This is a genomic window from Sporosarcina beigongshangi, from assembly GCF_033485195.1.
Lineage (GTDB): Bacteria > Bacillota > Bacilli > Bacillales_A > Planococcaceae > Sporosarcina > Sporosarcina beigongshangi.
Genome location: NZ_JAWLIR010000028.1, coordinates 57672 through 115342, shown reverse-complemented (window position 1 = coordinate 115342; position 57671 = coordinate 57672). Strand labels below are relative to the sequence as shown.

The window sequence follows — 57671 nt, the reverse complement described above, 5'->3', positions numbered from 1 at the left end:
ACTTTGATTGATGGCGCCGCCATGCTTTTTCTCCGACCGACTCCGTAATCTCTGCCCATTCGTCGTCTCCCCGCTCGAAGTCTATATTATTAAGCGCTTGGTTAATAATATCAAATGAGTAGCCTTTACTTAACAAGGCATTTTGTATTTTTTGTTTCAATTGTATGGGAGCCACAGAACGGTTAGCCTTCGCCGCCTTTTCCGCCAGCTTCGTTGCAATTTGTAACTGTTCATCTTCTGAATAAGAATCCAGTACTTTTTCTTGCAACTCCTTCCCAATACCTTTCTTATGCATCTCCTGTTGAATAGCCCTCGGACCTTTACTCGATGAATTTTTTTGCGTTTGCAAAAGGGCTTCTGAATAGGCTTCATCATTCAAGAAACCCAGTTCCTTCAATTTCACAATCGCTTCCCGAACAATCGCTTCTCCATACTCAAGATCCAACAACTTTTTCTTCACTTCAAACTCACTACGCATTTTGAAGCCTAGATAATGAAGAGCTCGGTTAAATGCTTTACGTATTTCATCCTCATACACCATATCATCTATGGACCAGTCTTCCAGCACCATTCCTTTGGTCAACCCAAATTTTACAAGCACCGATTCGTGGACACTATAGGCGTATTTTTCGTCGAGGAAAATATTGTATCGTTCGTGATCTTTTTTCTGTTGTGTTATCTTCGTAATGACAGGCATTTTTACAGAACCTCCTACTCTTTACAAGTATACATGTTCTACCGTTCAAGTTCAGCTTAATAGGGTATAGATTACTACATGGAGGTGTTGAAAATATGAAGATTGTTATTGCAGGTGGTTCTGGCTTTATCGGTCAAAAGTTGACGACTTTCCTTTTGAATGAAGGGCATGACATTATTATTTTATCGAGGAAAGAGAAAAAAGGAACCAACAACATCAGCTACGTACAATGGCTCCAAGAGGGGGCTACACCAGAAATAGCAATTGGCTCAGCAGATGCCTTTGTCAACCTTGCAGGTGTATCCATCAATGCAGGACGTTGGAATGCTGAACACCGACGCCAAATTCACGACAGTCGCATGATTGCTACAGACGAGTTATTGCGGATCATCTCTACTTTACCAATTAAACCTTCCGTCCTCGTCAACGCAAGTGCAATCGGTATCTATCCAGCTTCAGAAGAAATCATTTATACAGAAGATGCCACCACCATTGCAAACGATTTCCTCGCACAAACTGTGGCGGATTGGGAAAAGAAAGCTACATTAGTAGAAGCTGAAGGAATCCGGTCTGTTTTCATGCGTTTCGGTGTCGTTCTCGGTAAAGGTGGCGGCGCACTACCACCTATGGTGTTGCCCTACAGACTATTTGCAGGCGGTAAAGTCGGATCTGGTAAACAGTGGCTATCCTGGATCCATGTAGATGATGTTGTGCGTGCAATCGCCTTCGCCATTACGAACAAAAACGTACATGGACCAGTTAATACGGCTTCGCCGTTCCCACAGCGAATGGATGATTTCGGCAAAACAATTGGATCCGTTTTACACCGTCCACATTGGTTTCCCGTTCCTGGATTTGTCATGAAGCTAGTGCTCGGCAAGAAAAGCGCACTTGTTTTAGAAGGGCAACATGTCTTACCTAAAAAATTACTCGATAATGGATTTGAATTCAAATTCCCTAAGCTCAAGGCTGCATTACGGAATATCCTAAAAGAAAACGTATAACTTTTCATCTTGCGCACATCCTACCAAAAAAGGAAGGTGCGTTTTTTATGATTAAACAGCATGGCCCTGGAATTATACTGGCAGCTTTCATAGTAGTAGCCGGATTTGTATTGAATCCTTTTTCTACGAAAGCAGAAGAATTTCATTGGGGATTTAAAAAAGCGACAGATGGCATTCCACCAAGCGCTGGCGCCGCACTCGATTCAATGCTCGAAAAATATGGTGCTATTTACAAAGGAAAGCCTGATGAAAAAATTGTCTATTTAACCTTTGATAACGGCTACGAAAATGGCTATACAGAAAGTATTTTAGATACACTGAAAAAGGAAGAGGCTCCCGCAACCTTTTTTCTCACGGGACATTATTTAAAAAGTGCCACACCACTTGTCAAACGAATGATTGAGGAAGGTCATGGCATTGGGAATCATACTTATGGTCACCCAAACCTAACTACACTATCTGGGCAAGGGATGGAAGAAGATTGGAAGAAATTCGATAAATTATTGAATGAACTAACTGGAATAAAACGGACAGTATATACGCGGCCGCCTGCTGGTGTATTTAATGACAATGTACTTGCCAAAGGAAATGAGCTTGGCTACCGCCATATTTTCTGGTCGGTCGCTTTTATCGACTGGTATGCAGACAAGCCGAGGGGACGTGATTTTGCATACAATGAATTGATGACCCAGCTCCATCCGGGCGCCGTCATTTTAATGCATACTGTTTCTCCTGATAATGCGCAAGCATTGCCTGACTTTATCCGCGACGCTAAAAAGGCTGGCTACGCCTTCCATTCACTCGATGATCTTGTGCTGGAATATGAAAACATTCACTCGATTTTAAGATAAGAAAAAGCGTCCAATGTGGACGCTTTTTCTTATATGAGAGCTCCGAGTGCCTGTTAGGCGATCGCTTTCATTTTCCCTAATAGCGCCAGTACGAACAAAGTGCCCAAGAAAATTGAAATGAGTAGCAAGTAACTGAAGCTGGCTTCAAATTCAAGGAAGATCCCACCGAGAAACGGACCCGTCAAGCTTCCAATACTAAAAAAGATACCGCATAGTAAATTCCCTGTTGGCAAGAGATGCTTCGGTGTCAATTCAGACATATACGAAATACCTAGCGAAAAAATCGAGCCAACAAAAAGACCAGCTATGAAAAACATCGACATGACCGCAATCGAGGACGTCCCCACTGTACTTGCCGCAAAGAACGATGCCGCCCCACCGCCAAATGCCATCAAAAAGACGGGGCGCCTGCCAATTTTGTCCGACAACATCCCAAGAGGCAATTGCGAAACCATTCCACCCAATGAAAATGACACTAGAATCAACGATACCGATGTCAGATCAATCCCACTTCTTAGCGCATAGACCGGATACATCGCATTGAGAGATGATTCAAGAAAACCATAGCCGAATGGACCGAGAAATGCCAACCATGCAACGGCAATTGTTGCTTTGAATCTTGTAAAAAACCGTTCTTCAACTGCCTTCCCTTTAATAACATCCGGGAATTCATTTTTCAGTCTGAAAACAAGTGACCATGCCAGCATGCAAAGTACACCAGAGACGATAAATGGTAATCCTTCAAACACATTGATAAGTGGCACGAATAGCGGCCCTACCGCAAAGCCAGTCCCAAATGACAAACCGTAAATGGCAATATTACGCCCCAATCGTTGCTGAGGGGAAAAACTCGTAATCCACGTCTGTGTGGAGAAATGCAAAGCATGATCCCCTATGCCTATTAGAAGTCTTAATATGTACCAAAACACAACACTTTTCCATAATGGAAATAACAACAATGAGCAAAAGACGAGTATCCCACCACCGATAATAATTGGCTTATAACCAAACCGACGTAACGGTGCCTCCATAAATGGAGATACCAGAAGCGTTCCTATGTATAGTCCCGTTGCATTCAATCCATTCAATGCACTCGATACACCATCGCGTTCAAAAATAGCTGAAATAAGCGGCAATAGCATTCCTTGTGAGAATCCAGAGATGGATACGATGATGACAAGAATCCAAAAACGTTTCCTCTCTACTTGCGAAAAAGTATTCATATTTTTTTACGCTCCCTATTTTAATGACCATTGTATGATTCTAGCATAGGAGAACAGTAAATCAGCGCAATTTTACATAACATCATCTTTTAAAAAAATCGTAAAGACCCAGTCCATATCTGATTGTCAGATTACGGCTGGGCCTTTACATATGAATTGAACCTTCATTATCATTTTCCATTAACATAAGTCGTAGTCGTCTCTCGGCATATAGCCGGTGGACACTTACGGATCCCCTCCTTCTTAACAGGATTCGATTTGTCTTTACTCTACGCCCTCCCTTTCATTTGATTACACATATCATAGCATAAAGATTTTTAATTGTAAAGATTCTGTTAAGTTTTTTATTCAATAAATTCTTATGCCTTTTTTTCATCTTTGCGTAGTTATTGGAGCCTGTTGAAAAAAACCTTTTTTTCGTTTACGATTATAGTAATGAAAAGAGGTGTACGTATTGGATAACGCACAAGATCATAACCAAGTTGATGGGTTAAAAACACGCTTCCATCAATTCTTAGAAACACTTGATACAATTGAACCTGAAACAGCAGATTTGCAAGAAATTGATCGCCTAATCGGCATGATTGACGACCTTGAAGAACAAGTCGAAAAGATAAAATCAACTAACTAATTATATAGGGAGGGGGGCTTGAGTATGTACATAGAACAAATCGAAAAAAGCATGTATGATCTCATTTGTGAAACATCGACAAATCTTCCGAAGGATGTGCGCCGAAAAATTCTTGCAGCAAGACAACAAGAAGACGCAGGCACACGCGCGGCGATGAGCTTGGATACGATTGCTCAAAATATCAATATGGCGGATGAGAAAATGTCACCTATCTGTCAGGACACGGGCATGCCTACATTTAAAATCAAAACTCCTGTCGGCGTGAACCAGCTTGAAATCAAAGCAGCTATTAAGCGTGCCATTGTTCAAGCGACAAAGGATACGAAACTCCGCCCGAACTCCGTTGACTCCTTAACTGGCGACAACAGCGGCGATAATCTTGGTGAAGGCGTCCCTGTTGTGAAATTTGAACAATGGGAACAAAACCATATAGAAGTAAAGCTCATCCTAAAGGGTGGCGGCTGTGAGAATAAAAACATCCAGTATAGCCTGCCAACTGAGCTTGAAGGGCTTGGGCGTGCTGGTCGCGACCTCGACGGCATTCGTAAATGTGTTTTACACTCCGTCTACCAAGCGCAAGGACAAGGCTGCTCGGCAGGCTTCATCGGCGTTGGAATTGGCGGGGATCGCGCTTCCGGCTATGACCTTGCTAAAGAACAGCTATTTCGTGCGGTTGACGATGTAAATCCAAATGATCAATTGGCTGGGCTAGAGGCTTATATTTTAGAATCAGCAAACAAACTTGGCATCGGCACAATGGGCTTCGGTGGTGAAGTGACACTTCTTGGCTGCAAAGTGGGCGTCATGAATCGTATTCCTGCTAGCTTCTTCGTTTCCGTAGCGTATAACTGCTGGGCGTATCGTCGGATGGCTGTCGATATTGATGCTGTGTCTGGCGAAATTACAAATTGGCATTATAATGATGGCGAAAAAATCGCTTTCACACAGGATAACGAGCCGGAAGAACAACAAGCTATGCGTACAGTAGAGCTAACTGCACCTATTTCTGAAGAACAAATTCGTGATTTAAAAGTAGGCGACGTTGTTAAAATTTCAGGGCGTATGTTTACAGGCCGTGATGCGATTCATAAGCATCTTTCTGAAAATGATGCACCTGTCGATTTGGACGGACATATTATTTACCATTGCGGCCCTGTCGTCTTGAAAAAAGACGATGGCAGCTATGAAATTAAAGCTGCTGGTCCAACAACCTCCATTCGTGAAGAGCCTTATCAAGGTGATATTATGAAGAAGTTTGGTATTCGAGCAGTTATCGGTAAAGGCGGTATGGGTCCTAAAACACTCGCTGCCCTTGAAGAACACGGTGGCGTCTATCTAAACGCAATCGGCGGAGCAGCACAATATTATGCCGACTGCATTAAAGAGGTTGAAGGTGTAGACTTACTACAATTTGGAATCCCTGAAGCGATGTGGCATCTACGCGTCGAAGATTTCACAGCGGTTGTCACAATGGACTCACACGGCAACAGTTTACACGCCGATGTTGATAAAACATCACTTGAGAAACTAGCACAGTTCAAGGAAAAAGTATTTAGCTAAAAAAAAGTCTAGCGTCCTGTATCGGAGTACTTCCGAATACAGGACGCTTTTTATGTTGAATGAACGAAGATAATGGTATCACCCGCTCCACTATTTTATTCATGAGCAAATCAGTAACACTTCCCATTTCATAGTGCTACACTATAAACAATAATAATTATTATCTAGTAATTCATATTAATTAGTCGGTTCCCTTTATAAGGGACCGGCTTTCGTATTTTATATAGGACTATGAATTTGATAATCATTATCAACGAGGAGAGGATTAGCTTGAATATTATCAATGAAAAACACGCCACAAAAACTATCAATTGGGTAGAGCATCTTGAACTCATTGCCGCCATTAGTTCGGGTATCTTGATTGGCATAGCCTGGGTGATGAGTAACAACGAAGCAGACACCTTCTCTGTCGCTTTTTATATCATTGCTTTTTTAATTGGCGGATTTGCCAAAGCAAAGGAAGGCATCGAAGAAACAATCAAAAATAAAGAGTTAAACGTCGAAATGCTTATGATTTTCGCGGCTTTCGGATCTGCCATTATTGGTTATTGGGCTGAAGGAGCCATTTTAATTTTTATCTTCGCGATTAGCGGTGCTCTTGAAACGTACACATTGAATAAAAGCCATAAAGAAATTTCTGCACTCATGAGCTTGCAGCCAGAGGAAGCTTGGCTTATCCAACAGGACGGTACAGAAATCAAAGTACCAACCGTTTCACTAAAGGTCGGATCCATTCTTCTCGTCAAGCCGGGGGAACGTATTCCTGTTGATGGCGCTATCACTTACGGTGCTACATCTATCGACATGTCCGCCATTAACGGTGAATCTATTCCTGTATCAAAAGAAACAGGTGATGAATTATTTGCTGGTACCGTTAATTTAAGTGGCGCCATTCAAATGAAGATGATAAAGCCTAGCTCTGAAACCCTTTTCCAAAAAATAATTACACTTGTCCAAAGTGCTCAAAGTGAAAAATCCCCTTCCCAGCAATTTATCGAAAAATTCGAAGGGACATACGTCAAAGGCGTTATCATTATGGTTTTAATTATGATGGTTCTCCCCCACTACCTATTCGATTGGGATTGGACGACAACCATCTACCGTGCCATCGTCCTACTTGTCGTGGCGTCACCATGCGCACTTGTCGCATCCATCATGCCTGCAACGCTTGCAGCTGTTTCGAATGCTGCAAAACGGGGGGTTCTCTTTAAAGGTGGGGTTCACCTAGAGCATCTTGGCTCCATTAAAACAATCGCTTTCGATAAAACTGGAACATTGACCAACGGAAAGCCTATCGTCACAGATTTTCTAGTCCGCGATGGTGAAAATCCGGATGAAACACTTGCACTTCTAGCAAATATCGAATCCCAATCGAATCACCCACTCGCTGTCGCCATTACCAATTATGCAGCCGACAAGGGGATAACTATTATTCGAGACTTACAAATTGAAGATGTCCCTGGGCACGGCATTCGCGCATTTGCAGCAACAGAAGAATATCTTGTTGGGAATCCTCGCTTTGTTGGTCAGCAGCAAACTAAGGAATTTCAGCAAGGGATTGCCTCCGCACTTGCCGACGAAGGGAAAACTGTTATCTTCATGGCAGATGCCAAAGGAATTATCGCCGCCGTGGCCCTAAAAGACACATTACGCCCCGAAGCTGTTGATGCAATCCAAATCTTAAAAAGCGCAGGAATTTTCACAGTTATGCTTACAGGTGATAATGAAAAGACAGCCGAGGCTATTGCTAAAGAAGCTGGAATCGATTCTTACGTCGCTGAATGTTTACCAGAAACAAAGGTCGATCATTTAAAAAAACTGATCACTGACTATAAAACTGTCGCTATGGTTGGAGACGGCATCAATGACGCACCTGCACTTGCAACAGCAACTTCGGGGATTGCCATGGGTGGCGGAACGGACGTTGCGCTTGAAACAGCTGATATAGTGCTGATGAAAAATGATTTAACACGCATCGCCTACGCCATCAAGCTTTCACGTAAAATGCAGCGTATTGTCAAACAAAATATTGTTTTTTCTATTACGGTCATCGCCTTACTCATCGTTTCAAACTTTATGCAAGTTGTTGATCTACCACTTGGCGTTATCGGTCATGAAGGAAGTACCATTCTTGTCATCTTAAACGGTTTAAGAATGCTCAATCGGATCGAATAAGTGACACTAGCAATCTATCATGCCTCGGCGTGATGGATTGCTATCACGAGCCTTTATCAGAATTCAAAAAAGACAATGCATACCATTCAGGTGGTTGCATTGTCTTTTTTCAGGGCTTTTATCGTCTCCCTCTCTAACATTACGGCATTCAACTGTCCGCCAAGCATTAAAATAATGCCTGAGAAATACAACCAAATCATGAGAACGATAATCGCTCCAATACTTCCATACGTATTTGAATAGCTGTCAAAATTTTCGACGTAAAATGTGAAAAGAAGTGAGGTACAAATCCATCCAAGTGTCGCAAATAACGCACCTGGAAGTACACTTTTCCATCGCAGCTTTACATTCGGAACAAGCCAGTAAATCGTCACAAATACGATTAAAATAAGAATAGGTGGAATACTCCAACGCAGGCTTTTCCATATAGCAAGAAAACCTTCCTCCAATCCCCAAACTGAAAATGCAATAATGCCGATTTGTTGCCCAAATACCGGTAAAACAAGGGCGATTAGAAGAGTAACAATAAGCAAAACCGTAAACACAAATGACATCGCACGTGTGAGGATGAAGGATCTTGTCTCGGCCGTTTCATAAGACAAATTTAATGCCCTTGTTAGAGTATTCATGCCTTTAGATGCCGACCAAATTGTTGCAAGTGCACCTACCGAAAGTAAACCACCATTTCTATTGGTTAGAACCTCTGCCAATGTATTCTCTATTAGCATAGCAACACTTGAAGGTGCATACTCTCGAATATATAAAAAGATTTGAGCAGCATCAATATTCAAAAATGGCAACAGCGTAATGAGGAAGATGAGTAGTGGAAACATCGACAATAGGAAGAAGAAAGCCATTTGAGAAGCTAATCCAGTCACATCTATTTTCTTTATCCGAATGAGCAATTCCTTCCAAAATCCTTCAGTCGTCGTAACATCGAACTTGTCAAGATCACCTTCTACGACGTCATCGTAAAATTTCATGAGTCCAGTATCGCCCATTATACTGTCAATTTTCCGTCTAACCTTACCAACTTTCTTTTCATTATCCGCTTCAGGAGTTAAACGTTTTTTGTCTTTCATAGCGTCTCACTCCTTTCAATACCGACTATGACTAATCAATTACGCTTCGCTTTCAGTACAAACACATTTGCTGAACCAAGTTAAATTTGGTTAATCTGCACTTTCACTGACAATCGATTTGTATTCATCCTTTGACTCAACAAACGCATCCTTTGTATCCATTACCAAGTCTTTTACTTGCGGCGTCAATATTTTTAACTCTTCAACTTGCGCTTTAATGTAAGAAGCATCTCCCGCCAACTGTTCATAAAGCGTTTGATATTTTTCTGTTTTCTCCTGTAGCTTAAGTTTCAAAACATCTGGATTTTTTGAATAAAAACTAATACCAGAGGCAAGTTTCTTCGAATTTTTTGTCACCTGCTCCCGGGTGCTTCTGTCAAACATACTTGCAACAGCACCGATAAGAGCACCCAAAATGATAAATTTACTAAATTTACTACTACTCATGCTAAACCCTCCATTTTTAACTAATTCGCATACATTATTATACCCTGCGACAATGAAAAACAAACAATTTAGAGATTTTATAAAAAAAGACTTGACGAATGTCGCGAACTTTCGGAATATTAACAATAGAGGTCTCTACAAATTAACTTACTGAAAGGGTGTGTTTATTCAAAAAATAACTAGGTTGTTGCAGTAGAAAATGCTTCTCATATCACAAAGGGGGTAAAAGAATGGATGCATTACAAAGTTTTTTAGATAAGATTGGTGGAATTATTTGGGGACCACCACTTCTTATCCTACTCGTTGGAACAGGAATTTTCTTAACAGCTAGACTTGCTTTTATTCAAGTTCGATTATTACCGTATTCATTAAAACAAGTTTTTTCAAAAAATCATGATAAAAAAGCAGACGGAGATATTTCACAATTCCAAGCACTTATGACAGCCATGGCTGCAACGGTTGGGGTCGGGAATATCGTTGGGGTTGCGACTGCCGTAGTCATGGGGGGACCAGGAGCAGTCTTCTGGATGTGGCTAGCCGGATTCTTCGGGATGGCAACGAAATATGGGGAAGCCATTCTAGCAGTAAAATATCGTGTGAAGGACTCTCAAGGTCAAATGGCTGGCGGACCGATGTATTATCTCGAGCATGGATTGAAACAAAAATGGCTGGGTGTACTTTTCGCTCTTTTCGGCGCGATTGCTGCATTCGGTATTGGTAACGGGACACAAGCAAAAGCTGTTGCCGATGTCATGAAACTTACTTTCGATGTCCCTCACTGGGCTACGGGTATCGGACTCCTCATTTTCGGAGCACTCGTTATCCTTGGTGGTATTAAATCAATCGGAAAAGTGACAGCATTTTTCGTTCCAATTATGGCTCTTTTCTACTTTATCGCAGGTGCGATTGTCGTTATCCTAAATTTCGACCTTGTTCCTGCTGCGTTCGGACTGATTTTCTCAGACGCATTTAGTGGACAAGCACTTGCTGGTGGGGCTATTGGTACAGTTATACGCTTTGGGGTTGCCCGTGGTCTCTTCTCCAATGAGGCAGGTCTTGGGTCTGCACCAATCGCTGCAGCTGCCGCAAAAACAGATCTACCTGGTAGGCAGGCACTTATTTCTATGACACAGGTATTGTTCGATACACTTATTATTTGTTCAATTACCGGTGTAACGATTGTTATGTCTGGCCAGTGGAAAGATACCTCTATCTCGGCAGGTGATCTGACTGCTGCTGCATTCGGTACTTTCCTAGGAGACGCTGGGCCATTCATCGTGGCAATCGGCCTGATTTTCTTTGCCTCTTCCACAATTTTAGGTTGGAGCTATTACGGCGAGAAATGTTTCCAATACCTAGTGCCGAATCAAAAATTCGTAATCCTTTACCGAGTTGCATTTGTGTTATTTATCTTCGTAGGAGCGACTGCAACACTTGACATCGTATGGACATTCGCTGACGTCATGAACGGGTTGATGGCCATACCAAACTTAATCGGCCTTCTAGGCTTGTCTGGTATTATTGTTTATGAAACAAAACGCTTCCATGTAAAGATGAAAGAAGAGGAAGCAGCAAAGAAAGAAGCTAAAAGAGTAGCTTAACTTTCAGTTGACACTACGTTAGATTAATGAAATGATTAATGCCAAGCAAATGAAAGGTGGGCAACAGTCATGGATTTATCACAACCAACACCAGAAAACGTCATGTATATGATTGAACAAATTAAAGAAAAGCTTCGTATGGTGAACGTAGATGCAATGAAAGCGGAGAATTTCAGTACATCTCAATATGAGGATTTACACTATATGTACGAAATGGTTATGAAGCGTGAAACAGTAACACCGAACGAGATGCAAGCTATCGTTGCAGAACTCGGTGCAATGAGACAATAGTATTCAATGATTACAAAAAAAGATTCACCGTAGGGACTCCTACAGGTGAATCTTTTTTTCATACATGATTATTCAAATGCCGAACCATCTTTTAATACAAGTGGCTGAATGAGTACTTCTACTCTACGATTTTTAGCGCGTCCCTCTGCTGTATCATTCGAAGCGATTGGTAGATTGTCACCATATGCCTTCGTGCTAAAAAGCAGGGGATCGATTTCTTCATTATCAACAAGTATTTCCAAGAAGTTCACAGCACGTATTGCACTTAGTTCCCAGTTTGATTGAAATTCAGCATTATACATCGGAACATTATCAGTATGTCCACCAACAATAATTTGGCGTGGTGGGTCAAAGATAAGTAATTCGGTAAGATCTCCAGCAATCGATTTGTATTCTTCTCGGATTGTCGCCTTACCCGGACTAAAAAGAATACTATCTCTAATCGTGATAAGCAGCCCCTCTTCCGTAAGCCTCGTTTCAAATTGATTTTCCAACTCGTTCACTGCGATATACTCGTCCAGGCTTTCCTGAATTTCACCTAGTGATCTTTGGTCTTCTAAATAAGAGGAGTTTTCTGTATTTGCTCCCATAGATTCTTTTGGTACGGGAACAGGCGTAGGTGCTGCGTTTTCCATCATACCGTGTCCGCCATCGAATATTTGATTAAAAACCGATGAAATCTGATTGAATTTCGATTCGTCTATTGTACTTGATGCAAATAGTACGACGAAAAGCGCGAAAAGAAGAGTCAGAAGGTCGGCATATGGCAAAAGCCATGATTCATCAACATGATGAGCTTCTTTTTTCTTCTTACGTCTCTTCGGCAAACTGGTTCGCCTCCTTCTTGCTCTCTTCATTTTTAGCAGCTAATTTGCGTCGCTCTTCAACAGATAGATAGGACGATAGTTTCTGCTCAATGACACGTGGTGCTTCCCCCTCAAGCACAGAGAGAATACCTTCAATCATCATCATTTTTTGACGGACCTCTTCAGCCGATTTCCGCTTTAACTTATTAGCAAACGGATGCCACAGAACGTATCCAGTAAAAATACCAAGCAATGTGGCGACAAATGCCGCAGAAATAGCTGTTCCTAACACATCAATATCATTTAGGTTTTTCAACGCTGCGATCAGTCCTACTACCGCCCCTAGAACTCCAAGTGTTGGTGCATAGGTACCCGCCTGTGAGAAAATAAGAGCACCAGCCGCATGACGATCTTCCATGGCATCCACTTCTTCGCTTAGGACATCACGAATATAATCAGCATTTTGTCCATCAATAGCCAAACCTAGGCCATTTTTCAAAAATGGATCTTGGATATCATCTGTTTTGGCCTCAAGTGATAACAGCCCTTCACGTCGTGCAACATCAGCCCAGCTAGAAAACATGCGAATAATATCAGAATCAGACGCCAGTTTTTTCTCCTTAAAGATGATGCCAAAAAGTTTTGGTACGCGCTTAATCTCATTCATCGGGAATGCAATAACAACTGCTGCGATTGTCCCGAAAATGATAATGAGAATAGCTGCTACGTTCAGCAAGTTATCCGGTGTAACACCCTTTAGCGTCATCCCCACAAATAGTGCGACAAACCCAAGTATAAGCCCAAAAACCGTCGATAAATCCATATTGTTGAACCTCCAAAAATTCCATTCTTCTTCTTATTTCGGCATCTTTCTTAATTTCTTTAGAGAGACCGACAGAATAAATCTAGGAAATTTAACTTTACTTAGGAAAGTGTCACAACCCGTCAAATAATTTCGACGTTGCAGGCACATCGGGTATATTGGTATTATTAGAAGTGATAAGGAAGGGAGTAATTTCACATGTCAACTTTTGAACAACAATTGTCTCGCTATGCTGAACTCGCAGTGAATGTAGGGGTCAATATTCAGCCAAACCAATACCTTTATATCAGTGCTTCAACCGAAGCAACAGAATTCGTTCGAGTTATTACTAAAAAAGCATATGAAGCAGGAGCACGTCAAGTATTTGTAGACTGGGCTGATGACGTTGTTTCCCGTTTACGTTATGAACAAGCACCTGCCGATTCTTTTGCTGAATTTCCTGAGTGGAAAGTGATGGAACGCGAGCAGCTTGCAGAAAAAGGTGCAGCATTCATGAGCATCGTTTCTCAAAGTCCCGATCTTTTAAAAGGGATTGAAGCTTCACGCATCGCGGATTTCCAAAAAGCGGCTGGGCAAGCCCTCGATAAGTACCGTCAATATGTCCAGTCTGACAAAATTAGCTGGACAGTAATTGCATCACCCTCGGAGGCATGGGCTGCCAAAGTATTCCCGAATCTTCCAGCAGCTGAACAAGTGGATGCATTATGGAACGCTATTTTCAAAGCTGTACGCGCTGACCAAGACAATCCCGTCCAAGCATGGGTTGAGCACGACAACAACTTACATGCAAAAGTGGATTACTTAAATAATAAACGCTTCCGTAAATTGCATTACACAGCACCAGGCACCGATTTAACAGTGGAATTACCTGAAGGCCACTTATGGTGTGGTGCAGGTAGCGTCAACGAAAAAGGACATACTTTTATGGCGAATATGCCTACAGAGGAAGTCTTTACTGTACCGTTGAAAACGGGTGTCAATGGCTATGTTTCCAGTACAAAACCATTAAGCTACGGCGGTAATATTATTGATAACTTTAAAATCACATTTGAAAATGGACGTGTCACAGATGTAACTGCTGAGCAAGGCGAAGAAGTATTGAAACGCCTAATTGATACGGATGAGGGTGCGAAGCATTTAGGTGAAGTTGCGCTCGTCCCACATGCTTCTCCTATCTCTCAATCTGAACTACTGTTCTACAATACACTGTTCGACGAAAATGCATCCAACCACTTTGCGCTCGGAAGTGCCTACGCATTTTGTATTGAGGGCGGTAAAAAAATGTCCCGTGAAGAGCTGATTCAACACGGACTAAACCAAAGTATTACACATGTTGACTTCATGGTCGGCTCAGAAGAAATGGATATTGATGGCGTGTTCGATGATGGATCTACAGAACCAGTATTCCGTTCAGGTAATTGGGCATTCTAAAAAACTTCACAATTAATTCATGATCTATTTTGATTTACTACTTAAAATACAGGCTCTTATACTGTATAATGACAGTTGAGGCTAACTATCATTGCAGAGAGGGGTCTTATACATGGGCTTAATGTTCACAACAGTTATCGGTTTCATGGTCTGTCTTGGTATTTCCGCATTATTTATAATGAGAAGTCTCCAAACAGCTTTCATCGCTACCGATTCAGAAATAATTGATCCAAAACCTGAAACAAAATTTTAAGAGTTGCCAAATAGGCAGCTCTTTTCTTTTTACATCTTATTCTGTAATATAAAACTAAACTAAAACCATTGGAGGTTGCTATGACTATTCTTTCTACGATTCTTGAGTTTAATGAAACATTCGTCATTGAAAAAAAATATGAAGAATATGCGACAACTAAATTCCCAGACAAGCATATTGTTATTTTAACTTGTATGGATACTCGCTTAACCGAATTATTACCTAAAGCGATGAACTTAAAAAATGGTGATGCCAAAATTATTAAAAGTGCCGGTGCGATTGTTAATCATCCCTTTGGTGGAATTATGAGGAGTTTGCTCTTAGCAATCTACGATTTGCAAGCAGACGAGGTATTCATTGTTGGGCATCATGATTGTGGGATGAGCTCCATAGAAACAAGTAGTATTATTGATAAGATGGTTGACCGCGGAATTGATCGTAGTCTTTTTAAAACACTACAATATTCGGGCGTAGACATGAAAGATTGGCTTCACGGCTTTAGTGATGTGACAGAAAGCGTCAGAATGAGTGTCGATATCGTTCGAAATCACCCCTTGATGGATAAAACAGTGCCTATCCATGGGCTTGTTGCTCATCCTGATACAGGTAAACTTGATATAATTGTCGATGGCTACGCTTTCGCCGTACAGAATTAGTCGACTTATTTCCCGGGAAATATACAAAAGTAGAAATAGCATACCTAGACATGACAAGAGCTGATATCTTTTACAGATACCAGCCCTTGATTTTCATTGCCCATTTCCGCAAAATATTCTTACCCCTTCAAAAATCATCTTCAATTATTGCATACATATAATGATCTTCCCAAACACCATTTATGTATAGCAATTTCTGCATGAGACCCTCTTGCAAATAGCCCGCTTTTTCCAATACCTTCATAGATCCGATATTACGCGGTGAAACAAATGCCTCCACTCGATGCAAGGCCAGCTTCTCAAATGCAAAATTAGTAACGAGACTAACCGCTTCTGTACCAAGCCCTCGTCCTGTCTCTCTCTCATCCATCGAATAGCCTACGAAGCCACTTGAAAAAGGCAGTCTTTTAATACTATAAAGGGAGATATGTCCAACAAGTCTACTCGTATCCGAATCAAATATACCGAAGTTATATTCTCTTCTATCTCGCATTTGATAAATCGACTCTCTGATTTTCTCTTTTTGAGTAGCGACCGTAAAATAACTCGCTTCATGACGAGGTTCAAAAACAGACCAATAGTCTTTATTTGCACTTAGTAATTCAGTGAAGAGCTTTGCGTCATCCTCTGTTAATATTCGTAAATAGCACGTTTTACCTTCAAGCAAAATCACTACCCATTCACCCTTCTGCTGTTCTAAATTTTCGTAAAAAAGCTTCTTATAGTATAACATGAAACGAAGGAAGGCGAAATTATTCAATTACACTACTGGGAATTCGGAGAGCTCCCACTGATTGAAGTTAATTTGTGACGGAAACTTCACACTTTCCTTCGCAGGTTCTACCTTTCCTATGTATACTATTCAATAGGAGGATTTGAATATGTATAGAATTATGATTATGACCCTTTCGCTCATTGCCATCATCCTTGTCAATGTAGCAGCAAATAGTATACCTTTTAACGGCAGTACAACAGTGGTCATCGCAAGCAGATTACCAGTGCTTTTCATGCCTGCCGGATATGTCTTCGCATTGTCGGCTATTATTTATACGCTACTAGCATTTTGGCTCTACGGCTTTAAACGCAATAATGCTACTTCCAGCCAATCACTACAGAGCGGGCGAGCTATCCTATTTACAATTAGCTGTCTGCTTAATATTGTCTGGCTTCTGCTTTGGCATTATGGTTTCTTTAATTGGACCATTGTTTTCATGACTTTGTTACTCGTTACATTGCTAGCCCTATATTTCACTTACCCTAAAAAAAACAACCAATTGTTTGGTAGAATTCCGATTGCCATTAACCTTGGTTGGATTTTCATTGCGACCATTGCTAATATCAGTTATGTCCTAACGCTACATGAATGGTCAGGGTGGGGACTCAGTGATCCGTTATGGACAGTCATTTATTTGACCTTCGCTACGGCCATTGCTCTCCATTTTCTATACCACCATGCGGATATAGCCCTAAGTAGTGTATTTATATGGGCATTTATAGGTATTGCAGTGAAAAACGGTGTAGATGAATTATTCGTCTCGGCAGCAGCACTTTTTTTAACTGCGGCAATTGCTGTCGTGATTTTTTTCAAAAGAAAACAACTTACTTCCGTTAAATAGAAAAAACGCCGCTCCTCCTTTGGGAAGAACGGCGTTTTTTCATGTACGCTTTAGCAAACGCGGTGCTTTCATAAATAATAATGAGGCTACAAATGCTGATAAAATGATGGAAGGAATCATATAACTTGCATTATATATGAGCGAATAAAGCCAAACTGGCTGTCCTTCAGGTGCGAATGACGCAAAGAACACGATTCCTCCGATGAAATGAGCAAGGTATCGAAGAAGTCCGCCAATCACCGTACCTACAACGATTGCCTTGATCATCGTTCCATTATTACCTTTCGCTTTGCCACTTAACAGCCAACCGAGGGTAACTGCCGCTACACCAACGAGTGCATAGGCTACAAAATAATCGAGTGCTGCCTGAATCGGGTTAAGAACATAGGCACCCGTTGCAATTTGCAAAACACCAGTAACAAATCCTGTCAATACACCACCAAGAATCCCCCAACGAAATGCCATGACGATAATCGGTAACATCGACAGTGTAACCGATCCACCTTGCGGCATTATTTTAAAACCAATCTGATCCAGTACAAATGATATAGCCCCCAAAATAGCTACTTCGAGTAAAAATTGCAGACGCTTACGATCCAAATGACTTCCTCCTCCTACTAGTTTGTGTAGGATTCCGGGCATAAAAAAAGACATCCCGGATAGAATGGGACATCACAAAATGATGGTTGCCATCCACATCCCTACGCAAGAATAATCTTACAGGTTCGAAGGGTCAGGACAAATTGTCCAATCTCAGCCCAGAAAGGCACCCCTTGTGGTTCAAGTTATTCAATTACATCATTCATTGTATAAGATGGAGGTTCTTTAAGCAAGATAATTAACAAGTATCACAAATAACATATATAGTTAACATATAACGGAGGGATACTCTTGCAAAACAATAAACTATTAGCTTCCTTATGCTATTTCAGCGTTTTTTTTGCTCCTTTACTGTTGCCCGTCATCATTTATTTCATGTCAGATAACCGAGAAATTAAGTTTCATGCAAAACGTTCACTTGTCTCCCATCTCGTCCCGACCATATTACTCATTGCAGGATTTGTTATTTTTTCTTTCTCTATGTTTTCTTTAACAAGTCAAATAAGCGGGATTTCTGGCAACAACTTCAACTTCAGTTTTTGGCAATTAACCCCGTTTATTTTCATGCTGATTTATGGACTTCTATTTGTCATCATCGTCATATGGAATATTATCCAAGGCATTAAGGTGTTAAAATAAGGTTTATCGTACTTGAAACGCGGGAATGGGATACAAAATACTTTTCTTAGGAGAGAATACATTTGAATATCGGAAAATTAATTAAGACAGCCATTAAAATAGCACCCATTGCCTATCCAATTGTACGAAAAATAATGGCAAACAAGAAAACTTCTAATCCAACCACTTCAAAAAAATAATTCACATGCCTGCAATCTCTTTCAAGTTTGCAGGCTTTTTTCTGCGTTATAATATGATATAGTATGTTATAGAAAACCGAACGGCAGAAAGGATTTGTGCAAAATGATTGCAAAAACTGAACAAGATATTGAAGCACTAAAAAAAATCGGCAAGATTGTTGCTGAAATTCGCGAAGCGTTAAAAGAGGCAACTGTCCCGGGTAAAACAACAAAAGAAATTGACGAGCTCGCTGGACGTCTCTTCGAAGAAAAAGGAGCAATTTCCGCACCCATTGACCAATATGATTTTCCTGGCTATACATGCATCAGTGTCAACAATGAAGTGGCGCATGGCATTCCAGGTGCACGCATTATTCAGGACGGAGATCTTGTCAATATCGACGTTTCGGGCTCTTATGGCGGCTTTTTCGCTGATACAGGTATTTCTTTTGTTGTTGGAACACCTGATGATAAAAAACAACAGCTTTGTGATGTTGCCGCAAGTGCCTTTGAGCTTGCGATGACGTATGTGAAGGCGGGTTCCAGTTTGAACCGAATCGGTAAAGCGGTCGAACGTGAGGCAAAAAATCACGGGCTAGCCGTTATTAAAAACTTAACGGGTCACGGCATTGGTAAATCATTACATGAAGAACCACAGCATATTTTGAATTACTATGACCCTTCCGACAAAACGCTTTTGAAAGATGGAATGGTACTGGCAGTTGAGCCCTTCATCTCACAAAAAGCTGAGCATATTATTGAATCAGGAGATGGCTGGACATTCGTTACACCTGATCATTCACTCGTTGCACAAATCGAGCATACGATTATCGTTACTAAAGGTGAACCAATTATTTTGACTAAAATTTAATCCGCAGAAAGGGCTACCCTTTGAATCCGTGTCGATTCAAAAAGTAGCCCTTTTTATTATTTCTTCTTATTATTTCCAACTGTTTTCGAGTTACCTTCTGTCAGTTGACCTTTATACCAAACCTTTTGGACCGTTTTAATGCCTTTTGTTAGCTTACGGTAATCGCGCTCCTCTGCATAGGACAACAGCGTTAGCACTTCTCCGTCTTCTCCTGCACGTCCTGTTCGCCCTGACCGATGTAAGTATTGTTCAATCGTATGGGGCACGTCTACATGGATAACATGCGTCAAACCTTCGATATCCAACCCGCGTGCCGCAAGATCCGTTGCGATTAGCACACGCAACTCCCCTTTTCGGAAGTTTTCCAACGTTTGCTGTCGCTCAAATTTCTTCATTTCTGAATGCAGTACCGCAATCGGGGCCTCATTATACTTGAGCTTCATTTCTTTCATCCGAAGCTGGTCTACATTATTAATAAAAGCTAGGGCTCGAATTCCTTTTAAATGTGAAATCCCCCGTAAAACATCCGTCTTGTCTCGCACATCCGTCTTAGCAAATGAGTGGACCACTTTACCTGATTTCGGCATTTCCTCAGCACTGACTTGAATGTGAATGGGGTCATTCATAAACTTACTAGCAACCACTTCGATTTCTTCTGTAATCGTTGCAGAAACGGCAATTACTTGCCTGTCTGGATTCGCTGCGTCAATCATATTTTTTACAATTACACGGTGATCACGAGATAGAAGTTGATCTCCTTCATCCAACACAATATGACGTATATCATGCATTTTCAATTTCTTCACTTTCACAAGCTCTGCTAACCGACCAGGCGTTCCAACAACGATTGTTGGTTTTTTCTTCAAATGCTCAATTTGGCGTTGCATATTGGCACCACCAATGAGCTGAGTCACAGTAATCGGTGTTCCTTCAACCCATTCTCTAATGACGTTGACAATTTGCATCGACAACTCTTGTGATGGCGTCATAATCAATGCCTGAGTCTGTTTTTTATGACCATCGACTAATTGCAAAATGGGCAAGACGAAAGCCAATGTCTTCCCAGAGCCTGTCGGTGATTCCGCGACGATATCTTTACCTGCCAGTATTTCTGGAATCAGTTTTGTTTGAATCGGCATTTCGTGTTCGAACTTCCATTTTTTCTTGAATGTAGCATCTATATTTTCCAAGAAGGACATGCTTATCCCCACCTTCACTCTAGTCTTCTTAGTGTATCATAATCATCAAGCGTTTTACCTTCAGACCTTTATTACTTTTTAACGGTATGGCCACATCTTTCAATCGCAGTCTCTGCAAGGATTAGCAATGAATCAATGCATTCCTCCCCTAGCCCTAACTCCTGTCGAACAACCGATAATTCCGTGCAACCAAGAATGATTTTATCGCAACCTGCTTCTGCCATCGCACCTTTAATAATCGCCCACTTCTCATGATCAGCTGGTTTCCCAGCCTTCACATCATCATAAATGAGGGACATGACCACTGACTGTATGTGCGCATCGGGTACGATAGGCGTCATCCCGTAACGCTCGCATGCTGACTGATAGACACCCGTTGTAATCGTCCCAGTTGTCCCAAGAATACCAATGCGCTTCGCCCCGCCTTGTGCAGCCCTAGCGGCAGTCTCCCCTATCATATCGATCAGCGGAAGAACCGTACCTTCCTCAATCTGTCCAAAAAATGAGTGCGCTGTATTGCATGGGATGGCGAGGATGTCAGCACCTGCAACGGCTAGTCGCTTCGCGTCTGCTAAAATAACCGGCACTGGATCTTCTTCACTTTCGCCTAAAATGAAAGCGGTGCGATCAGGAATATTAGGGTTATTTGTAATAATCATGTCGACATGGTCCTGGTCTCTTTTCGCCTCAGTTAGCCTAACAATCATTTCTCCCACTAACATCGTAGCAAGCGGACCCACACCACCGATAATTCCTAACGTTTTCTTTTCCATATGCTTGTCAATACCTTCACTCGTAGATTTCATTGTCCAGTCACCCCTGACTCGGTTTCTTACGCAAACGTTTGACCATTGGAATGACTTTTTCTAAAACGTTATACATGAATGGTTTATATACTTTATCGAGCTCCCCGATATACTCGGTTGCACCGTCTTTATCACAAAAGCTTTTCTTGAAAATATACAACCCATCTGACACTTCGAAAAAACCGCCGAAATCGTATTGAGTTGCACCTACTTCAATACCCCATTTTATCATTTCATAATTCATAATGTGGTTAGGGTTCATATTTCGTTTAACATTTGTGCTACCCGCATACAAATAATACATTTTCCCATGATAATTTATCGTCAGCGCACCCGCTAAAATATCGTCCTCATGATAGGCGATATAAATTCGCGCCTCTTCATACTTATCACGGATTTTTTTAAAATACTCCACTGAGCGTGTTGTAATATTATTGCGCTCTGACATCGCTCGATACGTTTCATAAAACAGTTCAATATCTTCATCGCTACGGGAATAACGGACTTGGACGCCTTTTTTAATAGCACCTCTAATGGTACTACGCCCTTTTTTCGAAAACTTAGTCATGATTGTTTCTTCATCATGATCGTCCAAAAAGAGAATCATATTCTTTCGGGGTTGAATGAGTTTTTCCTGATCATCATCTTTTGATGTTAGTTGAAAGCCTGCGTTTTTATATAAATCATATAGCTCGTCCGAGTATGCAGCCTCAGGATCAAATTTTAGCATGATTGCTTTATGCTTCTTCGCTACGCTATCCGCTTCCTTCAAAAGCCGCTGAACAAGTGTCAAATCCGTGATGTCACAAACCGGTCCTCTCGTTGCATATAACATGGAAAAACCACCTGGCAATCGTTTTATAAGAATGGACATCGCGGCGATAATTTCCCCATCCTGTTCAAGATAGACGTGCTCATTTCCCCAATCATCCTTCACCTCAGCCCATAACCGGTCTTGCATCATAGAGCCGTAGGGAGAACTACGGACGAACTCATCGTACCTTCTCACATCTGCTGTATTTAATTTATCGAGCAAAGCCATTATCTTTACCTCCAATTACAAACCTTTTCGATCACTTAACTATTTACTATGCTTAGTCCTTTAATTTGAAATGCTTCTCAAAACGTTTGTAGTAATCTTTGTAAAATGAATTCAACTTAAACTTTCGAATAAAGCTAAGATCCGCGGGATAATACAGCGTGCGTGCTGCCTCACCTTTGGCAAAACGGTCAATAACTTGAGCCTTCAGTTCTTCATCCATCGTATATTTGATAAGAAGATCCTTTGGTACCCCATGCCATAGTCGGCTATTCGAGCCATACTCAATCGGTAAGTCACTATTCTTAACCCGATCCTCGACGAGGTATTTGGCCATATTATAGCCGTTCGTCGTTACAAAATAACTACTTCTACCTTGTCTAATATTCAATTCGAAAATTTTATATTTGCCATCACGTCGATCATATTTCAAGTCGATGTTGGCATAGCCACGGAAATTAATTGCTTCAAGGAACTTTTTATATTGTGCATAGATTTCTGCATTTTCTTCCCCAATAATCCCAACATAGTTCCCGATCAATATTGGCGTATAGTCCTCAAGGACAACTCGTCCGAGACACATCATGCGCACTTTTCCATTCTGGTCAACATAGGCATTCAGCACACGCATGACCGTATCGTTTCCAGGGATATAATCTTGAATAATAAGTGAATCCGTATAGCTTGATGAGTAAATATTACGAATGGCCTCCGTAAATGCCGCCTTATCGTGCAACACATATGCTTTCTTTTTTCCTTCGAATTGCGCATTGAAATACGTCATGCTATCTGATGGTTTCACAACGACTGGAAAACCGAATGGTAGATCCATCTCAGGATCCATTCCTTTATTGAAAATAACTGTATCTGGGTAATCGAGTCCATGCTCTTCACACATTTCATAGAAGCGTTCTTTATAGACGACCTGATCCATCAGCTCTTCACTTATAAATGGTAGAACATAAAAGGGTTCGAGCACTGCTCGACTGCGAATCGCAAGTTCTGCATAATTCTCATTACTCACCACAACAAGTAGCTTGTCCGCACGATTTTTTAATTCTTGATGAAGGTCCAGCATACTTTGGACAAATATTTCGGGGTCATCTAAATTCTCATAAATTTTCTTTTCTATAATCTTACTATGCATCGTCGGTAAAATATGTCCTTTTGTGACGACGATACTCGTGATGCCATATTGTTCATGAAAGGCCCTTGCCATCCCGTATGCATTATCATCAGATCCAAGGATAACCGGCAAAAACTCTGCTTTTCCCATCATCTTTTTCCTCCTCATATTAGAAAGTAACTGTTTATGTAAATTTACGTGACGATAAATTAAGTACACATAGCCTAACCCCCTGTTAAATAGCGGGGAAGGTCAACTCTACCACCCTTAAATTTACGTGAATGAATGAGCACTGTCAATTATACCTTGTATTCGCAGGTAATTGTCCCTACGAATACAAGGTATTCCTCTACTTCAAACAAAAACTATGCAGTAACTGAGGGACAAGTGGTGCGGAATTATGCCAGCCGCTATTCTCGGAGGGTTTATATTGATAATTTTTTGACAGGTCAACGATTAAGGATATCAATTACGCATATTTTCATACTAGTTGAATGACCAACCCAAAAGAAGTATTCCATCAATCACATGGAATACTTCTTTTCTATATAATTATTTAATTCTCCTCGGATGTTACAGATAACGCGAAGGCGCAATGAATTATTGCCTTACCATAAAGGTAGGCTCTTCAACTGGCCATCGAGAAAAATCCGTAATAATGCCATCTACTCCATATTGGAATGCTTTAGAAATCAGCTGCTGATCTCTCTTCGACCATACTAACACTTTCCCACCATACGCATGTATACGATCTACCATCCGCTTATTAATATATGAGACATCGAAGTTAATATAAGTCGCAAATGACGTTAAATCTTCCAATCTTTTAGCAGAAGGTAATAGTGTAGAGGGCTTCATCAAAACAGCAATTTGCAATTCAGGAAGCAAGCTATGTATTTTCCTCATCGATTCAATATCAAAGGATTGCACAATGATACCGCTTACATCTCCGTGCTTCTTTAATAACGCAACCACTTTTTCCTCAATACCCGGATATAAATTAGACTTCTTAATTTCAATTAGTAAACCAATTTCACCATAAAACTCATCAAGTAATTCATCTAGTGTCATAATCTTTTCACCACTAAATGTAGCTCCAAATGCTGTTCCCACGTCGAGTTGCTTCAATTCATCCAAAGTATAATCCTTGACGAAGCCCTTGCCATTCGTCGTTCGATCTACTTTATCATCGTGCATAATAATTAACTCCCCATCTTTTGATAGATGGACATCACACTCCAAAAAATCTGCTCCTAACTCCAATCCTTTACGGAAAGCAGCCTGCGTATTCTCAGGTGCGTAGCTAGAAGCTCCACGATGTGCAACACTAATCATTCCTGTCATTTCGACCTGCTTGGGCGGATGCTCATTAAAACCAACTAATAGCAGTAAACAAGCACTAACCAGACCCGCTAACCAACTCACTTTCCTTTTTCCTAGTTTTCTCATCACCGACACCCCAAGCGTTATGTATTTCCGACTATTCTAATCATTCTATAATTATAGTTTAGCATAAATACAAAGTCCTGCAAACCTCATTTTCTCTATTTATAACGGGAAAAATCCCCTATGCATAATGGCATAGAGGATATATAACCCATTCACTTTTTCTTGCGAATCATATCAAATGGTTTAACAGGAACGGTTACTTTTGTTTTCACAATCATCATAGCACTTGGCGCACGTTCAATCGGCACATCATGCTCATTCCATAAGACATCTATCGTTTGGTAAGCGTGTGTAAATCCGGGACCGTAAAATTCCACAGCATCTCCAAGTCCAAAATGATTTCGCTGCTGTATCGTCGCAATTTGAGTTTCTTCATCATAAGCCAATACTTGTCCAATGAAACTATATGCCTGAATTTTACGCGGCTTACCGAATAATTGCTCATGCTCCGTCGGTGTCCCATAATAAAAACCAGTCGCCAATTCCCGCTGCGCAACTTTCCATAGTTCATCTTCCCACTCTTGTTTAAACTCATAGTTATCGGGATCATCACAATAAGCATCAATTGCCCGACGATAAACATTCGATACTGTCGATACATAGTGAATCGACTTCATGCGCCCTTCAATTTTAAAACTATCTATCCCACTTTCCACCAAGTCAGGAATATGACGAATCATGGACATATCTACTGCACTCATTGAAAATTCCTCAAGCGTCTCACCACCGAGCAGTGACTGGCGTTCACCAGATTGTCCCATATCGAATAAGCCATATTTCCAACGGCAGGACTGCGTACATCCTCCACGATTGGCATCACGCTCTGACATATGATTCGACAGCGTACAACGACCTGAATAAGAAATACACATGGCCCCATGGATAAAGACCTCAATTTCAACATCTGTTTTTTGACGTATTTCTCGAATTTCATCTATCTCAACTTCCCTTGCCAAGACAACGCGCTCCAAGCCCTCCGACTGCCAAAAATTCAACGTTTCATAATTTGTCGCCGAAGCTTGGGTTGATAAATGAATCGGTAATCCGGGCGCTTCTGTAGCACAGATTTCTATTAAAGATGGATCAGATACAATGACTGCCCGTATACCGACATCACGGAGCTCTCGAAAAAACTCTCCCGCTCCTTCAACATCGCCTTCATGTACCACCATATTTGCGGCTACATATACTTTTGCATTAGCCGCTTTAGCGAATGCAACACCTTCTCGCATCTCATCATATGTAAAATTCCCTGCTCGACTTCTCAAACCATAGGCATTGCCACCGATATAGACAGCGTCTGCCCCGTAACGGATAGCGGTTTTCAGTTTTTCAAGTGTACCAGCTGGTGCTAACACTTCTGGCTTTTTAGTAATTACTCTCTTCGTCGTAACGCCCACCATTTGCCGCCTCCTTATTTGACATCGCTCGGATCCTTCAAAAAGAATCCCTCATCTACTGATCTTTCCGCTGGATGTAATGCAAGTAACCGACTATTCAACTGCTCCTGCACACCCTCCGTCCAACATCTCTCCAAAAATGTCCGTCTCGCTTCTACAAACAAACCGGCAATATCCACAAATGATTGTCCTTTTGTAAAAATACCATCCAGCTTCCACTGCGTTAAACCCGCCGCAACCAATTTATCTAACTGTGGCAATAAATTCACATCATTCGTTGCAAAAATATGTGTGCCGTTACAATCCTCATAAATGGAGTAATGCGTTTCCTCTTTTTTAGGTTCAGAAATAAAAAGCGGCTGCTTTACATTATCCTGATTCGTAAAATTGAAATAGTTTTCTACTAATGGGCGTTTCGACTGCTGAATACACGTTGCTCCATAAACGAGCACTTCAACAGGTACAGTTACTTGCTGCCGAATCGCTTGTAACTCTGCATAAGGTAGCTCTCTTGCTAGAACAGCACCTATCGCCCCACGCTTCGCCCAAAAATTCACTTGCCTTGCACTTGTCACCATCGTTTGGGCATCATAGATGAAAGGAAGCTCTATGGAATGCTTTTTCATGAGATGAATAACTCCCGGATCACCAACCGTGATGGCGTCCACACCAATCGACTGCAAAAATGTTAAATACGGAACGATTTTCTCAATCCGATCATTATGCATTAAAGCATTCACCGCAACACATACCCGCTTATGATGTTGATGGGCAAAAGAGGTTATTTCCTCAATTTCATCACGTGAAAAAGAACCCGGTAAACGCAAACCGAATTCATCTTCTCCTATGTACAACGTATCGACACCTATGCCGATTAGTAACTTCCCTTGCTCTACTGATTCAGCTGTTGCAATTAGCTCAATCATTGATTCACACTTCCTTTTTAAAATTAAAAGTAATTCAACACTTGCTTGCCTTCATCAGAAATCATATCTGGCGACCACTTTGGCTCCCATACAACATCGACCTCTACATCGGTAATCTCAAGGCGATCCTTCAATATGAAGTCAACACCCCCTGTAATCATGTCGTGCATCGGACATCCAGGAGTCGTTAACGTCATTTTGACATACACTTTGTTGGCCTCATATTGAATATCATAGACCAAGCCTAAATCGACAATACTAATCCCTAGTTCGGGGTCATAAACAAGCTTGAGTAATTCACGAATGCGTTCAATCATATCCATTTCGCTCATTCCTTCTTCGTTTTTTATCGTCTAAACACACGGCCAATTAAGATCATGTACAGAACCGATGAAATCGAGAAAGCCAGCCCACCGATGACAGTAAGCATTGCGTTATCCACGAAAATAGCGGTGAATAGCACGAGCAAACAGAGTGCGATAGCGATGACGCCAATACGTACTTTTTTATCATCCAATAAATCAGCCATTAATGGAGTTCCCGGTCTCCCTGCCAGCTTGCCAAACTTATGTGTCCACCACAAAAATGGAATAATTTTCGACACGTAGCAAAGGATTGTAAACGATACCCAACCACCAAGATAAACCCATCCTACTAAAAGCACCATTTTGGGTTGCAACAGTTGCGCCGGAAACACAAGTGCGTAAATCAGCAGTACACCTACAAAAAGCAAGAGAAACTGAGCAGCATAAACCGACCAGCGAATACCATGACCTGGATTTGGCTTCACACGGTGTTTTTTAATTTGCAGTAGATGGAAATTATAGAAAACGAGGGCAAGCGTTACAATGAGTAGCGCCAACCAAGTTGTCCAAAAACCTCCACCTAACAAGAAAGACAGTGCACCAAATACGACTGCACTATTCCAAGTAATCAAAGTCGCCCATTGCAACCGAGTTGGGTAATGGTGAGCCAAATAAAACATCGGTAGCATTTTATAACTGAAACCGGTAATGAGCATACCGAACCAACCGAGCGTCCCGAGCCAAATATGGGCTTTCAATAAATTTTCATGCAGGTTTGATCGATTTCCTGTGTAGAAATTAATACCCATCCACATACCGATAAGACTTGTTAGGACTAAATATAAAACTGCACAAGCTGCACTAATCGTAATGGCATCCCACTTGCGGGCTCGCCATAAAGTGATACCGATATTAATCGAAAAAAGAAGTATTCCTATAAAAGCAAGCGTTGCAAATCCAGCAATGTACATCGTCTGAAACGATACAAAACCATACAATAGGCCAGTAAGCCCAATTGTGAAAAATAAGTAGTGTGCATAGCCAAGTCTTTGACTATATATAGTTGACTGTAAAATAACATTGATAAGCTGGTACACGGCTCCCATCGCCAACATCGTAGCCCATCCAAGAATAAACAGATGCGTATAAAACCAACCACTTGGCCCTCGCAAATCATGTTGAAGCCATTCGAACAGCGTTAGGATAGATGCCCCCTGAAACAAAAAGAAACCAATCATCCCCGTAATGATAAAGAAAAATGGGAGACGAAACATAGTCTTCTCCCCCTTACACCTTGTGGATCGTGACTTTTGCCGAACCGTCTGACTGCTCATCCACGGTGAAGGGACAGCCGAGGCGATTCAGTTCCTCAATCAAAAAAACGGGCACTCGATCATTGTGAATATTCACCTGATCCCCCGGATGACTGCGGTCTAAAGCAGCTAATGTTCGCATCATTGGTTGGGGAGGCTCTAATCCACGATTATCGAGTGTAATCGTTTTTGGTTCTCGAGCAATCGTCTCTTCACCAGAAGACTGAGCTGTAGAAACCAGCTCGTCCTCTGTTGAAGAGTCCTCTATATCCAATAGATGTTTGTATTTTTTATTGACAAAAGAAACAACCCAATGGTCTTTTTTTTTGCGTTCAACCTTATTCACAAAGCCCTTCATCTTTAACACACCTAATAATGGCGTCGGTTTGAACGTTGCGTGGAGTACGAAAATATCTCCCGCCTCTATTTCCATCACCGTATCCATAATTAGCTGGAAAGGCTCCAGCTTTTTGTTCAAGTGAGGACGCACATCTAATTCTACAATTTTCGTCGTTTGCTGATTCACAATGAATCATCTCCTACAAATAGTAGTCACTTAAGATACAGATTTTTTTGCTTCATCATATAAACTTGCCATTCCACCATACAGTGAGTAGAAGAATGCATCGGGCGCATCCAAAGAGAATGTTTTGTACTGCTTAGGGTCGATGCCTAGTACGTTTTCGAATAATTTCGCTGTATCCTCGAACGCATAAAAACAATAATGCGTAAAGTTGAAAGTCGGCATTTTTTCGAAAATCGTAATGATTTCACTCGCAAACTTATCTACTTCACCAGCAGCTTGCTGCACCATTGAAACAGCATCCTCTAAGGACAGTTCAATTTTCAGTGTCTTGTCATCGATAACGTTAACTTTTGCCATCGCCAATCAACTCCAGACATGTTATAGTTTTTCAATTTTCACCTGGAATGTATCAGGACCTTGTTCAATATATTCCCATGTGTATTTCCCTTCATGCATCGAATCGAACTGAAAACGCAAAGGAATCGGATCATGGTCATTGACAATCAACATTGTCTCAGATGGATTTAACTTATTAAATGTTTCAAAAATGGTTTTATGCTTAAGATGCGGCGGATATTCTGGAACCTTTACTATTGCTGTATATTCACTCATCAACTATTCCTCCTAAAATGTATTGTGTGTTCTATGTTTATAAGATGAAGTTAAGAATACCTTCAACTACATAAATCTGTATTCTCCTGTTCAGCTTATAAAATAAGTATAGGATTAGTTAGACAATTATTCTGTGATGTATATCACAAATTCAAGATTTTTTTTGCAGGTACGGTAAATCAGCAACATATAACTTTAAACAGCACATCATTTTTAGAAAAGTGTTGACATTCAGAAAGAGGTAATGATATCCTAAAGTAGTTAGATATTCAAATTAGAAATGGAGGTGCGGAAAATGACTACATTTAAAATTTCAAAAAGTAATTGTATAGTAATTCCGTGCCCAACCGCTCATTATTTTTCTGAAAATAATTAATCGGAATGGCATGTCCTGCCGTTCTTTTCCTATGAGCACACGCTTATGTAAAGAAGCGTGTGCTTTTTTGTGTGCTTTTATCTGAATCCAGCTTTGCTGATATTCAGATAAAGCCACCGGCGGATGTCACGGATTTTTTAGGGGACCTGATGTTTTCACGCATTGCGTGTTGCATATAGTAAAAAATAATAAGAAAAGGAGTGCTGGTGATGATGAATATTAAACAGCAAAGAAAGTTATTAAAAAAGGAATCTCTCGAAAGTGGATAGCGCCGATTGGGAACGGAAATCCCCAATTGGTAAAAGTGATTCTATGAGTTGGATTGAAAAAACAAAAAATTAAAGGAGGAAAACAATATGATGATTGCAAAAATGAATGTTGAAAAGGTTAGTAAATTAGTAAATAAAAATAAAACGGAGTCGCCAACACACTATTTAGGTGGAAGTCGGCTAACAGAAACAGTGCTAGCCACGCCTTAACAATATAATTGGACTTCTCCTTAAGGAGAAAAATAATGTTAAATATTAATCATGATTATATAAAGCAACGGATTGTTGACTTACAGCAAGAAGCAAGACAAAATGAGTTAGGACATCACTACCTATCTAAGAAAAAGAAAAACCAAAAACCTTTTTTTGAAAAGAGTCTTGTGTTATTTTACACGCGTAAATATAAATTGACTTTCAAAATTGGTATCGATAAATTAACATAAAGAATTCCAAGCAAAAATCTCTAGTGCATGTGTATTAACACGCACTAGAGATTTTTTATTCATTCATACTCAATGAGTCCCCTACCGAATCAGGACTAGGGCTTACCGTAAAATCACCATAAATTCCACGGATATTCATTCGGTGGTTGCGATTGCACTTCAATGACTTCCTTTGTCGTTGGGTGAACAAATTCTAGTTCATGTGCCCATAAAGAAATTTGTTGCCCAGGACGATTGACTTGTTGTCCATATTTTTGATCCCCATAGAGGGGGTATCCAGTTGCGGAGAGTTGAACACGAATTTGGTGGGAGCGACCGGTATGGAGGCGAATAGACAGAAGACTTAATTGTTCTGTACTGCTAATGACTTCGTATTCGAGTACTGCTTTTTTAGCATTCACATGGTTTGCCGAAACGGTAGACACTTTATTCTTCTTTGTGTCTTTAAAAAGATAATGCTCTAAAACTGCTTTTTTCTTCTGTGGAACTCCCCGAACAACAGCTAAATATGTTCGCCCCAGCTCTCTTTTCCGAAGTATATTCGATAATCGAGAAGCTGCCTTAGATGTTTTGGCAAACACCATCACCCCGCCTACAGGACGATCTAAGCGATGAACAAGCCCCAAGTAAACATTGCCCGGCTTCTGATAACGAATTTTTATATCTTCTTTTAATAGCGTCAGCAAATCCGTATCTCCACTCGTATCTCCTTGCACGGGTATATTCACTGGTTTCTCAACGAGTAGCAAATGATTGTCTTCAAATATGATTGGTATTTTCATAATGACCCCTTTATGGAAAGTAATAAACTAGGAGATATTTGTCACTCAGCTAGTTAAATTGTATTATACTGAACTCCATGTTAGTAAGCCAATATTTGATAGGGTTGTTACAGGATAGTTGATTACATCCATTTACCCTTGTTGAAATGTCAAATTTAAAAGTTAAGTGAAGTCCAGTTCCAAAATATAATTTGACAACTTTGTGAACATTCCTGATAATAGCAGTAAGGGAGTGAATGAAATGGAATCTAAACAAACTATGCTAGACATCGTTAAGTATACTGGGGGAACAATACTCGTCGTTGGAATTTCTATTTTTTTATATGGTTTTTTTATTAGCGATTATAGCGCAATTACAGGTATCGGGATTGGTACAATTATGGGGGCTATTTTCATCTTCCTCATGGGGGTATTCTTTGTTGCAACTGAAGAAATGCAAGAAAAAAGAGACAAAGGAATACGCGTCATTCAATAAAAAAGGAGCGCCAAATGGCACTCCTTTTTTTATTGATCTAATCACATATCCCAAACCAAAATCAGTAGTGTACCGAAGATAGTGACTAGCGCTATGGCAACACCATAGTAGATGTTCATATATATCGCAGCCTTGTCTTCTGTCTCGCCAGCATGCATGAACACGATAAGTTGAACTGCTGCTTGCACGAATGCAGTAACTAACAGAATCGTCATCCCTACCACAAATGACATATCTAGAAAATAGACCGTCAGTGCAGCTGCCGTTAACACCATTGAAAACGCAAAACCCATAACCTGTTTACGCGGGAATAATTCGCTCATATTACATCATTCCTTTCAAGTAGATGAAGCTGAAAATAAAGATCCAGACGACATCTAAGAAATGCCAGTACAATGAAAAGATGAAGGCTTTATTAGCCGTTTTAGGCGTCAAACCTTGTTTTTTCACTTGTAGGATGATGAACAATCCCCAGAACAGACCGAGTGTTACGTGCGCTCCATGTGTCCCTAATGTCGTCAAAAGAATACCTGTAAAGGCACTCACCTGAAGCCCTGCTCCAACATTAACGTAATGCGTAAACTCATAAATTTCCACACCGAGAAATGCCAAGCCTAGCAGCAATGTAATCGCAAAGAATGTCATCATCGCATTCTTTCGACCGAGACGCATCGCATGTACACCAAGACCGATTACAAAACTACTTGTCAGTAACAAAATTGTCTCTATAAACACTGGCGTAATTTCAAAAATCTCTGCCCCGGTTGGTCCGCTAGCCGTACGGTGCTCCAGCGTGAAATACGTTGCGAAAAGTGTTGCAAATAGCATCACTTCCGCGCCAATAAAAATCCAGAAGCCTAAAATATTCAACTTATTTTGTTCGGTTTTATATTCAAGCGGAAGTGAATTATCTATTTTCATCTGTTAACACCTCGCTGTCCTTTTCTGTTTCTTCAACTTCTTTTACTGAAATATAGTAGCCGTCATCCCTTTCAAATGAACGATGCGCTAGACAAGCAAAAATCGCAATGGTCGTAATGATAGCCGGGATCCACATACTAAAGATAAATGAGAAGCCCCAAACAAAGAAAATACAACTGATGATGAACGGCATCCCACTATTATTCGGCATGTGAATCTTCTCTATATCCCCTGTAAATAACGGTTGTTTTTTCTTCTTATGATCCCAGAACGCTTCGATTGAGTTCACATGTGGTGTGCGTGCGAAGTTATACGATGGAACAGGGCTATGTGTTGCCCATTCTAGCGTACGTGCATTCCACGGATCTGAACTAATATTACGTGAAGCATAGCGTGTACTGTGATAAATATTGTAAACGAGGATTGCAAAACCAATTGCTAGGACAATTGCGCCAGCAAAGGATAGCAGATTCAGTGCCCCGTAGCCACTTGCTTCCGAATAGGTATACATCCGACGTGCTTGCCCATCCAATCCAGTAAAGAACATTGGGAAGAACGTGACATTAAAGCCAATCGCGATAAACCAGAATGCCCACTTGCCAATTTTCTCACTCAACATGAAACCGAACATTTTTGGCCACCAGTATGTCAGCCCCGCCAACATCGCAAAAACAACACCTGGAATAATCGTGTAATGGAAATGCGCAACTAGGAACATCGTATTATGATATTGATAGTCAGCGCTAGCCATACCAAGCATGACCCCGGTCACCCCACCAATTGTGAAAATCGGTATGAAACCTACCGAATAAAGCATCGGGACCGTAAATTCAATTCTTCCTTTTCGCATCGTGAGCAACCAGTTAAAGATCTTGATCCCGGTCGGAATCGCAATCGCCATTGTCGTGATTGAGAAAATACTATTCGTTAGTGGTCCCTGCCCCATCGTAAAGAAATGATGCGTCCAAACTAGGAACGAGAAGAACGAAATCACTACAATGGAAATGACCATCGATGTATAACCATATAGGTTACGACGTGAGAAGGTCGAAATAATCTCACTATAAATACCAAACGCTGGTAATACGAGGATGTAAACCTCTGGATGTCCCCAAACCCAGAACAGGTTGGCCCACAGCATATCCATTCCGCCATTCGTCATCGAGAAGATATGGGTACCAAATAGCCGATCCATCGTCCCCAATAACAGCGTAACCGTCAGGACTGGGAATGCGAAAACAACAATGGCATTCGTAATTAAAGCCGTCCATGTAAACATTGGCATCTTCATCAGCTTCATGCCAGGTGCTCTCATTTTAAAAATTGTCGCCATGAAGTTAATTCCAGAGATTAACGTACCAATACCGGCTATTTGAATCGATAGCAAATAATAGTTGGTTCCGACAGATTGACTAAAATCATTCCCTGCAAGCGGGAAATACGATGTCCAACCAGCATCTGGTGAACCACCGACGACGAATGAGATATTAAATAACATCGCACCCATAAAGAACAACCAGAAGCTAAGTGCATTCAAGCGAGGAAACGCTACATCGCGCGCTCCAATTTGTAAAGGTACTACGAAGTTCATCAGCGCATAGATAAATGGCATTGCCATAAAGATAATCATAACAACCCCGTGCGTTGTAAAAACCTCATTATAATGCTGAGCATCTAGCAATATGTTTTCAGGTACAGCCGTTTGCGCTCGCATCATAAGCGCGTCTACGCCACCTCGGAATAGCATAAGCAGAGCGGCGATTAGATACATAATCCCAATCTTTTTATGGTCAACTGTCGTCAACCACTCCCGCCATAAGTAACCCCATTTTTTAAAATAGGTTAAGCCAAGAAGAATCGCAATCATAGTAAGACCAATGACCACCATGGCTGCGTAAATCGCTGGACTTGGATGAGGTATGGCAAATCGATCAAAGTAATCCATACTTTTAGAACTCCTTTCGTAGAAATCAATACTTGAATTTATACAACGTATTAGTCTTGATCATACAAATCATTATTCATGTACATGGTTTGATTCGTCGGCAGAATCCTCTGCCTCGTGATGCCCTCCATGGTGACCTTCAGGAGCAGGTGAGAACTCTAAGTGAGTGCCATTATAAGTAGATCGTCCAAGATGTCCTGGCAATAATAATTCTTCAAACTTCTCTTCCGTAAGGGTTTCAGCACTTGCTTTAACATCTTCTACCCATTCGTCAAACTCTGCCGGTGGCATTGCTTTGACATCAAAAATATTTTCAGCGAAGCCTTTTCCAGTGAAGTTGGAGTTTCGTCCCATGTATTCACCCGGAGTGTCGGCAGCTAAATGTAATGTCGTAATCATGTCCGACATCGCATACTTTTGCCCCCCAAGTTGAGGAATCCAAAATGCCGAAATGGGTCCGTAAGAGTACAATCTAAATTCCAACGCCCGATCTGTTGGGATATACAAATAGTTCACTGTTTCGATATTTTCTTCTGGATAACTGAAATGCCATTTCCAATCGGATGAAGATGCATAGACAATCAATGGTTTTTGATCCTCATAGCCTTTTGGTGTCGCCTCCACTTCATAGACTGATTTGACTGTCACAATTGACAAGAAGATAATGATTAGAACCGGAATCCCAACAATAATCGCTTCAACAACTGGATTACCCTCGATATGTGGGGGTTCATAATCCTCGCTTTGTTTCGAAGCACGATATTTTATTAACATATAGAGCAACATACCAAAAACAACTACGACTACGAACGCCATGGTCGCAACCGATATCCAAATAACGTCAGCAATTGTTTCAGCTTGCGGCCCTTTCGGATTCAAGACCATGACCGGTTCACAACCAGCTAACACAGCTAGAAGACCCATCATCAAACTTAAAAAAGCCCCTTTTTTCCTCATGAAAATGCCCCTTTCTTCTGTTCTATACGGATAGAAATAGTATTCAAAAGTGTTATCACAGGGAAATCCCTTAGTTCAAAATTAACCTTAATATAATAAAATCGGGAAAACAATTTCCCGAGACTCATGTCACAAAGTGTTCACGACAAACGCGTCACAAATCGTTCATATAACAGGGTTTTATTGGTCACAAAGCATTTCATAACCTGCGATTTATTAATTAAAAAGTAAAGTTATATAAATTTTATAACTTATTTGCGTTTTGACTTTTATAAAGTCATAATCAACCATTTCCCTTTTATAGTAGGAACTCATTTTTTCTTCTTTTACTTATGTACACAAAACAAAAAAACACCCTTCTCTTGGTAAGAAAAAGGTGTTTTTACATTACAGAAAAAGTAGTTAGATATTAAACCATTTTCATCTTATCCAGTTTGGCTCTGTCCATTTTTTGATGAACCAAATTTGTCCTGCATCAATCCCCATAGGGTACATTAATCTTACAATAGCCTTTAAAGGTGTCGCGTGATTCTATGCGACTGTTTGTTTCAAGCATCTATGTTATGTCTTATATACACCACTACACACAAGCAAAAAGCTCACTATAATTGCAGTGAGCTTTTGTGTAGATGCTAATTATTTCTCAATGAGGGCTATCTTTTCTTCTATCACGGATAAAATTGTAGCCGAAGCTGCATGCCCATAGTAACGTAACTCTATGACACCTTTTCCTTTCGCTGCAAACACTTCTATAAGCCCTTCCTCCTGGTGAATGAACAAAATGTCGAAAGTATCACTTTCCACCTTGGTTACTTCTCCTCTAAAATTACTTTCCTGTATTAGAGCATCAATTAAGTTATCTTTCATCGTTGGAAACCACAACTGATAGACTTGCATATAAAGCCCCGGCGAATACGTTCTGTCCGAGCCTGACCAAACCTGCTCTGGAATCACACCACTCTCATTTGCTTGATATTGAATCGGCGCAAAGGGGCTCCAGTTATAGGTGTAACTATTTAGCCAGCCAACAGGTCCGTCCTTATCATATTGTTTAATCACCAAATTCGAGTTCTGTTCAATTTCTGCTAGACGAACAATTGGCGAGGTATCACTTTCAATTGGAATTGTCCGCGGCTGATCCAACGCGATTTGCACGAACATCATAATAATATTTGCAATCACCAATAAAAACATCATACCTTGAATCGTTAACGTGACTGTTCTTTTTATTCTCCACGGGGCATGATGATCAAGAGCATTTCCTGTCTGTAATGTCTTTATCAGTTTGCGTATAGCTAAGCTTCCTTCCAGCATGGTAAAAGCTGCAAAAACATATGTGAATATAGCCACGAAACTCATAAATTCTCCCTCAATGAGGACTAGTATGAAAGGTCTGCTAAAGAATAACGATGCGGCGGCGCCAAGTATACTAAGAATGATAATAACGATAGTACCTCGCCAAAACTTTTTGGATAAATCCCTCAATGTAAAAGACTGCTCAATTGGATCCGTGTGCAACTCAGGTGCTTGCAATGTTGCTAGAGATGAAAAAACATTGAATTCGCCTAATCTAGCAATATGCGTCCAGCCCGCTTCTTGAAACATTTCCTTATCTTCCGCGGTAATTTGTTTATTCGAGGACGTGTCGACTCGATAACGAACATCTTTTGGCTCCCCTTGCTCAAAATAGACAAATAGCCGTCCAACTTTCTGCAAGTGCCACCCTTCTTTCGCCATATCGGCAAACCAACTCTCATGCTCTTCAATACGCCAAACATTCTCCAAAACCATTTTCCGCACTTTCTTATGCATGGCTATCACCTTCCTTCAATAACGCTCCATCTTCAAGCATCGCCGCCAAACGCTGATATTCCTGTCTAAGCGCCAGCTCCCCCTCCGCAGTAATAACATAGGTTTTTCTTCGACCATCATCGTCCGCTAACTCAATCAATTCGTCCTTCTGCATACGTGCCAAAACCCCGTAAAGCGTGCCTGGCCCCATATGCACTCTACCATTCGAAACTTCAGTAATCGCCTGCATCAGACCATAGCCATGACCCGGATTCATAAGCGTTAATAAAACATAATACATCGCCTCTGTCATCGGTCCACCTGTATATTTCATCTATAAATACCTCCCGATATTATGCATGACGTTATATCGCATGACATAATAGTAGGTTATTTGAAATTAATTGTCAATGTCTGAATAAAACAAAAAGTATTTTATTTAAAACTGGTCTAAGTTTTTAGAATCAAAGATTTTTTAAAATCGGGACAAAATATAATTTTTGTAATAAAGAATAATTTTCAGTGTAAAAGATAAACAATAGCCAAAGAGTAGAATACTCAATATAATTCGAATAATAATTGTAACCGCTTAAATTTCTCTTGCATTTATTGAATATCTTTTTTATAATAAACATGAAAATAATTTACAAATAGGAGGTAATTATGATGAGTAGTTTCTTCGAGAAAGCTCAACAATTTGGTAAATCATTTATGCTCCCCATTGCTGTCTTACCTGCAGCAGGTTTACTGTTGGGAATTGGCGGTGCTTTATCAAACCCCAATACAATAAAAGCGTATCCATTTTTGGACGTGTCATGGCTTCAATCCATTTTCACCGTTATGTCAAGCGCCGGGAGCGTCATCTTCGCTAACCTTGCCTTATTGTTCGCGATAGGTGTAGCGGTCGGTTTAGCCAAAAGTGACAAAGGAACTGCTGGGCTAGCAGGAATGCTCGGTTTCCTAGTCATGAATTCAACAGTCTCTGCATTATTGTCGATCACTGGCATTCTCAATACTGAAAATCCTGCATCTGTAGGACAAGGACTAGTACTTGGTATTCACACTTTAGAAACAGGAGTCTTCGGTGGGGTAATGGTTGGTGTTTTAGTCGCCCTTCTTCATAATCGTTACAACAAGAAGCAGCTTCCTCCATTTTTAGGTTTCTTTAGCGGTTCACGATTTGTTCCGATTATTTCTGCATTCGCATCCATTTTTCTTGGTATATTTATGTTCCTAGTTTGGCCATTTATTCAAGCAGGTATTTTTAAAATGGGTGGATTAGTAGAAGCAACTAGTTACATTGGAACATTTATTTTTGGATTTGTGTTACGTTTATTAGGGCCGTTCGGTCTTCACCATATATTCTATATGCCTTTTTGGACTACTAGTTTAGGTGGCTCACTTGTTATCGATGGACAACTTATTGAAGGAACTCAACGAATTTTCTTTGCGCAACTAGCTGACCCTACCATCGAAAAGTTTTATGAAGGGACATCCCGCTTCATGTCCGGACGCTTTATTACAATGATGTTTGGACTTCTTGGAGCAACTTATGCAATTTATCGGACAGCAAAACCAAAGAATAAAAAAATCGTTGCAGGTTTAATGGGATCTGCTGCATTAACATCATTTTTAACAGGTATTACAGAGCCAATTGAATTTTCATTCTTGTTCATTGCTCCAGCACTTTATGTTGTACACGCCTTTTTGGATGGGCTAGCCTTTATGATGGCTCATATTTTTCAAATTACAATCGGACAAACATTTTCAGGAGGATTTATCGACTTTGTCTTATTCGGCATTTTGCAGGGTAACGATAAAACAAACTGGCTACTCGTTCCGTTAATCGGTATTCCATGGTTCTTCGTTTATTTCTTCTTATTCACATTCCTTATTAAGAAGTTTAACTTCAAGACACCTGGTCGCGAAGATGAAGACCTAGCTCCGACAGCAGCAGCGGATAATTCGAGTGATCGTGCCCAGACAATTATTACGGCCCTAGGCGGTGCTGATAACCTAACAGCTGTTGATTGCTGTGCTACCCGCTTACGCATCAGCGTCAATGAGCCAGATAAAGTAGACGAAGCTTTGTTAAAAGAAACAGGTGCAAAAGGTGTCATAGTGAAAGGCAAAGGGGTCCAAGTCGTTTATGGTCCACATGTTACAATCATTAAAAATGAAATCACAGAAATTGTAGGTGAATAATTTTGTTAAATAAAATAAAAAATGGGCTGGTTGCTTCATGCCAAGCCCTTGAGAATGAGCCTCTTCACAGTCCATTTATAATGTCTAAAATGGCACTTGCTGCCCATCTTGGCGGAGCTGTTGGTATTCGTGCAAACTCAGCGCAAGATATTCAAGCGATCAAAAAAGAGGTTTCTCTGCCTGTCGTTGGAATCGTGAAACGTGATTATCCCGATAGTGATGTTTTTATTACAGCTACCCAAAAAGAAGTCGATGAATTAATTGAATCGGGCTGCGAAATGATTGCCATGGACGCTACATTACGTCAACGCCCGCATGGTGAAAAGCTAAAAAGTCTTGTTGATTATATAAAAGAAAATCATCCAAATATCCAATTAATGGCTGATATTTCAACTTTAGAAGACGCACTTGAAGCAGAACGTTTAGGATTTGACTGTGTTTCTACTACGCTTTATGGGTATACAAACGAAACAAGCGGATGTAAACTATATGAGAATGATTTTGATTTCATTAAAGTCATATTAAATAATGTTCGCATTCCAGTTATAGCTGAAGGTAATATCCTGACACCTGAAATGGCGAAAACAGTGATATCTCTTGGCGCTCACTCAGTTGTCGTAGGAGGGGCTATTTCAAGACCCCAACAAATTACTAGTCGGTTTGTGGATGTGATCAAAGGAGTGTAATACATGGTTACACTATTGAAGGAGATTCAATCTAGATATTCCTCCTTCTCGGACAAAGAAAGAGGTTTAGCAGATTATTTTCTTTCTTCACCAATTGAAGCTTCACAAAGTAATATTAAAGATATTGCAGACAAGACTGGTATTTCAGTTGCGACAATTACAAGATTTTGCAAAAAGGTTGCTTGTAAAAATTTTGTCGAATTGAAAATAAAGTTAGCACGGGAAGCCTATCAAGTAGGCGATGAAAAAGTAGATACAAAATTAAAGCGCCAATATGAAGATATTTTAAATGACATTCAAGGACTAAGTGGTAAAGAAGCTTTGGATGAAGTTATGCAACTCATTCAAGAAAGCAAAAAATTATACATCTTTGGCTTAGGAAGCTCAGGGCTTGCAGCGCAAGAGTTAAACTATCGTTTAAGTAGAATGGGCTTCGCTTCAGAAGCAGTAACCGATCCGCACTTAATGATTATTAGAAGTACACTAGTCCAAAAAGGTGATTTACTATTAGCGTTCTCTCGTTCTGGACAAACTAGGGATCTATTACATTCTGTAAAAGAAGCTAAAAATAACGGTGCTACAGTCGTCTCATTCACCGCCTATGGCGATACTCCACTAACCCAATTATCTGAAACCGTTTTATGGACGATACACCCTTTACGTACCGGGTATATATCTACCGGTTTAGACTTGAGCGTTCTTTATTTGATTGACCTAATTAGCTTATTCTTGCTTAAGGACGAGGCTATTAAAGAAACATACAAAAAAACAGTTGCTGCCATTTCCTCTGAAGCATATATAGAGAGTGGTCAATAATAGTATTAAAAAAAGTACCCGATTCCAACAATTTCAGATGTTGTTGGAATCGGGTACTTTTATATTCCTGTAGATAACGGTACAAATAGTGGATGCTAGAAAGAACTAGTTCAATATCGTTTTTTTGACAAATTCTCTAACGATTTTTTAATCACCATTACTCGTGTTTGTTTTCTTACTTTGATCTAATTCCACCAAAACACCATCAACTGATACTCCTTTCTGATTTTCTTCTAAACCATCTATTTGGCGCTTGCCTCTATCCTGTTCAAATGTTTTTCTTATATACTCTGTTACAAGATGAATATATTCGCTGTTCGTAGGCTTTGATCTAATTTCATTTATGTCATATCCAAGAATCTCCAAGATGGAGTCCGCGCTTCCACGTTTCCATGACACTTCAATTGCATGTCGAATTGAACGTTCCACTCTACTAGCGGTCGTATTATTCTTTTCTGCTATATGTGGATACAAATCTTTAGTAAATCTCGACAGAAGCGAGGGCTCTTGGTGAACCAACTCAATCGCTTCTTTCATATAATTAGAGCCTTTAATATGCCCAGGTACTCCAAGTTCACGCACGATTGAAGAGATTCTAGGATTTATCCCAATGCTACGGTTAGTGTTATTGTTTGATCGTTTTGTTTTTTTTTGCTCATGCGTTCTTTCTAGCCCTTTCCTTTTAACCCCCTCGAAATAAGAGTACTCTGCCAAGTCACTAATGAGTTCTAATATATATTCGTAATCGTTATAATCAATTGCTTTTTGAATTCGCTTGAACGTTTTTCCGATTTTTTCTTCTACTGCATTATTAACTTCCATGTAAATAACCTCCAAACATTATTTATCTCCAACGAAATAAGCTATTTGTCTCTCACTATCAGTCAAACTAACTCGGAGATTCTTAGGTAACTGTTTATACATAATTATACACAATTGAATAGCTTACAGTATCAAGCTAAGCAAAATCTAAGGGAGGAGATTAATTTTGTCAGAAAGAAGAAATGGAAGATTTCGTTTTTGTATTTTGCCTGGCTATAACTGGTGTGGTCCCGGTTGTAACGGACCCGGAGCTCCAATCAATGACGTCGATGCCGCCTGCAAAGCACATGATGACTGTTATCGTAGGGGTAGAAATGCATGTGAATGTGACCATGAATTTCTCCAACGCTTACGCCATAAAATAGATCCCTGTACACAAAAAGGTAGACACGCTCGTCTGCTTTATAATTATATGAGATTACAATCACACTTTACTTGTCGATTTTTTAATTGAAGTGTAGACACTCAAACTTTTATTTAACAATCAAAAAACCACCCTAAGCTCTAAGCAAAAGGATGGTTCATGAAGGAAGTAAATGACAGTTAACTATATAAGTTGATATGAAAAATCCTACTAACAACGCTTGGCGCTTTGGAATGCCTTCGCCAAAGATTATGTAGAACCTTTTGTTTAACCTATATAGTTCTGAAATATCCCGAACTGTGTGAATTACTTCAAACTACGATTTAAAAAGGCCTTTGTTCGCTCCTGCTGAGGATTCGTTAGTACATCAATAGGATTACCTGATTCAATGATTTCTCCGTTGTCCATGAAAATAACCCTGTTAGCCACTTCTTGAGCAAACCCCATTTCATGTGTTACGACGATCATCGTCATATGCTCTTCGGCAAGATGCTTCATCACTTCCAAAACTTCCCCCGTCAATTCAGGGTCTAAAGCGGATGTTGGCTCATCGAATAACAGGATTTCAGGGTTCATCATAAGCGCCCTGGCAATCGCTACCCGTTGCTTTTGGCCGCCGGAAAGCTTGGACGGATAAGCATTTGCCTTATCAGAAAGTCCTACTTTATCTAGCAATTCTGTACTCCGGCGTCGAATCGCATCGACCGGCTCCCTTTTTGTCAATCTTGGTGCGAGTTCTAAGTTTTCTTTCACGGTTAGATGTGGAAAGAGATCGAAGTGTTGAAATACCATGCCCATTTTAGCAGTCACTTGCTTGATTTCCTGTGCTTTTGGGTAATTGCCGTCCTTGACGAGATAATCGCCGGATATTTGGATACTACCACCGTTTATTTCCTCGAGATGGACTAAACTGCGAAGCATCGTGCTTTTCCCTGAGCCAGAGGGGCCGATGATTGCAACCACATCGTTTTTATTGACATCAAACGTAATTTGTTTGAGTACATCAAGTTGTCCAAATGATTTTTTGAGGTTGGATACTTCAATGATGGTCATATTCATCGCTCCTTAGTCATATTTGAATCGCCGTTCGAGCCATTTAAAGAACAGGGTCAAGACGAGCGTTATAATGAGATAAATGATACCTGCGAAAAAGAAAGGTATGATTGTAAAATCACGATTTACAGCAGTCTGAGCGAAGTGCAACAGTTCCGGTACTGCAACAGCATAAAGCAGCGCCGTGTCCTTCACCAATGTCACTGATTCGTTCGCAACTGCTGGAAGGGCAACACGGAACATTTGAGGCAAAATAACCCTTGTCGTTGTTTGCCATTTATTCAAACCGAGCACCTGTGAAGCCTCATACTGGCCTTTATCAACTGCAAGTAATCCTCCACGGAAGATTTCTGCGAAATAGGCGGCATAATTTAATATAAATCCTAAACAAGCAGCTGCGAATCGATCAAACACCAAGTACTCCCCGACAATGGGAAGTAAGGGCAAGCCAAATACAAAAAATAATAATTGCAGTAACAGGGGCGTGCCACGCATTAAATAAATATAACCATTGGCAAACCAAGCCAGTGGTTTAATGTTGCTTCTAACCGCAAGCGTCAAGATGAAACCAAGCGGAATTGACACCGCAATAGCAATCAAAAACAGGAGGACTGTTACTTGTGCCCCTTCCAGCATCGGTTTAAGTATAGAAATCAAATAATCTAAAGACATGAAAGGTCTCCTCCAAAAACAAAACAGGGTTTCACAAGGAAATCCTGTTTGTCACATATTTATCTTCATTCCGTTGAAGACTCCCACCTCTATAACGCCAAGGCGTAGTTGATTTGGTCATTTTACTTTAAAACTTTATTTTCACCAAACCATTTTTCTGAGATTTCAGCAGCTGTACCATCTTCGTTCAATTCGTCAAGTGCTGCCTGAAGCTTCTCAAGCAGTTCCTCGTTACCTTTTTTCACACCGATTCCGTACTCTTCAGGTGCAAGTGATTCATCAAGCACTTTAAATGTGCCCTCTTCTTGGGACATATAATAATCAATAACAACTTCGTCAATGACGACTGCATCCAAACGTCCTGTTTTCAAGTCAACTAACGCAAGAACATTGTCGGCAAATTCCGTAACTGTTTTAATTTTCGATTCGATTGGATTTGCACCTAGAGCGTCAGCTGCAGAAGATAACGCTTGAAGCCCTACAACTTTTCCGTCCAAATCATCGAGTTTAGCAATTTCTGAATCAGCTAACGTAGCAACGACCTGTGCATTTCGTAAATAAGGCTTTGTAAATAAAACCTTCTCTTTCCGCTCATCCGTAATTGTATACCCGTTCCAAATGAGATCAATCCGTCCACTACTTAGTTCTGTTTCTTTTGTTTTCCAATCGATGGGTTGAAACTTAGGTGTCATACCCATTTTTTCAGCAGCAGCTTTGGCATAATCGATGTCAAAACCAACGATTTCATTATTGTCATCACGGAATCCCATCGGTGCAAATTTATCATCTATCCCAATGATTACTTCGCTAGTTGATTTGCTATCAGTTTGTCCTTCTGATGAACCACAGCCCACTAAGAGTGTAAAAATTGCCGTCATAATTAGAAAAATAAATGCTGAACGTTTCATAACTGTAAAAATCCCCTTTCAATGATCAATGCTTCTTTTGAATACTTTAGCGTGTTAACGTATTAATAGAATAACATAAATCCAAACTAAAGAATACCCTTTTTATATTTTTTCATTCTATCTTCTTACTTCTGATTATCTTATGCTCAAGTTAGATGTTTAATTCGTGAGGTATGCAGTGCACCCTTCACATCATCGCATAAAAAAACAACTAGAACGGAGCGACAGACACCCCGTTCTAGTTCCTTCAAGAATACACAAAACTTCTCCTAAGATCGATTCTATCAATAATTTAAAAATAACTTTTGAAGCATATAATAAGACTGTTTTAAACGCTCTTCAGATTTTGGTAAATCCCAGTTTTCCCAAGTATACCCCTTCAAATCATTTAACACATCGCTCTCTATTGCCGGGACAGAATCCGTTAGTTCATCTTGTTCATTAAAATATAATGCACCAATCTTAATTTCCTCAACGAAAGTACTTGCTTCTGTACCATCTGCATATAAATCTCCCATAAATTCTTTTTGACTTGGGTCCTTTGCGTGAATTAACAGCCATGGAATTCTTAGCTCAATCATTCCATCCTCGTTCATATAATAATCCGCTAAAGAATTATAATCCTCAGATAGCGGATTGCTATTCCCTTCTATCAGCTTACCCGTGTCATATGAACTAAAAGGTAATGTTATATTTTGCTGCGGTAAATAGAGCTCTTTATTTAAAGCATACTGTTCAATTGTAAATTCTCCACTATTAATGGTGGGAACACTCGGTTTCGGTTTAAGTAAATCTAGTGTATGCCCATATTGGTTTGTGAAAAAATCATAGTAACGATCCACAAATAAGCTGGATTCATTGTTCTTTAGACTAATGATAAATTCCATCCCGTTAGTAAAGCTAATATCCGTTGTGCCATTTATCATTTTGTTTCCTTGGTTCGGAACAATATCTAATAGAAATATCGGATAGCCCTTACTAGCAACGTCATGATCGAGCCTTATATACAAGTATCTCTCATCATGATCTACATATAATGAATGCAAATCCCCCTCTTTTTTATCATAAAGGGCATCTGTTTCCCAGTCTTCCTTATTTCCATCGACATTTATTTTCAGTCGATCAAAACTTAATAAACCAAACTGTTGCTCATTCGTTTGTGCATTTGACCAAAAAGGGCGCCTATCTGGATTATCGTAATCTACCGTGTTCCATGTCCGTTTGAACCATTCATCTTGCCATGTAAACACAAGTCCCCCAAGTAATTTTTCAGCCATGATATCTTCAAATAAGCGGGTAATAATTTCACCTTGCTCTGTTTCGGAGTGAAATCCTTGATTCCAACCAAAGGGATTCTCATGCGTCAATCCTCGGGATGCAGGAACTCCAAATTCCGCTATTAAAACTGGAAGCCGGTGCGCTTCATGCAATTCATTTAAATAGGCCGCATAGCTATTAAATTCGCCTCTATGATCTACATAGGTTTGGTATGACTCTTCAAAGTTCAAGAAATCCGGATAGTAGGGATACACATGGTAAGATGCAAATTGATTGGTTAAGTCCATTTCTTCTTTTGCATAGATCACATTCGGGTCAACCCCTACTAAGTCTTCATCTTCTGATGGCTCGGCCGGATGTTCTAAAATATCTGTCGTAATCCAATTTGTAAAACTCATAGGTCTAATCCAGTTATAATTGTCTTTTTCGTACTTTACTGTAAGATCCATTTGTTCGGCAAGCCAGTATTCAAAGGCTGTTGCTCCTTTTGTTTCGAAATATTCGCCTTCATATTCTCCAATCGTTCGATAGGTTTCATTCGTATTTAACACCATTTGTGGATACCACTCAATTCCAAGAATCCACCCTATTACATACTCGGATATATCTGCACGATAAACACCAGATGCATGCCCTGCCTCAGCTTCTACAATTTTATTCCCGTGAATGACATCGATCAATGTTTTGATTTCATCTTGGAAGTCTTGTAAATTGCCTTCCTCAAAAGCATCTAATGATTCCGCTAGCTTTTCTTCATTTATCCAAACGCCATGAAAAACATATATTTTTTCATCATGTTTTTCGTTATATCGTTTTAATGCGTTATAAAACCCGGGTGGATGAAGTGTGTAGACTCGAATAGCATTTGCATTCATTTCCCCAATTTGTTCAAGCCATCGGTAATATTCATCCTCTGTAATCCCGGCCTCCCCGGGAAATACTCCAGGTTTTGCCATACCTATATTGACGCCCTTTATCGTCATTGGGGTCCACTCGTCATCCTTTAAAATCTCAAAAGAATCATTTTGTACTCTAGCATTATAATGTAGTTCATTTGTTTTCTCGAAAGAGGTAGCTACATCCTCATTGTTGGTGAAGTCCTCTAGGATTTTTTTCATCATTGGAACATATACCGACCAATAAAAAGTATCTTCCGAAAATGTTTGACCGATTTTATACAAATGCTGTAGTCCTTTTAATTGATAAAATGTTGGCACCTTTGCGATGTCATTAAAATCCCCTGCAAAGTAATAACTCGGAGAGGTACGATGTTCATTTTCTAAAACGGCAGCAAATTGGATAGGTACTTCATTCTCATTCAGCAAATGAATGCCATGTTCAGTAAGATCCCATTTATAGTTTGCGAGTACTTTTGTATCGTTTTCAGGTGTGACAATATCAAACCAATATTGGTAATCTGGACTCTTTGTAAGACCAAATTTCTTTTCTCCTTCTTCTGTAAATGCAATATGTATGCCTTCGTCCTTAAAATGTTTCTTTTTCTCCAAAACGATCACTTCAGAAGTATCATCATTTACCAAGACAAATCCTACTCCGCTATATTTCCAAGTATCTTGAAATTCATCCAAAATCCATTGTGGAATTTCACTATTTTTGTCTGGATCTAATTCATCAAAATAGCGGCCTACCCAACCTGACCACTCAAGCCCTAAATAGTCCGAAACACCTTCTCGTACCCCTTGATTTGTCGGAGAAGCAAATGTATTATATTCAGCAACTAATAAACTCTTTTTTTCCTCGTTCAATCTATCAATAATCGCACTCCACTCTGCTTCTTCAAGACCTCCATAAATTTTACTAGACCGTGATCCTTCTCTGTCTTTTTTAATCCATGGTAAGTCCTCATTGTAGACCCCATACGTATCTGCCAAATAAATTACATCAAAATCGGAATAATTTGTCGGGAGATGTTTGATTTCATAGCTTTCTTTTTTTTCATCTGGCACAAATCCAAAATAATCTGTAGAGCTATCGTATTCCTCATCCTTACTATTCACATACTTCAAATTGTTTAAAACCCATGTAATGCCCAAATGCTCCCGATACGTGTCATTCGGAACTGTTTTATCGATAATTGCTATATTCAACCTTTTTTCAGGTTCTAAAAACCATAAAATAATGGGGAGGGCAATAACAGAACAGATACATATGAAAATCAAATAAAACCGTTTCATTCCACTTATCCTTTCTTAGAAAGTCCCTGTCGATTCATTTGACCCCATTCTTGTCTTCCCAATAAAAACCTTACAAATCCTTCGGTTCTCCAAATTAATGTTAAAGGTTTATACCAAAACACTTCTGACAAGGATAATATCAACAAGCGAAAGAGATCTTTACTTTTAGGGTATGTCTTCATACTCCATGCCTCTAGTAATATAGATGCGACCGAAAATACTGCACCATATAAAATAAAAAGTAATAATAATAATATTGCCATTTCATAATAGATTTGTCCTAAGAAAAACGAGAAGATAATATATACATACCCACCTAATTCAATAAGAGGTCCTAGACATTCAATCAACCAAAAGTATGGAAAAGATACCACACCAATTCCGCCATACCGTGGATTAAATGTTATTTTTTTATGCTTCCATAGACTTTCTATTAACCCCTGATGCCATCTTCTTCTCTGGTTTCGTAAAACCGATAAACTTTGGGGAGCCTCTGTCCAACATACAGGATCAGAAACAAATTCTATTCTTTTTTTCAGATTTTTCTCTTTCAGCATTCGATGCAGTTTGACAACTAACTCCATATCCTCACCAATTGTATGTGTCGAATATCCCCCGACTTCAATAACCCAGTTCTTCGAAAACACACTAAATGCACCGGAAATAATAAGGACTAAATTGAATTTACTTAAAGCGATTCTCCCCATTAGAAAAGCTCGTAAATATTCTACAACTTGCATGACAACTAAAAAGTTCGGCGATAAATCCGTCTTAAATACCGACCCTAACTGAACATCATGTCCGTTCGCAATTCGAATATTTCCTCCGGAGGCAATCACATCTTCATTTGATAAAATAATTGGTTTCATTACTCGAAGAAGTGACTTTTCTTCTAAAATCGAATCCCCGTCAATTGAACAAAAATATGGGTATTTAGAAATGTTAATACCGGTATTTAATGCATCTGCCTTCCCACCATTTTCTTTTTCTACTAGGATTAAATTCGGATGAATTTCAGACTGATAAATACTCAGGACAGCCTTGGTTGCTATTTGCTCACGCACTATTTTTTGAATAGGCTTCATTTGAAAATGGCTAATGACAGCCTGTTGTGTACCATCTGTAGAGCCATCATTCACTACGAGTATTTCAGTTTCTGGATAACGCAAGCTAAGCAACGAGTGAATATTGTTCACAATACCCAGTTCTTCATTATAAGCCGGCACGATAATCGAAACAGGTTTCGAATAGATAGCATCAATATAATCTTCTTCAATATCTTCTTTATTCAACTTGTATTGTTTTCTCAATTGAGTAAAAGCAAAAAATAGCATGATTGCATAGACAAGAATTGCAACGACCATATACACAATGATCATGCCACCAAAAAACTGCATCAGTATATTAAAAATAAATGACCAGGTCATTTGCTACCGCCTTCCCACAAAACTTCATTTGCCATATCAATTGCAAACTGATCACTGGCTGTTTCAATAAAACTTTGCAAAATTTCTGCACCTTGCTTGTCCTTACCAATTGTTTTTGCTGCCTGAGATCGTACCCACCAAGAATCATCCTTCAGTAGCGCTTCTAAATAAGGTAAGGAATAGGAGATTGGTAAATTCCCCAATAACCTCGCATGCATTAAGCGCTCCTCCCAAATAGGAGAAACGTTAAAATGGACATACTTTTCCGGTTCAATTATGACCCCTAGTTCATAAATCGCCTTCAATGATCGAATCCGAATTTCATCATTGCTATGCCCCAATCGGGACTCCAAAAAGGATAGATTATCCATATTTCTTTTTATGCCTAAAATATCGATAATAACATATTGGCAAGTATCCGATAATTCTTCCATTCGATTCATTAAATCATTCAAAATATCTTCATCCACACTAATTAATAGTTTCTTATATTCATACTCAGAAAATAGCACCGGTAAATTTAACAACTTATTCACAAATTGCTCTTCCTTGAATACTGCATATATTTTTAGCAGTTGAAAATATTCTTCATGGGATAATTTTTTCTCGTCCATTTTCTCACAAACTTCTAGAAGACTATCCATACGAAAATCAATAATTCGCTCCATTGCATTAATACGTTCACTCCATTTTCTGCTTCTTAAAAGTCCTGAAAAATGCTGCTTTAAGTATTGATTTGAAAATAGCTCGATTTTCTTTAGGATAGCAGGGGTAAACAAATTATTTAAATAGGATAAGAATAGTTCTTCAACTGCTTGAATTTCAAATTTATTCGTTGGAATTAGTGATGCATGAAATTTTTCCGCATCCCTAAAATAGCGATACCAAAGCATCTGCTTTTCACGAATGTACACTTCCTTTTTTCGTACCCCTGAAACCTCTCTTGTACGTTCAAAAATCAAATAACAAGTAAAGAAGATTAATATAAAAACTAGCACGATAATCAGTAGAAGTAATAATTTTATTATTAGCCCCATTATGACCATAGCCTTTCAAATGTTCGTTTTATTTGCGCTTCGAATAATCGTAAGTTAAATGGTTTAATTAAGTATTCATCTACCCCTTTTTCATATGCGTAAAGCATATCCACTTCAGATTTTCTTTTCGTCATCATAAAGATAATAAACTTCTTTTTATTTGGTAATTTACGTAATGCATGTAAAACTTCCAAGCCATTTTTTCTAGGTAAAATATCATTCATGATTACTATATGCGTATGTCCAGAGTGAAAAAAGCTCGATTCAAGAAATTCATAGCCATCTTTAAATACGTTGATTTCTAAATTAAAATGCTCAATGGCTAGCTCTTGGAGTGAAGCTTTTAGTACGTTAGAAAATATCTCATTTTCCTCCAAGATGCTTACTTTTACTGTTTCTATATCTTTTTGCTTAAAGTCATCTATATATTCAATATTCCAAGCCTCTCGCTTTAAAGTATAGGTAAGGCTAGATTTCCCAACTTTCATCAGCTGTTCATACTCTACGTTGCCATTTCCGATTTCCGCTACGCTTGCCACCATAGCATTATCGGATGTAATCAATAAGGGGACCTCCAGATTTTTTATATCTGAAAACAATCGTTCTAGAAACGCAATTGTTTCTTCTTCTCCACTTTGAGAAAGCAGAACACACCACTCAAATGGCTTTGATAATTTGAATAGTAAATCCGTCTGTCTAATTTTAGTTGCCAGGAATAAGCTTATCTCATCTTCCAATTGTTTCATATTCTCATTATTAAATCCTTCAACATTTTGGACAGATAAAAAAGTTGCCGTCATCGTCGATCTGGAACGCACAACTGTTGCTTTTAATACATTGAAAAATTGCTTCATATGCGTCTCACTGAGTTGATTTTGGCCCATTAATAAATTATCTGACTGCCTTCCCAACGCGTTCATAGTGATTTTCCACCAATCTTTAAATTATTTCTTCTTTCTATTATAAACTGACCATTATTACATGCAATAGACAAGAGAAAAGGACACCTTTTACGATTACGAAGGACATTCCATTCTTGTCATTGCAAAATCACCATTTTTTTCATTATAAAGGTTACCTCTTACAAAGTGCTTAATAAGTAAAAAAAGCACAGCGATTCATTAGAGAATCGCTGTGCCTTCGTATCAGACATTTACTGTACAAGTTTATATTCTTGAATAAAAACTTTTAAAATTCCACTTAAATTCGGGCTACCTACTTCATCTAAATCATAGTGTACACGTGTACTAGGTTTATTAATAGAGATAATACGCGTTAAATCCATTGGTGTTCCAATGATTACTACATCACAGTCAGCATTATTAATTGTTTCTTCAAGATCTTTTAATTGCTGTTCGCCATACCCCATCGCTGGAAGGACATTTTGGATATGTTGATATTTATTAAACGTTTCGATTAATGAACCTACTGCAAATGGACGTGCATCAATGATTTCCTTCGCGCCTAAACGTTCAGCGGCAACTATACCCGCGCCAATTTTCATCTCTCCGTGTGTCAACGTTGGACCATCTTCAACGACTAATACACGTTTACCAACAATAATTTCTGGATTATCTACCGTAATCTTTGACTCCGCTTTAATAATTGTACTAGCAGGACTAGCAAATTGAATATTATTTTCTACGATTTGAATAGCCTCTGCTGTTGCACTATCAATTTTATTAATAATTGCAACGTCGGCTGTTCGTAAACTCACTTCACCAGGATAGTACTTCAATTCATGACCTGGGCGATGTGGATCCAAAACAGTAACAGCTAAATCGGGTTTGATGAAAGAGAAATCATTATTTCCTCCATCCCATAGAATCACGTCGCAACCGTCTGGATCATTTTCCGCTGCCTCCAAAATAGCTGCATAATCCACACCCGCATAGATGATATTGCCACGGGCAACATGTGGCTCGTACTCTTCCATCTCTTCGATTGTACAATTATGCTTCTTCAAATCCTCCACTGTTGCAAAGCGCTGAACACGTTGTGCATTTAAATCGCCATAAGGCATCGGGTGTCTAATTGCAATGACTTTTAAGTCATGCTCTAGTAACGTTTCGATAATTTTTCTTGACGTTTGACTTTTACCAGTTCCAGTTCGCACAGCACAAACCGAAATAACCGGTTTATTACTCTTTAACTGCGTACCTTTTGGTCCAAGTAGTGTGAAGTTAGCCCCCGCTGCATTGACAATCGCGCCAATACCCATGACATCTTCGTAGCTAATATCACTATAAGCAAATACACATTCATCCACTTGTAACTCTTCAATCAACTTCGGTAATTGATCTTGTGAATAAATTGGAATGCCTTCAGGGTATAACTCACCAGCTAATTCCGTTGGATATTTACGGCCATCTATATCAGGTATTTGTGTTGCCGTGAAAGCAACAACATTATACGCTTCGTTATTACGATAAACTGTATTAAAGTTGTGGAAATCTCTTCCCGCAGCGCCAATAATAATAATATTTTTTTTCGTCATAGCATTCTCTCCTTTAGTTGCAATTTCATTCATAATTATAACCTATCATGTATTTTAATACAATATTTTTTTCGTATGTGCTGGATAATAAGTTCAACATAAGAGAACGAACGAAAATCCTTTTTTAAACAATACAAAAAGAAACGATGGATAGCCTAGATTCCACCGCTTCTTTATACATCAGCTTAAAATTCGATTGTTAGTTCGGGAGTCAAATCTTCAAAATAAGCGCCCGATCGTTTACCGCTGGTAAGGGTCTTGCCTTTGTCGGCAATTCTGAAGCGACTTGCGGACTTACTTTTGGAGTACCCAGTGTCACTCAAACTTTCATAATTAAATGAGTGGACTAAATAATCACCTTTATGACCACTTATTTTGTGAAAATCGATGTGTTTAAATCGTATTTATAACATGTAACCGCCTCGACCTGCCTAAAGCCTTCTTGAATATACAATACCTTTGCTCTCTCATTATCGGCATTCACACAGAGTATGGTCCTGTCATAGGATTTCTCCTTCGCAAAACGTAATGAGGCCCTTAGCAGACTCCTTCCTAAGCCTTTTCCTTGATACTCCGGTATAATAGCAATTGGGCCAATATCCATGATTGCTGAATTTTCATATTCATCATCGGAACCTCTGATGACCCCGACCGGCCAATCTCTATGGTAGAGAATCATCGCTCCACCCTCTATGTGGTTTTCATCCGCCATCATCTTCCGCACCATTTCCGGAGTAATAGGCGTTTCACTTCCTTGCAACTTTGCAAAGCCTGCATTGCGAACCTCACACCAAATCTCTTCATCTCTTCCAGATTTGAATGGCCTAATTTCATAATCCCGTGGTAAATCTGACTCGGGCACCTCTATATCCTCCCTGGCAAGCACGAAAGAATACCTCTCCACAGTAAACTCCAATCCTTCAATGAGCTCCATTAATTTAGTATTGACGCTCGGAACAAACAAGAAGACCTTATCTAGACCGTCAGTATGCTTTAAAACAGCTTGCATCATCATGGAATAGCATTCCAGATTCCCGATTTCCGAATGAAATATCCGAAAGCGCGCCTTCCTTCCTCGTTTACTATAATCATCGATTATGAGCGAGACCGCTCCCATTAGATCCCCTTGCTGATTAGTAACAATATACGTCGGATTTTCGTCATTCAGCTCGAAGTCCCGCAAATCTTCATCATACAAATAGGAATCATCCAGTTCCATCCTATGCTTCTTGCAGTACTTTAAAAAGTCATCGATCTGACCATTTTTCAAAGCTTCGATTCTCACTTTTTTCGCTCCTTTTTAGGGATATCTATCTCAATGATCCCGATTCACAATATAATTCAATAAATGCTTCAAAAAAGTGATATTACGCGGGATTTCTTGCAATACTTCCATTGCATAACAATAATGTTCCCACATCGCCTTTTGGGCACCTGTAACGCCTAGGACTGAAACAAATGTCGTGTTGTTGTTTTCAGCATCCTTGCCAATCGGTTTTCCGAGTACAGTCAGATCTCCTTCAACATCAAGTAGGTCATCCTTGATCTGAAACGCAATGCCAGCATGTCGGGCAAAAGTTTTTAAAGCTTCCATTTCTGACTCCTTTGCATCGGCGAGAATTGCCGGCATGATAAGGGATGCTTCAAATGCTATTCCCGTTTTATAGAAGCACATCACATTTAATTGTTCCAGTGTCAATTGTTTCCCTTTGGAATCTAAGTCCATCGCCTGTCCCCTGCACATGTCTCCCGTTATTTTGGACGAATATTGAATCAGGCTCAGCACCGTTTTCGGATCGAATTGGTCAAGAGATGCTTGTTCCTCAATTGCTTTTTGGGTTAGGTAAAGTCCAGTCAATTCTGCCATGGCAATGTCATACACCTGGTGCAAGGTTGGACGCCCCCTACGGGTAGACGCATCATCCTGGGACGGCAGATCATCAAAGATAAGGGATGCCGTATGCATATATTCCAATGATTTCAGAAGTGGCACGATTGCCGACTTATTTAAGCCATATTCGTTAACGCCCATGACCCAAGTCATAATTGGCCTCAACCTCTTGCCATCACCTTCCAAACTATAATTTGCAGCATCAATGATTGGCTCTTGCATCAAGGAGACATTCCCTATTGTCGGGATATTTAACAAGCTGTTAATCTGATTGCGCACGGATTCAATCGTCTCTAAAAAATCTTCCTGCTCCTTCCGTTCATTTTTCAGATTAGTAACCATATGATCCCGAAGGAGTTTATCAAAGAAATCTACATCATCTGCTTTTCGAACCATCCTTTGAACGACATCGTCGAATTTCGGATTTTCAGTAGCAAATAGTCTCATCACTTCGTTGTATTGTTTCGTTCCCATTCTTTTTTTAAATCGTTTCAACCCATTTATGGCACGATCAAGAATTACCTCACAGGTCTTGCTGTCAGAGTGATACACATTATGGATCAAATTAGAAATGACCGTCCAGTATAACTCGAAAGGATTGATAAGATCCAATCGCTGTTCATGATACTTTATATAGTACGTATAGGGGGTTACTCTGCCTTCATCCATGTCATCGAACATATCGGCAAAATCATCCGCTAGCTGGTTGTAAATACCATATAAAAATGTTCGGTTATCGAAGCCCTCATCCTCAGGAGCACTAATAACTGATCGGCTAATCAATCGTGAATAAGAAGATTTTAAAATGACAGGGATATACAGCTCTTCATTGGAGTAATTGGCATTCGATAGATCCTTCGTGCGATCCACTTCCTGTGCATAAAAAAACACATAGGATTGCTCGAAAAACTTTCTTCTTGTTTCTGGTCGCTGATTGGCCTTCATATACTCAAAGGCATCTCGGAGCTCTGAATGAATATAGCGGATTAGACCCGCATTTTCTCCAGTCCACTCACCCAATTCTGGAACAGCTCCTGTGATAAGTGTCGTACGAATTAATTCGGCAAAGCGTTTTTTCTCTTTTTCGGTTAAAACATTGGCATCTAGAAGATCGTCAATGAATGGGTAGGTCAGGCCATAGCAATACCCTAGCCTAATCGCTTCATCCAGTTTCTGAGTACGTTCCTCAGGAGTACTGTCAGCAGCCATCTCTTCATTCACATGCATGATAACCCCAGCCATAATTTTGATAAGCTTTCGCTTAGCTTCCGCAGCATCCATCCCTTTCGGAATATTGGAGGATACCGTCTTTAATTTATCCATCACCCAGATCATTGCGGGCTCAACGCTTTCCTTCTGGGCCTGCCGGTACAACCAAGCCATACTAAACGTCTCCGTTTTGTCTCCAGCGGAATGAGTCAGGTGATTTTTCAAACTCTCCACTTCATGCCGAACCCTGATCTGTGTGTCAGGCGAGTTCAATGCTTTACCCAAATCGCGCATGTAAATATAGGAAATACTCCGGTCCAGGTAATTATCTAGTTTGCCTGTGTAATCCAACCATTGTATATAATTGTGATACCCTTTAGAATCAGAATCTCTTTTTCCACGAGAAAATAAGGATAATAAGGAGATAGGCTGAATATGGTTCTGCTTCCAAGACTGTATATCTTTTATCAAGACAGGCGCATACGTTCTTTGCGCGAGCTGTTCAGAAAGTGATGCAAAGTAATAGGCAGCCTTCT

At 39.9% G+C, this 57671-nt stretch carries 57 protein-coding genes and 1 riboswitch (2 of these 58 cut by a window edge); of the genes, 19 read left to right on the top strand and 38 right to left on the bottom strand.

Annotated elements, in window-relative coordinates:
* Positions 1-697, bottom strand: partial view of a recombination regulator RecX gene (gene recX / locus R2B77_RS13170; RefSeq protein ID WP_203248619.1) — the 5' portion only. Its footprint begins 116 nt before the window's first position; only the first 697 of its 813 coding nucleotides appear in the window; the start codon lies at positions 695-697; its stop codon lies beyond the left edge, outside the window.
* A 95-nt stretch (positions 698-792) separates the two neighbouring features.
* On the opposite strand from recX, the gene R2B77_RS13165 reads away from it, so the two are divergent.
* Both R2B77_RS13165 and R2B77_RS13160 read left to right on the top strand, forming a co-directional pair.
* Positions 793-1701 carry a TIGR01777 family oxidoreductase gene (locus tag R2B77_RS13165; RefSeq protein WP_203248618.1) on the top strand — a complete coding sequence of 303 codons (909 nt, stop codon included), beginning with the start codon at positions 793-795 and terminating at the stop codon, positions 1699-1701.
* A gap of 47 nt (positions 1702-1748) precedes the next feature.
* Positions 1749-2552: a polysaccharide deacetylase family protein gene (locus R2B77_RS13160; RefSeq protein ID WP_203248617.1), complete on the top strand. Its 804-nt coding sequence runs from the start codon at positions 1749-1751 to the stop codon at positions 2550-2552.
* A 53-nt stretch (positions 2553-2605) separates the two neighbouring features.
* On the opposite strand, the gene R2B77_RS13155 is transcribed toward R2B77_RS13160, so the two are convergent.
* Complete coding sequence (locus tag R2B77_RS13155) at positions 2606-3775, bottom strand: MFS transporter (protein WP_203248615.1); 1170 nt, start codon at positions 3773-3775, stop codon at positions 2606-2608.
* A 454-nt stretch (positions 3776-4229) separates the two neighbouring features.
* Here R2B77_RS13155 and R2B77_RS13150 point away from each other — a divergent pair, with 454 nt between their 5' ends.
* The 3 genes from R2B77_RS13150 (at position 4230) to R2B77_RS13140 (ending at position 8141) form a co-directional block, all read left to right on the top strand.
* Positions 4230-4406 (top strand): SE1561 family protein, encoded by a 177-nt coding sequence (locus R2B77_RS13150; RefSeq protein WP_203248613.1) that lies wholly within the window; start codon positions 4230-4232, stop codon positions 4404-4406.
* 24 nt (positions 4407-4430) lie between these two features.
* Complete coding sequence (locus R2B77_RS13145) at positions 4431-5966, top strand: fumarate hydratase (RefSeq protein ID WP_212391779.1); 1536 nt, start codon at positions 4431-4433, stop codon at positions 5964-5966.
* Between the two features lie 231 nt (positions 5967-6197).
* A complete protein-coding gene (locus tag R2B77_RS13140; RefSeq protein WP_212391777.1) occupies positions 6198-8141 on the top strand; it encodes a heavy metal translocating P-type ATPase in 1944 nt (647 codons plus the stop codon).
* A gap of 86 nt (positions 8142-8227) precedes the next feature.
* Here the strand turns inward: R2B77_RS13140 and R2B77_RS13135 are convergent, their stop codons facing one another.
* Entirely contained in the window at positions 8228-9223 is a 996-nt protein-coding gene (locus R2B77_RS13135) for a YihY/virulence factor BrkB family protein (protein WP_203248610.1), read from the bottom strand.
* Between the two features lie 90 nt (positions 9224-9313).
* Complete coding sequence (locus R2B77_RS13130) at positions 9314-9670, bottom strand: hypothetical protein (RefSeq protein WP_203248608.1); 357 nt, start codon at positions 9668-9670, stop codon at positions 9314-9316.
* 230 nt (positions 9671-9900) lie between these two features.
* Between R2B77_RS13130 and R2B77_RS13125 the strand changes: the two genes are divergently transcribed.
* Both R2B77_RS13125 and R2B77_RS13120 read left to right on the top strand, forming a co-directional pair.
* Positions 9901-11271: an alanine/glycine:cation symporter family protein gene (locus R2B77_RS13125; protein ID WP_203248607.1), complete on the top strand. Its 1371-nt coding sequence runs from the start codon at positions 9901-9903 to the stop codon at positions 11269-11271.
* A gap of 69 nt (positions 11272-11340) precedes the next feature.
* Positions 11341-11562, top strand: coding sequence for a DUF1128 family protein (locus R2B77_RS13120; protein ID WP_203248606.1), 222 nt, complete (start codon positions 11341-11343; stop codon positions 11560-11562).
* 68 nt (positions 11563-11630) lie between these two features.
* On the opposite strand, the gene motB is transcribed toward R2B77_RS13120, so the two are convergent.
* Positions 11631-12389 carry a flagellar motor protein MotB gene (motB, locus tag R2B77_RS13115; protein WP_203248605.1) on the bottom strand — a complete coding sequence of 253 codons (759 nt, stop codon included), beginning with the start codon at positions 12387-12389 and terminating at the stop codon, positions 11631-11633.
* Positions 12373-13191, bottom strand: coding sequence for a flagellar motor stator protein MotA (motA, locus tag R2B77_RS13110; protein WP_203248604.1), 819 nt, complete (start codon positions 13189-13191; stop codon positions 12373-12375). Before motA ends, motB begins: the two co-directional genes overlap by 17 nt.
* Positions 13192-13389: 198 nt before the next feature.
* On the opposite strand from motA, the gene R2B77_RS13105 reads away from it, so the two are divergent.
* Both R2B77_RS13105 and R2B77_RS13100 read left to right on the top strand, forming a co-directional pair.
* Entirely contained in the window at positions 13390-14622 is a 1233-nt protein-coding gene (locus R2B77_RS13105; RefSeq protein WP_203248603.1) for an aminopeptidase, read from the top strand.
* 333 nt (positions 14623-14955) lie between these two features.
* Positions 14956-15531 (top strand): beta-class carbonic anhydrase, encoded by a 576-nt coding sequence (locus R2B77_RS13100; RefSeq protein WP_203248602.1) that lies wholly within the window; start codon positions 14956-14958, stop codon positions 15529-15531.
* Positions 15532-15658: 127 nt separating this feature from the next.
* Here R2B77_RS13100 and R2B77_RS13095 read toward each other — a convergent pair whose 3' ends face one another.
* Positions 15659-16204: a GNAT family N-acetyltransferase gene (locus tag R2B77_RS13095; protein ID WP_203248601.1), complete on the bottom strand. Its 546-nt coding sequence runs from the start codon at positions 16202-16204 to the stop codon at positions 15659-15661.
* 208 nt (positions 16205-16412) lie between these two features.
* Between R2B77_RS13095 and R2B77_RS13090 the strand changes: the two genes are divergently transcribed.
* Positions 16413-17147, top strand: coding sequence for a hypothetical protein (locus tag R2B77_RS13090; RefSeq protein ID WP_203248600.1), 735 nt, complete (start codon positions 16413-16415; stop codon positions 17145-17147).
* 39 nt (positions 17148-17186) lie between these two features.
* On the opposite strand, the gene thiT is transcribed toward R2B77_RS13090, so the two are convergent.
* On the bottom strand, positions 17187-17747 hold the full coding sequence (gene thiT / locus R2B77_RS13085; RefSeq protein ID WP_203248599.1) for an energy-coupled thiamine transporter ThiT: 561 nt from the start codon (positions 17745-17747) through the stop codon (positions 17187-17189).
* Between the two features lie 81 nt (positions 17748-17828).
* Positions 17829-17931, bottom strand: a riboswitch (TPP riboswitch).
* A 107-nt stretch (positions 17932-18038) separates the two neighbouring features.
* Between thiT and R2B77_RS13080 the strand changes: the two genes are divergently transcribed.
* Positions 18039-18386 carry a DUF4870 domain-containing protein gene (locus R2B77_RS13080; RefSeq protein ID WP_203248598.1) on the top strand — a complete coding sequence of 116 codons (348 nt, stop codon included), beginning with the start codon at positions 18039-18041 and terminating at the stop codon, positions 18384-18386.
* Between the two features lie 282 nt (positions 18387-18668).
* Positions 18669-19415, top strand: a complete 747-nt coding sequence (gene map / locus R2B77_RS13070; RefSeq protein ID WP_203248597.1) for a type I methionyl aminopeptidase — start codon at positions 18669-18671, stop codon at positions 19413-19415.
* A gap of 56 nt (positions 19416-19471) precedes the next feature.
* Here the strand turns inward: map and R2B77_RS13065 are convergent, their stop codons facing one another.
* The 12 genes from R2B77_RS13065 to R2B77_RS13010 form a co-directional block, all read right to left on the bottom strand.
* A complete protein-coding gene (locus R2B77_RS13065; protein WP_203248596.1) occupies positions 19472-20614 on the bottom strand; it encodes a DEAD/DEAH box helicase in 1143 nt (380 codons plus the stop codon).
* 71 nt (positions 20615-20685) lie between these two features.
* Complete coding sequence (locus tag R2B77_RS13060; RefSeq protein ID WP_203248595.1) at positions 20686-21420, bottom strand: cysteate racemase; 735 nt, start codon at positions 21418-21420, stop codon at positions 20686-20688.
* A gap of 7 nt (positions 21421-21427) precedes the next feature.
* Positions 21428-22462 carry a lipid II:glycine glycyltransferase FemX gene (locus R2B77_RS13055; RefSeq protein WP_203248594.1) on the bottom strand — a complete coding sequence of 345 codons (1035 nt, stop codon included), beginning with the start codon at positions 22460-22462 and terminating at the stop codon, positions 21428-21430.
* Between the two features lie 52 nt (positions 22463-22514).
* On the bottom strand, positions 22515-23738 hold the full coding sequence (locus tag R2B77_RS13050; protein ID WP_322555719.1) for a carboxylate--amine ligase: 1224 nt from the start codon (positions 23736-23738) through the stop codon (positions 22515-22517).
* 447 nt (positions 23739-24185) lie between these two features.
* Positions 24186-25034, bottom strand: a complete 849-nt coding sequence (locus R2B77_RS13045) for a glycerophosphodiester phosphodiesterase (protein ID WP_203248592.1) — start codon at positions 25032-25034, stop codon at positions 24186-24188.
* 152 nt (positions 25035-25186) lie between these two features.
* Positions 25187-26437 carry a peptidase U32 family protein gene (locus tag R2B77_RS13040; RefSeq protein WP_203248591.1) on the bottom strand — a complete coding sequence of 417 codons (1251 nt, stop codon included), beginning with the start codon at positions 26435-26437 and terminating at the stop codon, positions 25187-25189.
* Between the two features lie 11 nt (positions 26438-26448).
* On the bottom strand, positions 26449-27360 hold the full coding sequence (locus R2B77_RS13035; protein WP_203248590.1) for a peptidase U32 family protein: 912 nt from the start codon (positions 27358-27360) through the stop codon (positions 26449-26451).
* Positions 27361-27383: 23 nt separating this feature from the next.
* Positions 27384-27683 carry a metal-sulfur cluster assembly factor gene (locus tag R2B77_RS13030; RefSeq protein ID WP_203248589.1) on the bottom strand — a complete coding sequence of 100 codons (300 nt, stop codon included), beginning with the start codon at positions 27681-27683 and terminating at the stop codon, positions 27384-27386.
* Between the two features lie 23 nt (positions 27684-27706).
* The gene (locus tag R2B77_RS13025; RefSeq protein WP_203248588.1) at positions 27707-28939 is read right to left on the bottom strand and encodes a hypothetical protein; all 1233 of its coding nucleotides are present in this window, start codon (positions 28937-28939) and stop codon (positions 27707-27709) included.
* A gap of 13 nt (positions 28940-28952) precedes the next feature.
* Entirely contained in the window at positions 28953-29504 is a 552-nt protein-coding gene (locus tag R2B77_RS13020; protein WP_203248587.1) for a DUF2249 domain-containing protein, read from the bottom strand.
* A 30-nt stretch (positions 29505-29534) separates the two neighbouring features.
* Positions 29535-29861 (bottom strand): hypothetical protein, encoded by a 327-nt coding sequence (locus tag R2B77_RS13015; protein WP_203248586.1) that lies wholly within the window; start codon positions 29859-29861, stop codon positions 29535-29537.
* A 21-nt stretch (positions 29862-29882) separates the two neighbouring features.
* Positions 29883-30116, bottom strand: coding sequence for a DUF2249 domain-containing protein (locus R2B77_RS13010; protein WP_203248585.1), 234 nt, complete (start codon positions 30114-30116; stop codon positions 29883-29885).
* 732 nt (positions 30117-30848) lie between these two features.
* Between R2B77_RS13010 and R2B77_RS13005 the strand changes: the two genes are divergently transcribed.
* Complete coding sequence (locus R2B77_RS13005; protein ID WP_322555718.1) at positions 30849-30971, top strand: hypothetical protein; 123 nt, start codon at positions 30849-30851, stop codon at positions 30969-30971.
* Positions 30972-31006: 35 nt separating this feature from the next.
* Positions 31007-31204 (top strand): hypothetical protein, encoded by a 198-nt coding sequence (locus tag R2B77_RS13000; RefSeq protein ID WP_203248584.1) that lies wholly within the window; start codon positions 31007-31009, stop codon positions 31202-31204.
* A gap of 113 nt (positions 31205-31317) precedes the next feature.
* On the opposite strand, the gene R2B77_RS12995 is transcribed toward R2B77_RS13000, so the two are convergent.
* Entirely contained in the window at positions 31318-31986 is a 669-nt protein-coding gene (locus tag R2B77_RS12995; RefSeq protein ID WP_203248583.1) for an RluA family pseudouridine synthase, read from the bottom strand.
* A gap of 241 nt (positions 31987-32227) precedes the next feature.
* On the opposite strand from R2B77_RS12995, the gene R2B77_RS12990 reads away from it, so the two are divergent.
* Complete coding sequence (locus R2B77_RS12990; RefSeq protein WP_203248582.1) at positions 32228-32461, top strand: hypothetical protein; 234 nt, start codon at positions 32228-32230, stop codon at positions 32459-32461.
* A gap of 41 nt (positions 32462-32502) precedes the next feature.
* Here R2B77_RS12990 and qoxD read toward each other — a convergent pair whose 3' ends face one another.
* The 6 genes from qoxD to R2B77_RS12960 form a co-directional block, all read right to left on the bottom strand.
* The gene (gene qoxD, locus R2B77_RS12985; RefSeq protein ID WP_203248581.1) at positions 32503-32784 is read right to left on the bottom strand and encodes a cytochrome aa3 quinol oxidase subunit IV; all 282 of its coding nucleotides are present in this window, start codon (positions 32782-32784) and stop codon (positions 32503-32505) included.
* 1 nt (position 32785) lies between these two features.
* The gene (gene qoxC, locus R2B77_RS12980) at positions 32786-33382 is read right to left on the bottom strand and encodes a cytochrome aa3 quinol oxidase subunit III (protein WP_203248580.1); all 597 of its coding nucleotides are present in this window, start codon (positions 33380-33382) and stop codon (positions 32786-32788) included.
* Positions 33369-35327 (bottom strand): cytochrome aa3 quinol oxidase subunit I, encoded by a 1959-nt coding sequence (gene qoxB, locus R2B77_RS12975; RefSeq protein WP_203248579.1) that lies wholly within the window; start codon positions 35325-35327, stop codon positions 33369-33371. The genes qoxC and qoxB overlap by 14 nt, the downstream gene beginning before the upstream one ends.
* 72 nt (positions 35328-35399) lie before the next feature.
* Positions 35400-36284 (bottom strand): cytochrome aa3 quinol oxidase subunit II, encoded by an 885-nt coding sequence (qoxA, locus tag R2B77_RS12970; RefSeq protein WP_203248578.1) that lies wholly within the window; start codon positions 36282-36284, stop codon positions 35400-35402.
* 636 nt (positions 36285-36920) lie between these two features.
* The gene (locus tag R2B77_RS12965) at positions 36921-38096 is read right to left on the bottom strand and encodes a DUF2812 domain-containing protein (RefSeq protein WP_203248577.1); all 1176 of its coding nucleotides are present in this window, start codon (positions 38094-38096) and stop codon (positions 36921-36923) included.
* A complete protein-coding gene (locus R2B77_RS12960) occupies positions 38089-38409 on the bottom strand; it encodes a PadR family transcriptional regulator (RefSeq protein WP_203248576.1) in 321 nt (106 codons plus the stop codon). The genes R2B77_RS12965 and R2B77_RS12960 overlap by 8 nt, the downstream gene beginning before the upstream one ends.
* A 332-nt stretch (positions 38410-38741) precedes the next feature.
* On the opposite strand from R2B77_RS12960, the gene R2B77_RS12955 reads away from it, so the two are divergent.
* The 3 genes from R2B77_RS12955 to R2B77_RS12945 are packed head-to-tail and all read left to right on the top strand — an operon-like array spanning position 38742 to position 41782.
* Entirely contained in the window at positions 38742-40280 is a 1539-nt protein-coding gene (locus R2B77_RS12955; protein ID WP_203248575.1) for a PTS transporter subunit EIIC, read from the top strand.
* 2 nt (positions 40281-40282) lie between these two features.
* On the top strand, positions 40283-40966 hold the full coding sequence (locus tag R2B77_RS12950; protein ID WP_212391775.1) for an N-acetylmannosamine-6-phosphate 2-epimerase: 684 nt from the start codon (positions 40283-40285) through the stop codon (positions 40964-40966).
* Positions 40967-40969: 3 nt separating this feature from the next.
* The gene (locus R2B77_RS12945) at positions 40970-41782 is read left to right on the top strand and encodes a MurR/RpiR family transcriptional regulator (protein WP_203248574.1); all 813 of its coding nucleotides are present in this window, start codon (positions 40970-40972) and stop codon (positions 41780-41782) included.
* Between the two features lie 147 nt (positions 41783-41929).
* Here R2B77_RS12945 and R2B77_RS12940 read toward each other — a convergent pair whose 3' ends face one another.
* Positions 41930-42604 carry a sporulation initiation factor Spo0A C-terminal domain-containing protein gene (locus R2B77_RS12940; RefSeq protein WP_203248573.1) on the bottom strand — a complete coding sequence of 225 codons (675 nt, stop codon included), beginning with the start codon at positions 42602-42604 and terminating at the stop codon, positions 41930-41932.
* A gap of 166 nt (positions 42605-42770) precedes the next feature.
* Between R2B77_RS12940 and R2B77_RS12935 the strand changes: the two genes are divergently transcribed.
* Positions 42771-43058: a hypothetical protein gene (locus tag R2B77_RS12935; protein ID WP_203248572.1), complete on the top strand. Its 288-nt coding sequence runs from the start codon at positions 42771-42773 to the stop codon at positions 43056-43058.
* Between the two features lie 216 nt (positions 43059-43274).
* On the opposite strand, the gene R2B77_RS12930 is transcribed toward R2B77_RS12935, so the two are convergent.
* From R2B77_RS12930 to R2B77_RS12885, 10 genes are all read right to left on the bottom strand, one after another.
* Positions 43275-44021 (bottom strand): amino acid ABC transporter ATP-binding protein, encoded by a 747-nt coding sequence (locus R2B77_RS12930; protein WP_212391773.1) that lies wholly within the window; start codon positions 44019-44021, stop codon positions 43275-43277.
* 12 nt (positions 44022-44033) lie between these two features.
* Positions 44034-44693, bottom strand: coding sequence for an amino acid ABC transporter permease (locus tag R2B77_RS12925; protein ID WP_203248571.1), 660 nt, complete (start codon positions 44691-44693; stop codon positions 44034-44036).
* A 122-nt stretch (positions 44694-44815) separates the two neighbouring features.
* A complete protein-coding gene (locus R2B77_RS12920) occupies positions 44816-45601 on the bottom strand; it encodes an amino acid ABC transporter substrate-binding protein (RefSeq protein WP_203248570.1) in 786 nt (261 codons plus the stop codon).
* A gap of 284 nt (positions 45602-45885) precedes the next feature.
* Positions 45886-49074: a hypothetical protein gene (locus R2B77_RS12915; RefSeq protein ID WP_203248569.1), complete on the bottom strand. Its 3189-nt coding sequence runs from the start codon at positions 49072-49074 to the stop codon at positions 45886-45888.
* A gap of 5 nt (positions 49075-49079) precedes the next feature.
* Entirely contained in the window at positions 49080-50501 is a 1422-nt protein-coding gene (locus tag R2B77_RS12910; protein ID WP_203248568.1) for a glycosyltransferase family 2 protein, read from the bottom strand.
* The gene (locus R2B77_RS12905; RefSeq protein WP_203248567.1) at positions 50498-51538 is read right to left on the bottom strand and encodes a HEAT repeat domain-containing protein; all 1041 of its coding nucleotides are present in this window, start codon (positions 51536-51538) and stop codon (positions 50498-50500) included. The genes R2B77_RS12910 and R2B77_RS12905 overlap by 4 nt, the downstream gene beginning before the upstream one ends.
* Positions 51538-52458 (bottom strand): response regulator, encoded by a 921-nt coding sequence (locus R2B77_RS12900; RefSeq protein WP_203248566.1) that lies wholly within the window; start codon positions 52456-52458, stop codon positions 51538-51540. The genes R2B77_RS12905 and R2B77_RS12900 overlap by 1 nt, the downstream gene beginning before the upstream one ends.
* Positions 52459-52691: 233 nt before the next feature.
* A complete protein-coding gene (locus R2B77_RS12895; RefSeq protein WP_203248565.1) occupies positions 52692-54035 on the bottom strand; it encodes a cyclic 2,3-diphosphoglycerate synthase in 1344 nt (447 codons plus the stop codon).
* 370 nt (positions 54036-54405) lie between these two features.
* Positions 54406-55320, bottom strand: a complete 915-nt coding sequence (locus tag R2B77_RS12890) for a GNAT family N-acetyltransferase (protein WP_203248564.1) — start codon at positions 55318-55320, stop codon at positions 54406-54408.
* A 30-nt stretch (positions 55321-55350) separates the two neighbouring features.
* On the bottom strand, positions 55351-57671 hold the 3' portion of the coding sequence (locus R2B77_RS12885) for a polyprenyl synthetase family protein (protein ID WP_203248563.1). 52 nt of this gene lie beyond the right edge of the window; 2321 of the gene's 2373 nt are visible here — the last part of the coding sequence; its start codon lies off the right edge, out of view; the stop codon is at positions 55351-55353.

Bases quoted from the DNA above. Each gene is read 5' to 3' on its own strand.
- R2B77_RS13165 (WP_203248618.1), top strand. From the start codon at position 793: ATGAAGATTGTTATTGCAGGTGGTTCTGGCTTTATCGGTCAAAAGTTG.
- R2B77_RS13160 (WP_203248617.1), top strand. From the start codon at position 1,749: ATGATTAAACAGCATGGCCCTGGAATTATACTGGCAGCTTTCATAGTA.
- R2B77_RS13155 (WP_203248615.1), bottom strand. From the start codon at position 3,775: ATGAATACTTTTTCGCAAGTAGAGAGGAAACGTTTTTGGATTCTTGTC.
- R2B77_RS13145 (WP_212391779.1), top strand. From the start codon at position 4,431: ATGTACATAGAACAAATCGAAAAAAGCATGTATGATCTCATTTGTGAA.
- R2B77_RS13140 (WP_212391777.1), top strand. From the start codon at position 6,198: ATGAATTTGATAATCATTATCAACGAGGAGAGGATTAGCTTGAATATT.
- R2B77_RS13135 (WP_203248610.1), bottom strand. From the start codon at position 9,223: ATGAAAGACAAAAAACGTTTAACTCCTGAAGCGGATAATGAAAAGAAA.
- R2B77_RS13130 (WP_203248608.1), bottom strand. From the start codon at position 9,670: ATGAGTAGTAGTAAATTTAGTAAATTTATCATTTTGGGTGCTCTTATC.
- R2B77_RS13125 (WP_203248607.1), top strand. From the start codon at position 9,901: ATGGATGCATTACAAAGTTTTTTAGATAAGATTGGTGGAATTATTTGG.
- R2B77_RS13120 (WP_203248606.1), top strand. From the start codon at position 11,341: ATGGATTTATCACAACCAACACCAGAAAACGTCATGTATATGATTGAA.
- motA (WP_203248604.1), bottom strand. From the start codon at position 13,191: ATGGATTTATCGACGGTTTTTGGGCTTATACTTGGGTTTGTCGCACTA.
- R2B77_RS13105 (WP_203248603.1), top strand. From the start codon at position 13,390: ATGTCAACTTTTGAACAACAATTGTCTCGCTATGCTGAACTCGCAGTG.
- R2B77_RS13100 (WP_203248602.1), top strand. From the start codon at position 14,956: ATGACTATTCTTTCTACGATTCTTGAGTTTAATGAAACATTCGTCATT.
- R2B77_RS13090 (WP_203248600.1), top strand. From the start codon at position 16,413: ATGTATAGAATTATGATTATGACCCTTTCGCTCATTGCCATCATCCTT.
- map (WP_203248597.1), top strand. From the start codon at position 18,669: ATGATTGCAAAAACTGAACAAGATATTGAAGCACTAAAAAAAATCGGC.
- R2B77_RS13065 (WP_203248596.1), bottom strand. From the start codon at position 20,614: ATGTCCTTCTTGGAAAATATAGATGCTACATTCAAGAAAAAATGGAAG.
- R2B77_RS13060 (WP_203248595.1), bottom strand. From the start codon at position 21,420: ATGAAATCTACGAGTGAAGGTATTGACAAGCATATGGAAAAGAAAACG.
- R2B77_RS13055 (WP_203248594.1), bottom strand. From the start codon at position 22,462: ATGGCTTTGCTCGATAAATTAAATACAGCAGATGTGAGAAGGTACGAT.
- R2B77_RS13050 (WP_322555719.1), bottom strand. From the start codon at position 23,738: ATGATGGGAAAAGCAGAGTTTTTGCCGGTTATCCTTGGATCTGATGAT.
- R2B77_RS13045 (WP_203248592.1), bottom strand. From the start codon at position 25,034: ATGAGAAAACTAGGAAAAAGGAAAGTGAGTTGGTTAGCGGGTCTGGTT.
- R2B77_RS13040 (WP_203248591.1), bottom strand. From the start codon at position 26,437: ATGGTGGGCGTTACGACGAAGAGAGTAATTACTAAAAAGCCAGAAGTG.
- R2B77_RS13035 (WP_203248590.1), bottom strand. From the start codon at position 27,360: ATGATTGAGCTAATTGCAACAGCTGAATCAGTAGAGCAAGGGAAGTTA.
- R2B77_RS13030 (WP_203248589.1), bottom strand. From the start codon at position 27,683: ATGGATATGATTGAACGCATTCGTGAATTACTCAAGCTTGTTTATGAC.
- R2B77_RS13025 (WP_203248588.1), bottom strand. From the start codon at position 28,939: ATGTTTCGTCTCCCATTTTTCTTTATCATTACGGGGATGATTGGTTTC.
- R2B77_RS13015 (WP_203248586.1), bottom strand. From the start codon at position 29,861: ATGGCAAAAGTTAACGTTATCGATGACAAGACACTGAAAATTGAACTG.
- R2B77_RS13010 (WP_203248585.1), bottom strand. From the start codon at position 30,116: ATGAGTGAATATACAGCAATAGTAAAGGTTCCAGAATATCCGCCGCAT.
- R2B77_RS13005 (WP_322555718.1), top strand. From the start codon at position 30,849: ATGATGATTGCAAAAATGAATGTTGAAAAGGTTAGTAAATTAGTAAAT.
- R2B77_RS13000 (WP_203248584.1), top strand. From the start codon at position 31,007: ATGTTAAATATTAATCATGATTATATAAAGCAACGGATTGTTGACTTA.
- R2B77_RS12995 (WP_203248583.1), bottom strand. From the start codon at position 31,986: ATGAAAATACCAATCATATTTGAAGACAATCATTTGCTACTCGTTGAG.
- R2B77_RS12990 (WP_203248582.1), top strand. From the start codon at position 32,228: ATGGAATCTAAACAAACTATGCTAGACATCGTTAAGTATACTGGGGGA.
- qoxD (WP_203248581.1), bottom strand. From the start codon at position 32,784: ATGAGCGAATTATTCCCGCGTAAACAGGTTATGGGTTTTGCGTTTTCA.
- qoxC (WP_203248580.1), bottom strand. From the start codon at position 33,382: ATGAAAATAGATAATTCACTTCCGCTTGAATATAAAACCGAACAAAAT.
- qoxB (WP_203248579.1), bottom strand. From the start codon at position 35,327: ATGGATTACTTTGATCGATTTGCCATACCTCATCCAAGTCCAGCGATT.
- qoxA (WP_203248578.1), bottom strand. From the start codon at position 36,284: ATGAGGAAAAAAGGGGCTTTTTTAAGTTTGATGATGGGTCTTCTAGCT.
- R2B77_RS12965 (WP_203248577.1), bottom strand. From the start codon at position 38,096: ATGCATAAGAAAGTGCGGAAAATGGTTTTGGAGAATGTTTGGCGTATT.
- R2B77_RS12960 (WP_203248576.1), bottom strand. From the start codon at position 38,409: ATGAAATATACAGGTGGACCGATGACAGAGGCGATGTATTATGTTTTA.
- R2B77_RS12955 (WP_203248575.1), top strand. From the start codon at position 38,742: ATGAGTAGTTTCTTCGAGAAAGCTCAACAATTTGGTAAATCATTTATG.
- R2B77_RS12945 (WP_203248574.1), top strand. From the start codon at position 40,970: ATGGTTACACTATTGAAGGAGATTCAATCTAGATATTCCTCCTTCTCG.
- R2B77_RS12940 (WP_203248573.1), bottom strand. From the start codon at position 42,604: ATGGAAGTTAATAATGCAGTAGAAGAAAAAATCGGAAAAACGTTCAAG.
- R2B77_RS12930 (WP_212391773.1), bottom strand. From the start codon at position 44,021: ATGACCATCATTGAAGTATCCAACCTCAAAAAATCATTTGGACAACTT.
- R2B77_RS12925 (WP_203248571.1), bottom strand. From the start codon at position 44,693: ATGTCTTTAGATTATTTGATTTCTATACTTAAACCGATGCTGGAAGGG.
- R2B77_RS12920 (WP_203248570.1), bottom strand. From the start codon at position 45,601: ATGAAACGTTCAGCATTTATTTTTCTAATTATGACGGCAATTTTTACA.
- R2B77_RS12915 (WP_203248569.1), bottom strand. From the start codon at position 49,074: ATGAAACGGTTTTATTTGATTTTCATATGTATCTGTTCTGTTATTGCC.
- R2B77_RS12910 (WP_203248568.1), bottom strand. From the start codon at position 50,501: ATGACCTGGTCATTTATTTTTAATATACTGATGCAGTTTTTTGGTGGC.
- R2B77_RS12905 (WP_203248567.1), bottom strand. From the start codon at position 51,538: ATGGGGCTAATAATAAAATTATTACTTCTACTGATTATCGTGCTAGTT.
- R2B77_RS12900 (WP_203248566.1), bottom strand. From the start codon at position 52,458: ATGAACGCGTTGGGAAGGCAGTCAGATAATTTATTAATGGGCCAAAAT.
- R2B77_RS12895 (WP_203248565.1), bottom strand. From the start codon at position 54,035: ATGACGAAAAAAAATATTATTATTATTGGCGCTGCGGGAAGAGATTTC.